The 57443-nt window shown below is 38.1% G+C and carries 62 protein-coding genes and 1 tRNA gene; 48 read left to right on the top strand and 15 right to left on the bottom strand.

What is annotated here, in order from left to right; genetic code table 11:
* Window positions 1-17: 17 nt before the first annotated feature.
* Complete coding sequence (locus PVK62_RS04110) at window positions 18-581, top strand: hypothetical protein (RefSeq protein WP_274442969.1); 564 nt, start codon at window positions 18-20, stop codon at window positions 579-581.
* 85 nt (window positions 582-666) lie between these two features.
* Here PVK62_RS04110 and PVK62_RS04105 read toward each other — a convergent pair whose 3' ends face one another.
* Window positions 667-1200, bottom strand: coding sequence for a hypothetical protein (locus PVK62_RS04105; RefSeq protein WP_274442968.1), 534 nt, complete (start codon window positions 1198-1200; stop codon window positions 667-669).
* An 8-nt stretch (window positions 1201-1208) separates the two neighbouring features.
* Window positions 1209-2186: a helix-turn-helix transcriptional regulator gene (locus tag PVK62_RS04100; RefSeq protein WP_274442967.1), complete on the bottom strand. Its 978-nt coding sequence runs from the start codon at window positions 2184-2186 to the stop codon at window positions 1209-1211.
* A 153-nt stretch (window positions 2187-2339) separates the two neighbouring features.
* Here PVK62_RS04100 and PVK62_RS04095 point away from each other — a divergent pair, with 153 nt between their 5' ends.
* The 4 genes from PVK62_RS04095 (at window position 2340) to PVK62_RS04080 (ending at window position 6034) form a co-directional block, all read left to right on the top strand.
* Complete coding sequence (locus PVK62_RS04095) at window positions 2340-3062, top strand: SIR2 family NAD-dependent protein deacylase (protein ID WP_274442966.1); 723 nt, start codon at window positions 2340-2342, stop codon at window positions 3060-3062.
* Window positions 3059-3259, top strand: a complete 201-nt coding sequence (locus tag PVK62_RS04090) for a hypothetical protein (protein ID WP_274442965.1) — start codon at window positions 3059-3061, stop codon at window positions 3257-3259. The genes PVK62_RS04095 and PVK62_RS04090 overlap by 4 nt, the downstream gene beginning before the upstream one ends.
* 514 nt (window positions 3260-3773) lie before the next feature.
* Window positions 3774-4259: a VOC family protein gene (locus tag PVK62_RS04085; protein ID WP_274442964.1), complete on the top strand. Its 486-nt coding sequence runs from the start codon at window positions 3774-3776 to the stop codon at window positions 4257-4259.
* Between the two features lie 179 nt (window positions 4260-4438).
* Entirely contained in the window at window positions 4439-6034 is a 1596-nt protein-coding gene (locus PVK62_RS04080; RefSeq protein ID WP_274442963.1) for an ABC-F family ATPase, read from the top strand.
* Window positions 6035-6157: 123 nt separating this feature from the next.
* On the opposite strand, the gene PVK62_RS04075 is transcribed toward PVK62_RS04080, so the two are convergent.
* On the bottom strand, window positions 6158-6907 hold the full coding sequence (locus PVK62_RS04075) for a phosphatase (RefSeq protein WP_274442962.1): 750 nt from the start codon (window positions 6905-6907) through the stop codon (window positions 6158-6160).
* A 142-nt stretch (window positions 6908-7049) separates the two neighbouring features.
* On the opposite strand from PVK62_RS04075, the gene PVK62_RS04070 reads away from it, so the two are divergent.
* On the top strand, window positions 7050-7229 hold the full coding sequence (locus tag PVK62_RS04070) for a hypothetical protein (protein WP_274442961.1): 180 nt from the start codon (window positions 7050-7052) through the stop codon (window positions 7227-7229).
* 175 nt (window positions 7230-7404) lie between these two features.
* Here the strand turns inward: PVK62_RS04070 and PVK62_RS04065 are convergent, their stop codons facing one another.
* Complete coding sequence (locus tag PVK62_RS04065; RefSeq protein WP_274442960.1) at window positions 7405-8025, bottom strand: LysE family translocator; 621 nt, start codon at window positions 8023-8025, stop codon at window positions 7405-7407.
* Between the two features lie 487 nt (window positions 8026-8512).
* On the opposite strand from PVK62_RS04065, the gene PVK62_RS04060 reads away from it, so the two are divergent.
* Together PVK62_RS04060 and PVK62_RS04055 are read left to right on the top strand one after the other, a co-directional pair.
* Complete coding sequence (locus tag PVK62_RS04060; RefSeq protein ID WP_274442959.1) at window positions 8513-9169, top strand: 2OG-Fe dioxygenase family protein; 657 nt, start codon at window positions 8513-8515, stop codon at window positions 9167-9169.
* Window positions 9153-10385 carry a cysteine desulfurase-like protein gene (locus PVK62_RS04055; RefSeq protein WP_274442958.1) on the top strand — a complete coding sequence of 411 codons (1233 nt, stop codon included), beginning with the start codon at window positions 9153-9155 and terminating at the stop codon, window positions 10383-10385. The genes PVK62_RS04060 and PVK62_RS04055 overlap by 17 nt, the downstream gene beginning before the upstream one ends.
* Here the strand turns inward: PVK62_RS04055 and PVK62_RS04050 are convergent.
* A complete protein-coding gene (locus PVK62_RS04050) occupies window positions 10352-10678 on the bottom strand; it encodes a c-type cytochrome (RefSeq protein WP_274442957.1) in 327 nt (108 codons plus the stop codon). The two genes, PVK62_RS04055 and PVK62_RS04050, sit on opposite strands and share 34 nt — an antisense overlap.
* Before the next feature lie 288 nt (window positions 10679-10966).
* Between PVK62_RS04050 and PVK62_RS04045 the strand changes: the two genes are divergently transcribed.
* From PVK62_RS04045 to PVK62_RS04000, 10 genes are all read left to right on the top strand, one after another.
* On the top strand, window positions 10967-11584 hold the full coding sequence (locus tag PVK62_RS04045) for a sigma-70 family RNA polymerase sigma factor (protein WP_274442956.1): 618 nt from the start codon (window positions 10967-10969) through the stop codon (window positions 11582-11584).
* Complete coding sequence (locus tag PVK62_RS04040) at window positions 11577-12230, top strand: ChrR family anti-sigma-E factor (protein ID WP_274442955.1); 654 nt, start codon at window positions 11577-11579, stop codon at window positions 12228-12230. The genes PVK62_RS04045 and PVK62_RS04040 overlap by 8 nt, the downstream gene beginning before the upstream one ends.
* Before the next feature lie 124 nt (window positions 12231-12354).
* The gene (locus tag PVK62_RS04035) at window positions 12355-12783 is read left to right on the top strand and encodes a nuclear transport factor 2 family protein (RefSeq protein ID WP_274442954.1); all 429 of its coding nucleotides are present in this window, start codon (window positions 12355-12357) and stop codon (window positions 12781-12783) included.
* A complete protein-coding gene (locus PVK62_RS04030; RefSeq protein ID WP_274442953.1) occupies window positions 12780-13517 on the top strand; it encodes an SDR family NAD(P)-dependent oxidoreductase in 738 nt (245 codons plus the stop codon). Before PVK62_RS04035 ends, PVK62_RS04030 begins: the two co-directional genes overlap by 4 nt.
* Window positions 13517-14794 (top strand): NAD(P)/FAD-dependent oxidoreductase, encoded by a 1278-nt coding sequence (locus PVK62_RS04025; RefSeq protein WP_274442952.1) that lies wholly within the window; start codon window positions 13517-13519, stop codon window positions 14792-14794. The genes PVK62_RS04030 and PVK62_RS04025 overlap by 1 nt, the downstream gene beginning before the upstream one ends.
* The gene (locus tag PVK62_RS04020) at window positions 14791-15522 is read left to right on the top strand and encodes a DUF1365 domain-containing protein (protein WP_274442951.1); all 732 of its coding nucleotides are present in this window, start codon (window positions 14791-14793) and stop codon (window positions 15520-15522) included. The genes PVK62_RS04025 and PVK62_RS04020 overlap by 4 nt, the downstream gene beginning before the upstream one ends.
* Window positions 15523-15532: 10 nt before the next feature.
* Window positions 15533-16807 (top strand): SAM-dependent methyltransferase, encoded by a 1275-nt coding sequence (locus PVK62_RS04015; protein WP_274442950.1) that lies wholly within the window; start codon window positions 15533-15535, stop codon window positions 16805-16807.
* An 80-nt stretch (window positions 16808-16887) separates the two neighbouring features.
* Window positions 16888-17460, top strand: a complete 573-nt coding sequence (locus tag PVK62_RS04010) for a DUF2878 domain-containing protein (protein ID WP_274442949.1) — start codon at window positions 16888-16890, stop codon at window positions 17458-17460.
* Complete coding sequence (locus tag PVK62_RS04005; RefSeq protein ID WP_274442948.1) at window positions 17405-17911, top strand: chalcone isomerase family protein; 507 nt, start codon at window positions 17405-17407, stop codon at window positions 17909-17911. The genes PVK62_RS04010 and PVK62_RS04005 overlap by 56 nt, the downstream gene beginning before the upstream one ends.
* The gene (locus PVK62_RS04000) at window positions 17911-18429 is read left to right on the top strand and encodes a DUF3833 domain-containing protein (protein WP_274442947.1); all 519 of its coding nucleotides are present in this window, start codon (window positions 17911-17913) and stop codon (window positions 18427-18429) included. The genes PVK62_RS04005 and PVK62_RS04000 overlap by 1 nt, the downstream gene beginning before the upstream one ends.
* Window positions 18430-18529: 100 nt before the next feature.
* On the opposite strand, the gene PVK62_RS03995 is transcribed toward PVK62_RS04000, so the two are convergent.
* A complete protein-coding gene (locus PVK62_RS03995) occupies window positions 18530-19477 on the bottom strand; it encodes a ChaN family lipoprotein (protein ID WP_274442946.1) in 948 nt (315 codons plus the stop codon).
* Between the two features lie 181 nt (window positions 19478-19658).
* Between PVK62_RS03995 and PVK62_RS03990 the strand changes: the two genes are divergently transcribed.
* Complete coding sequence (locus tag PVK62_RS03990) at window positions 19659-19796, top strand: hypothetical protein (RefSeq protein ID WP_105064051.1); 138 nt, start codon at window positions 19659-19661, stop codon at window positions 19794-19796.
* Window positions 19797-19835: 39 nt separating this feature from the next.
* On the opposite strand, the gene PVK62_RS03985 is transcribed toward PVK62_RS03990, so the two are convergent.
* Genes PVK62_RS03985 through PVK62_RS03975 form a run of 3 tightly spaced genes read right to left on the bottom strand, consistent with a single transcriptional unit; the run spans window position 19836 to window position 24130 of the window.
* The gene (locus PVK62_RS03985; protein WP_274442945.1) at window positions 19836-21704 is read right to left on the bottom strand and encodes an alkaline phosphatase family protein; all 1869 of its coding nucleotides are present in this window, start codon (window positions 21702-21704) and stop codon (window positions 19836-19838) included.
* Between the two features lie 52 nt (window positions 21705-21756).
* The gene (phrB, locus tag PVK62_RS03980; RefSeq protein WP_274442944.1) at window positions 21757-23196 is read right to left on the bottom strand and encodes a deoxyribodipyrimidine photo-lyase; all 1440 of its coding nucleotides are present in this window, start codon (window positions 23194-23196) and stop codon (window positions 21757-21759) included.
* Complete coding sequence (locus tag PVK62_RS03975) at window positions 23186-24130, bottom strand: YbgA family protein (protein ID WP_274442943.1); 945 nt, start codon at window positions 24128-24130, stop codon at window positions 23186-23188. Before PVK62_RS03975 ends, phrB begins: the two co-directional genes overlap by 11 nt.
* 147 nt (window positions 24131-24277) lie before the next feature.
* Between PVK62_RS03975 and tyrR the strand changes: the two genes are divergently transcribed.
* The 3 genes from tyrR to PVK62_RS03960 all read left to right on the top strand — a co-directional run bounded on the left by tyrR (window position 24278) and on the right by PVK62_RS03960 (window position 26728).
* Window positions 24278-25825, top strand: a complete 1548-nt coding sequence (gene tyrR, locus PVK62_RS03970; protein WP_274442942.1) for a transcriptional regulator TyrR — start codon at window positions 24278-24280, stop codon at window positions 25823-25825.
* Between the two features lie 9 nt (window positions 25826-25834).
* Window positions 25835-26392 (top strand): ribosomal protein S5-alanine N-acetyltransferase, encoded by a 558-nt coding sequence (gene rimJ, locus PVK62_RS03965; protein ID WP_274442941.1) that lies wholly within the window; start codon window positions 25835-25837, stop codon window positions 26390-26392.
* A 126-nt stretch (window positions 26393-26518) separates the two neighbouring features.
* On the top strand, window positions 26519-26728 hold the full coding sequence (locus PVK62_RS03960) for a hypothetical protein (RefSeq protein WP_274442940.1): 210 nt from the start codon (window positions 26519-26521) through the stop codon (window positions 26726-26728).
* Between the two features lie 91 nt (window positions 26729-26819).
* Here PVK62_RS03960 and bioA read toward each other — a convergent pair whose 3' ends face one another.
* Window positions 26820-28100, bottom strand: coding sequence for an adenosylmethionine--8-amino-7-oxononanoate transaminase (gene bioA, locus PVK62_RS03955; protein WP_274442939.1), 1281 nt, complete (start codon window positions 28098-28100; stop codon window positions 26820-26822).
* A 160-nt stretch (window positions 28101-28260) separates the two neighbouring features.
* Here bioA and bioB point away from each other — a divergent pair, with 160 nt between their 5' ends.
* From bioB to bioD, 4 genes are read left to right on the top strand one after another with little or no spacing between them, the layout of a single operon-like run.
* Complete coding sequence (gene bioB / locus PVK62_RS03950) at window positions 28261-29313, top strand: biotin synthase BioB (RefSeq protein WP_274442938.1); 1053 nt, start codon at window positions 28261-28263, stop codon at window positions 29311-29313.
* Window positions 29297-30448, top strand: coding sequence for an 8-amino-7-oxononanoate synthase (gene bioF / locus PVK62_RS03945; protein WP_274442937.1), 1152 nt, complete (start codon window positions 29297-29299; stop codon window positions 30446-30448). The genes bioB and bioF overlap by 17 nt, the downstream gene beginning before the upstream one ends.
* Before the next feature lie 7 nt (window positions 30449-30455).
* Complete coding sequence (bioC, locus tag PVK62_RS03940; protein ID WP_274442936.1) at window positions 30456-31277, top strand: malonyl-ACP O-methyltransferase BioC; 822 nt, start codon at window positions 30456-30458, stop codon at window positions 31275-31277.
* Window positions 31270-31950 (top strand): dethiobiotin synthase, encoded by a 681-nt coding sequence (gene bioD, locus PVK62_RS03935; protein WP_274442935.1) that lies wholly within the window; start codon window positions 31270-31272, stop codon window positions 31948-31950. The genes bioC and bioD overlap by 8 nt, the downstream gene beginning before the upstream one ends.
* Window positions 31951-32027: 77 nt before the next feature.
* Here the strand turns inward: bioD and PVK62_RS03930 are convergent, their stop codons facing one another.
* Complete coding sequence (locus PVK62_RS03930) at window positions 32028-32918, bottom strand: LysR family transcriptional regulator (RefSeq protein WP_274442934.1); 891 nt, start codon at window positions 32916-32918, stop codon at window positions 32028-32030.
* 115 nt (window positions 32919-33033) lie between these two features.
* Here PVK62_RS03930 and PVK62_RS03925 point away from each other — a divergent pair, with 115 nt between their 5' ends.
* From PVK62_RS03925 to PVK62_RS03900, 6 genes are all read left to right on the top strand, one after another.
* Window positions 33034-34101 carry an HlyD family secretion protein gene (locus tag PVK62_RS03925; RefSeq protein WP_274442933.1) on the top strand — a complete coding sequence of 356 codons (1068 nt, stop codon included), beginning with the start codon at window positions 33034-33036 and terminating at the stop codon, window positions 34099-34101.
* Window positions 34102-34113: 12 nt separating this feature from the next.
* The gene (locus PVK62_RS03920) at window positions 34114-35139 is read left to right on the top strand and encodes a DUF2955 domain-containing protein (protein ID WP_274442932.1); all 1026 of its coding nucleotides are present in this window, start codon (window positions 34114-34116) and stop codon (window positions 35137-35139) included.
* A 122-nt stretch (window positions 35140-35261) separates the two neighbouring features.
* Window positions 35262-36266 (top strand): glycosyl transferase family protein, encoded by a 1005-nt coding sequence (locus PVK62_RS03915; protein WP_274442931.1) that lies wholly within the window; start codon window positions 35262-35264, stop codon window positions 36264-36266.
* Window positions 36267-36832: 566 nt separating this feature from the next.
* Entirely contained in the window at window positions 36833-37489 is a 657-nt protein-coding gene (locus PVK62_RS03910; protein ID WP_274442930.1) for an EAL domain-containing protein, read from the top strand.
* Window positions 37490-37518: 29 nt separating this feature from the next.
* Window positions 37519-38091, top strand: coding sequence for a type II secretion system protein (locus tag PVK62_RS03905; protein ID WP_274442929.1), 573 nt, complete (start codon window positions 37519-37521; stop codon window positions 38089-38091).
* A 179-nt stretch (window positions 38092-38270) separates the two neighbouring features.
* Entirely contained in the window at window positions 38271-38540 is a 270-nt protein-coding gene (locus PVK62_RS03900) for a DksA/TraR family C4-type zinc finger protein (protein ID WP_274442928.1), read from the top strand.
* A gap of 96 nt (window positions 38541-38636) precedes the next feature.
* Here PVK62_RS03900 and PVK62_RS03895 read toward each other — a convergent pair whose 3' ends face one another.
* The gene (locus tag PVK62_RS03895) at window positions 38637-39131 is read right to left on the bottom strand and encodes a GNAT family N-acetyltransferase (protein WP_274442927.1); all 495 of its coding nucleotides are present in this window, start codon (window positions 39129-39131) and stop codon (window positions 38637-38639) included.
* 199 nt (window positions 39132-39330) lie between these two features.
* On the opposite strand from PVK62_RS03895, the gene PVK62_RS03890 reads away from it, so the two are divergent.
* The 14 genes from PVK62_RS03890 to PVK62_RS03825 all read left to right on the top strand — a co-directional run bounded on the left by PVK62_RS03890 (window position 39331) and on the right by PVK62_RS03825 (window position 52884).
* On the top strand, window positions 39331-39978 hold the full coding sequence (locus tag PVK62_RS03890; RefSeq protein WP_274442926.1) for a hypothetical protein: 648 nt from the start codon (window positions 39331-39333) through the stop codon (window positions 39976-39978).
* Window positions 39979-39987: 9 nt separating this feature from the next.
* Window positions 39988-40671, top strand: coding sequence for an ABC transporter ATP-binding protein (locus PVK62_RS03885; RefSeq protein WP_274442925.1), 684 nt, complete (start codon window positions 39988-39990; stop codon window positions 40669-40671).
* Window positions 40659-41927: an ABC transporter permease gene (locus tag PVK62_RS03880; protein WP_274442924.1), complete on the top strand. Its 1269-nt coding sequence runs from the start codon at window positions 40659-40661 to the stop codon at window positions 41925-41927. The genes PVK62_RS03885 and PVK62_RS03880 overlap by 13 nt, the downstream gene beginning before the upstream one ends.
* Complete coding sequence (locus PVK62_RS03875) at window positions 41920-42741, top strand: outer membrane lipoprotein-sorting protein (RefSeq protein WP_274442923.1); 822 nt, start codon at window positions 41920-41922, stop codon at window positions 42739-42741. Before PVK62_RS03880 ends, PVK62_RS03875 begins: the two co-directional genes overlap by 8 nt.
* Window positions 42742-42743: 2 nt before the next feature.
* Window positions 42744-44000: a hypothetical protein gene (locus PVK62_RS03870; RefSeq protein ID WP_274442922.1), complete on the top strand. Its 1257-nt coding sequence runs from the start codon at window positions 42744-42746 to the stop codon at window positions 43998-44000.
* Window positions 44000-45061: a sensor histidine kinase gene (locus PVK62_RS03865; RefSeq protein ID WP_443111757.1), complete on the top strand. Its 1062-nt coding sequence runs from the start codon at window positions 44000-44002 to the stop codon at window positions 45059-45061. Before PVK62_RS03870 ends, PVK62_RS03865 begins: the two co-directional genes overlap by 1 nt.
* Window positions 45058-45861, top strand: coding sequence for a LytR/AlgR family response regulator transcription factor (locus PVK62_RS03860; protein WP_274442921.1), 804 nt, complete (start codon window positions 45058-45060; stop codon window positions 45859-45861). The genes PVK62_RS03865 and PVK62_RS03860 overlap by 4 nt, the downstream gene beginning before the upstream one ends.
* Before the next feature lie 405 nt (window positions 45862-46266).
* Window positions 46267-47445: an MFS transporter gene (locus PVK62_RS03855; protein WP_122032734.1), complete on the top strand. Its 1179-nt coding sequence runs from the start codon at window positions 46267-46269 to the stop codon at window positions 47443-47445.
* A 60-nt stretch (window positions 47446-47505) separates the two neighbouring features.
* On the top strand, window positions 47506-47784 hold the full coding sequence (locus PVK62_RS03850; RefSeq protein WP_274442920.1) for a GNAT family N-acetyltransferase: 279 nt from the start codon (window positions 47506-47508) through the stop codon (window positions 47782-47784).
* A gap of 89 nt (window positions 47785-47873) precedes the next feature.
* Window positions 47874-48230, top strand: coding sequence for a HopJ type III effector protein (locus tag PVK62_RS03845; protein ID WP_274442919.1), 357 nt, complete (start codon window positions 47874-47876; stop codon window positions 48228-48230).
* A 184-nt stretch (window positions 48231-48414) separates the two neighbouring features.
* The gene (locus tag PVK62_RS03840) at window positions 48415-48582 is read left to right on the top strand and encodes a hypothetical protein (RefSeq protein WP_274443089.1); all 168 of its coding nucleotides are present in this window, start codon (window positions 48415-48417) and stop codon (window positions 48580-48582) included.
* A 201-nt stretch (window positions 48583-48783) separates the two neighbouring features.
* Window positions 48784-48858, top strand: a tRNA-Gly gene (locus PVK62_RS03835).
* Between the two features lie 278 nt (window positions 48859-49136).
* On the top strand, window positions 49137-51470 hold the full coding sequence (locus PVK62_RS03830; RefSeq protein WP_274442918.1) for a Lon protease family protein: 2334 nt from the start codon (window positions 49137-49139) through the stop codon (window positions 51468-51470).
* Window positions 51471-51654: 184 nt separating this feature from the next.
* Window positions 51655-52884 (top strand): hypothetical protein, encoded by a 1230-nt coding sequence (locus PVK62_RS03825; protein WP_274442917.1) that lies wholly within the window; start codon window positions 51655-51657, stop codon window positions 52882-52884.
* Between the two features lie 42 nt (window positions 52885-52926).
* Here the strand turns inward: PVK62_RS03825 and PVK62_RS03820 are convergent, their stop codons facing one another.
* The 3 genes from PVK62_RS03820 to PVK62_RS03810 all read right to left on the bottom strand — a co-directional run bounded on the left by PVK62_RS03820 (window position 52927) and on the right by PVK62_RS03810 (window position 55578).
* A complete protein-coding gene (locus PVK62_RS03820) occupies window positions 52927-53271 on the bottom strand; it encodes a DOPA 4,5-dioxygenase family protein (RefSeq protein ID WP_274442916.1) in 345 nt (114 codons plus the stop codon).
* A 79-nt stretch (window positions 53272-53350) separates the two neighbouring features.
* Complete coding sequence (gene tdh / locus PVK62_RS03815; protein WP_274442915.1) at window positions 53351-54382, bottom strand: L-threonine 3-dehydrogenase; 1032 nt, start codon at window positions 54380-54382, stop codon at window positions 53351-53353.
* Window positions 54382-55578, bottom strand: a complete 1197-nt coding sequence (locus PVK62_RS03810; protein ID WP_274442914.1) for a glycine C-acetyltransferase — start codon at window positions 55576-55578, stop codon at window positions 54382-54384. The genes tdh and PVK62_RS03810 overlap by 1 nt, the downstream gene beginning before the upstream one ends.
* Window positions 55579-55668: 90 nt before the next feature.
* Between PVK62_RS03810 and PVK62_RS03805 the strand changes: the two genes are divergently transcribed.
* Window positions 55669-56592: a LysR family transcriptional regulator gene (locus PVK62_RS03805; protein WP_274442913.1), complete on the top strand. Its 924-nt coding sequence runs from the start codon at window positions 55669-55671 to the stop codon at window positions 56590-56592.
* Entirely contained in the window at window positions 56592-56969 is a 378-nt protein-coding gene (locus PVK62_RS03800; RefSeq protein WP_274443079.1) for an AAA family ATPase, read from the top strand. Before PVK62_RS03805 ends, PVK62_RS03800 begins: the two co-directional genes overlap by 1 nt.
* The last annotated feature ends 474 nt before the right edge of the window (window positions 56970-57443 follow it).

The following is a 57443-nucleotide window of genomic DNA, read 5'->3' as shown; positions in this document are numbered from 1 at the left end:
AATAAATTTTCAAGTTATTGCATGAGTTTTTTCAACAACCCCGTATTCAAAGCACTCTTTCAACTATCAAGGAGTGTGATATCTCTGGCTGGGAAGGATGGCTTCAGGTTGAGTTTGCTCACTATGTACAGAATGAAGTTTACAACAAGAAAAAATTTCAATTTTCTTGGTATCGTGAATATAAAGTAATAACTAAATCAGACTGTTATGATGAGAGTGATAAAAATAATAAGTATATTATTCCTGACTTCTGGATTTCTTCTGATAAAAACAAACTAGAAAAAATAGAAAAATATTTTTACCTAATTGAATTTAAGCGAAGCAATAAAGGGGATATCCATAAACTAATGAAAGAAGATATCAGAAAGTGGAGATCATTCATCGATTTGGCTAAAAATAAGCGTAATTTAGTCTGTAGAAATAAAACGTATGATGTTTATTTTAATTGTGGTGTTTTCTTTGTTGGCATTGATACTAATGGTCAAATTTCATTAGATAATCTGGATGCCTTTGATGGACTTGAATCAGAGGTAATTCAAGATCCATTCTATCACCGTATTGATTTTCTTAAAGTCAAATAATTCAGGATAACCACAAGAAACGATAACTTTTGTAATGCCTACGCTCGCAGACTCTTTTTGGGTTGCCTAAAGAGAGTCTTGTCGATCATGAAGCCTTATAACACAAAAAATAAGATGAATTTGTCTCAGGTATTTTTCCTTTTATATGGCAATCAACTAATTTGATACTGTCTTTATTTGGATTTGTTAAAATACCAAGAAAAAAAACGCCTTTAATAGAGAATGGTTGATTGCCCCACTCAAGTTTTTTTGTGTTTTCATATTTTTTAAGATCTTCAGTCATTCCTTTTTCTAGAGCTGATTTATCGTGGTTAACTTTTATCTCAATGAGGTATAGTGTTTTTTCATTATCAAATGAAATGGCAAAATCAGGAAAAATCAGGTTTTTTTCAGCTTCTTCTCCTGTTGGGGTATACCCATATTCTCTGGACCAATTATATCCATTTTCATTGATAAATGAGTTATCTAGAAAGTGGGCTAGTTCGATTTGTAGCCACTTTTCCCAACCTGTGATCTTACATTTTTCAATGGTATTAATAATATTTATTAGTCGAGATTGTTCAGGTTTTGCTTCAAGGAACACTTTTAATTCTTCTTCGATTCGGTGTTTATTTTGCATTTATATACCTAATAATATTCAAGTGATTGGCGTAATGTGTCTTTAATTTCTTCGCGTAATGACACAGGAGATAAAACGGTAATGTGGTTACACATGGATAAGATCCAATGCCTCAGCTCTTCCGTATCATCAACAGATGCAGTAACAAGATAATCGTCTTCTTTTTCCTCTATATATTGATCTTCAGATAAAGGGGTTTCTGTTAATATTCTTTCTAAAACAGGGGTGATCCAGAGTTTTATATCTAGTTTTTTATCATCACGAATAACCCCCATTCTGCCTGTATTAAGAAAGGTCTTTAAAGAAAACTCAGATGTGATCTGTGCTTGTTGTTTTAGTTTTTCTGCATGGGTAATTCGATTAAATGCCAGTTGTCTTATGTCTGAATAACCATCGTATGTACCGATTAGATACGAACGTTCTCCGCGAACGACAATGCCATAAGGATGAAAAGTAAAACAATGCTTATCATTAGTGCTTAATGAATGATAAGTGAGTGTTAAGCACTGTTCAGAAAGCACCGCACTAAAAATAGATTCAATAATGGATTCGGATATATCAGTAGGATGTAATGGTAGACCTTTGCTATGAATAGCGATTTTATCAGGCCAATGACTGTTCTTATTTATACTTTCAGAGCGTAAAAATTGCTTTGCTGTTCTAAAGTAAGGTTCTAATCGATTACGCATAGCTGGAGGAAGTAAGTGAGTTAAATGCTTATCAGCCATTGCGAAAGTGATAGATGTCGTCAGATCAAAATCAGGTAAGGTTAGTTCTGCATGCTTATCTATATACCATCCGATAGGTTTGCTTTCATCACCACATACAGGAAATTTACTAGCCAACTCAATAAGATCTCTTTGAACGGTTCTTAATGAAATAACTTCCCCTTCATCCGCTAATTGCTTTTGAATTTCAGAAGCAGAGATTTTTCTGTATCGAGATAATTTAGCAAGTATTGTTAATTTTCTTAATCCGCTATCCATAGTTTTTTTGTTTGATTTATTTAGATGCATTATCTCATGAAAATAGATTCTGCGTCAGAATATGTCGCATAAAAGATTTAAATAACGCTATGCGTCAAAATCTGTCGCATATCTTATTTACTATTAGTCTCAACAGTTTAATCACGGGAGAAGATGATGGTAAATAACACAGAAAAGAGAAAGATTGTTGTGTTTACAGGCGCGGGTATAAGTGCCGAAAGTGGTTTGCGCACTTTTCGAGATGGTGATGGATTATGGGAAAGTTACCCTATTCATGAACTAGCAACGAAAGATGCCTTTGAGCGTAACCCTAAGCTAGTGCTGAACTTTTACAATCAGCGTAAAGTTGCCGCTAAAAATGCACAACCTAACAAAGCTCACATAGCACTAGCTGAGTTAGAGGATGTATATGACGTGGTCATAATTACTCAGAATGTTGATGACTTGCATGAAAGAGCTGGCAGTTCGAAAGTGATTCACCTACATGGGCAGTTAAACCGTGCCCAAAGTAGCATTGAATCTTCAATTATTTATGACTGGGATAAGCGGATTGAGATTGGTCAACATTGTGAATTAAATAGCCAATTGAGACCTAATATTGTGTGGTTTGGCGAACCTGTGATGCACTTAGATGAGGCGAGGGAACATATTAAGTCTGCTTACAAAGTACTTGGCGTTGGAAGCTCTCTATCAGTTCAGCCAGCCGCTAGCTTACTCAATAAAGCGCCATTCAGGGCTGAGAAAATTCTTGTTTCCCTTGAAATTAAAGGGAAAATTCCATTTAGTTACAAGTTCATGAGAGGTAAGGCAACAAATGTCGTTCCTGTTATATGTAAGAACTGGCGAAAGTTGGAAGTTAGTGGTAAATGCAAATGAATGTTTATTTAGATGATGAGCACGGTATTGGTTATGATGTAGTGTTATGGAACGAAGAAGCTGTTGTTTTGCGAGGTTTCAAACCACCAATTATTCACATTCATAGCGCCAACTCACCAGTGATGCATAAGGTGTCACTAGGTATAGTCAACATAGAGTTACTATCATCTGCTCACAGCCAGTTGAATGAATTTTAAGCACAGACCTAATGTATGGTTAGTATTAAATATACGAGAAGCATTATGCGTAGGAGTGAACTGTACCAAGCCATTCGTAAGTTACAACTTTCAGGCCTTACCAGAGAGCAAGCGGTTGCTTATGCCCATGAGCTTTATCTAGCTTACTAATTTAGCAAAACCACTGACACATAAATGTCCAAATCCGTGTTAGTAGGTGCAATACTAATAGGTTGCCAACCAACGAAGAATTCGTAATTGCTCAACAGTCTGTTGAATTGCTGTAAATTATAATAAAAACATAGATTTAAAAGCGAGCTATAATAGCTCGCTTTTTTTTTATTGTCGTATTCAATTAAGTTATTAAGAATCAATACCACTGCGTTGATAAAGAGTTTCAATCATCACCCTAACTTATCATAACGTAAATTTATCAAAATAATAATTATTGATAATTTCACGTTATTATTGGTTTTATCTATTATTACCTCATCGAAACGAACAATAAATTAAAAAACTGAATTTGAGGTAAATTATGAAAATGAATCATGTAGGTATTATGGTTGGCGATATGGATAAAGCGGTTGAGTTTTATACTAAAGCACTTGGTCTTGAAGTGGTAATGGGTAACACCAAAGTTCAAGAAGAGCGTGAAACAGCCATTGGTAGAATGTGTATCGCCGTGTTTGGCGAAGGCTTTAAAGGTTTCAATATCGCGCATTTATTAACAAAAGACGGCATTGGTTTTGAGTTATTTGAAATGAAAGAGCGCCAAGAACGCCATGAAGTTGATTTCTCTCGCATTGGTATTTTCCATTTCTGTCTTCAAACGGATGACTTCCACGGAGTGATTGCTCGTACTGAAGAATGTGGCGGTAAAGTTCGTATGGATATCATGCGTTATCACCCAGAAGATGATAACAACACATCACAAATGGTGTATTTAGAAGACCCATTTGGCAATCTATTTGAGCTTTATTCTCACACTTATAAAGAAACGTACTCTGCAGAATACGAATAAGTAATGATGTTCGACGCTCTTTTCGCTCTCTGGCGCTTAAAGGTAAGCCTTTGAAGATAATAAGGCAGAATAAACAGTGATGTAAATCACAAATGCTGCTATAATCGCCTGAAATTCGAAAAGCTGGACGTATGGGCCAGTTTTTTTATGTCTATTTGAATAACTAATTGGAATGTACTGTGCTAACGACTGCTAACATCACAATGCAATTTGGCGATAAGCCACTTTTTGAAAATATTTCTGTTAAGTTTGGTAACGGTAACCGTTACGGTTTAATCGGCGCAAACGGCTGTGGTAAATCTACCTTCATGAAAATCTTAGGTGGAGAGTTAGAACAGTCAGGCGGTACAGTATCTACTGATCCTAACGAACGTATGGCTAAATTAGGTCAAGACCAGTTCGCATTCGAAGAATTCACAGTAATCGACACCGTAATCATGGGTCATAAAGAGCTATGGAAAGTAAAAGAAGAGCGTGACCGTATCTATTCTTTACCTGAAATGTCAGATGAAGATGGTATGCGTGTTGGTGATTTAGAAACTGAATTTGGTGAAATGGATGGTTACTCAGCAGAAGCTCGTGCTGGTGAACTTCTATTAGGCCTAGGTCTTCCTGAATCACAGCATTTTGGCTTAATGAGCGAAGTTGCTCCAGGTCTTAAAGTTCGTGTTCTACTAGCTCAAGTACTGTTTGCTGAACCAGACATCATGCTTCTTGATGAACCAACGAACAACTTGGATATGCATACTATTGCGTGGTTAGAAGAAATCCTTCTGGCTCGTAACTGCACAATGATCATCATCTCGCATGACCGTCATTTCTTGAACGCAGTATGTACACACATGGCTGATGTCGATTACGGAAATATTTGCCTGTTCCCTGGCAACTACGATGAATACATGACAGCAGCAACGCAAGCTCGTGAGCAACTTCAAGCAGACAATGCTAAGAAGAAAGCACAAATTGCTGATTTACAAACGTTCGTAAGCCGTTTCTCTGCAAACGCATCGAAAGCAAAACAAGCAACGTCTCGTCAAAAACGTTTAGATAAAATTGAACTAACAGAGATTAAAGCATCTAGCCGTCAATCTCCATTCATTCGTTTTGATCAAGAAAAACCACTTTTCCGTAACGCATTAGAAGTTGAAGGCCTAAAACAAGGTTACGATGAAAATATTCTAATCAACGGCGTAAACCTAATGGTTGAAGTGGGTGAGCGTATTGCTATCATCGGTGAGAATGGTATCGGTAAATCAACGTTCCTTAATACGCTTGCTGGTGAAATGGAACCAATGGCAGGTATGGTGAAATGGTCTGAAAACCACAACATCGGTTTTTATGCACAAGATCACAGCCATGACTTTGAAGAAGATCTAAACCTATTAGATTGGATGGGACAGTGGAAACAAGAAGGTGATGACGAGCAAGTTGTTCGCGGTATCCTTGGTCGTATGCTTTTCTCTCAAAGTGACATTAAGAAATCGGTAAAAGTAATTTCTGGTGGTGAGCAAGGTCGTATGTTATTTGGTAAGCTAATCATGCAAAGACCAAACATCCTTCTTATGGATGAACCAACAAACCACATGGATATGGAATCAATCGAAGCATTGAACTTGGCGCTTGAGAACTACAAAGGTACATTAATGTTTGTATCTCATGACCGTCAGTTTGTATCTTCTATTGCAACACGCATCATTGAAATCACAAAAGATGGCGTTAACGATTTCCACGGTACTTACGAAGAGTACTTAACGAAACAAGGCCTAAAAGGCTAATTCAGAAATCTCATATTCTGGATAACAAATAAAAATGGAAGACCAGAGATGGTCTTCCATTTTTTATATCTGCCATAAGTCAATTTTCAGATCATACGAATCAGTGATTTGTTACGATAGGTATTACTTAGTAAATACCTCAAATTCAGAAATAGACTCTTGCCCACGTAGGTTTAGAAATTGAAGAAACTGCTTCGGGGTGTGAGTGATAACTTTATCTAATGGAAAATCGACAGCATCAATAAGTAGTTCTACCTTTTCAAACTTACCAATATCTGCACAGAAATGCGCATCACTTCCTGTGGTGATATAGGCTCCTAGCTCTTTAGCCACTTTGGCAATGTCATAACAACGGTCAATACTGCCGATGCGGCTACCGCCTTTTAGAGAGGTATTGTTGATCTCTATTGCGACGTTGTTATCTACTGCGCATTGAATGACTTCTTCAAAATTAAAGTCAAAGTTAGGGTTTCCAAGATGGCCTAATGCATCGACTCGACCAGATTGAATAATATTCAAAAGAGCTTGTGTATGAACGTCTTTATTTTGAGGAGGAAAAACCGGTTCATGGAAACTAGCAATGACCCAATCTAGGTTTGAATCAACAGAAAGAGGTATATCAATATCTCCTTCAATATTACAGATGTTAACTTCACAGCCTCTGATAATAGCGACGCCATGGAGAAAGCGGGGGAGTACTCTTTGATTGCTAAAAAACCAGTAATGTGGTGCACCTGGCATTGAAGAGGCATGATCAGTAGTGCAAAACATTGGTAAACCAAGTTGAGAGGCAGAAAAAGCATTTTCGCTGATTGTACTGTAAGCATGGCCACTAGCGTAGGTATGAGTATGAGTATCCACTTGAATGCGCATTAGTTTTCTCCTTTAAACTATAATGCGATCAGTATAACCGATTTTTGCAACTTTTAGCTTTGACATTTGTCTGACAAAGTGTAGGAAAAAGAGAAGTAACATTTATATTGTTGATGAAAAGTTAAGATATTTGGAGTTTGTTATGATTAATACAGAGACACTAAAGAGTGAGTTAAACGAACTCACGGTATGTCAGCTGACAAGCCTTCAATATGCGATAGCTAAAAAATTAGAAGAAAAAGCAACAGCTAAATCTAAATCAGAGAAGGCACTGCTTACTGATGAAGAGTTAGATATGCTAGCAGAGGTAATGAGAAATTAATGTTTAAATAGTGTAATTTTTCTCTATTTTTACTCATCCACACTTTCTTATCCTTCAACTGCTTCGATCAGCCTTGACCTGCTAGATATAAATGCAATTAACCTTTCTCTATCTAATATTAAGCTAAGCGACTACTAGCGTTGATTATCTGACTCAACCATCAGTACGTTTTTGATTATCCAATGAATAACCAAATCGCAACACCAATCATTAAACTACCTGAAATTCGGTTCATGATCTTTACGTTATTTGAGTGACCAAGTACACGTTTTAGACCTTTCCCACCGGCTGCATACAGTGTCATACATAAAAATTCACAAACCAAAATGATTGAGACAAGCGCGATTAATTGCGGTGCAATAGCATGACTACTATCTATAAATGGAGGAAGTAATGAGACCATAAAAGCCCAACCTTTCGGGTTAGCTATTGCGGTTACAAAACCTTGAACCACCAAATCCCAATCTTTTCCTTTTGGTGCTTCTGTTGGTTCTCCTGTCATGGAAAGTTTGCCTTTTGAGCGCCACATTTGAATACCGATATAAGCAAGGTAACTGGCACCCACCGCTTTAAATCCAGTAAATAACCATGGGTAATTAAGCATAATAGCAGCGACACCTAATACGGCGGCAACTGCGACGATAGCGACACCAACTAACTCACCAGCCATCATCCAAAGTGTGCGTTTATAACCAATACTCATACCTAGGCTTAGTGCTAATGTCATGCACATACCAGGAGTAACAGAGACGAAGAAAAAAGTAGGGACAAAAGCCCATAAAATAGCAGTATTCATTATATTTACTAAGTAAAATGGCATAGCAAAATAGAGTACGGAAATTAAACTTAAAAGCAATGTAAATATTTACACGATAATGTTAATTTTAATAATAGTGTTACACAAATCAACTTAGCTTCATTTTTAAATAGCAAATAAAGAGCGGCATTTGTTGACTGATTTATCTAATGAACATCTCAGCATTATCTGGTTCTATTCAAATGTGTTTAGCGGTTATTGTTGGTTTTATTATGGAATAAACAAGTTTATTGTGAAATTTTGCTATAAAATCAAATAATTGTTCTACTTTTAGTGAAGAGTTCTAGATTCTCTAATGAGAACAAAAGATAAATGGTGTTTAATTTTTAAATAAAACAAAAATTTGAAATTATATGTTGAATTTTTAAATTTGTGTGAAGTAAAGCACTGTGTGGTTTGATTTGTCAGCATTTCTGCGTAAATAATAGATATGTAAAGTATATGTTAATTTATTGCGGGAGGCATCATGCTACATTCACACGATACCACATTGCAGCTGACACAATTAAGTCATGCGGCAGTTCATCAACTCGCCCCTTCATTTTCTGGTCTGCCTAAGACTATGCATGCGGACGGTAACTTTCGATTAAGACGTTATTCCGTTATAAAAATGGTGAACGACAACGTTATCGAGACGAATAAACATAACTTTGTGCAAAGTGAAGAGATCAATCATTACCAAGGTGATGTGATTCGTGAGTTTGAAGGCATTGAAACTAAGATCTTACACAGTGAAGGCATGGCTGAAATGTGTCAGGTCTTTATGGACCTTAATCATTTACCTAATGGGCAAGAGATTGAAATACATCAAATGCGAATTGCAGCGATTTATGAAGAAACCGAAATTGCGCCAGAAGGGGTTCACCAAGATGGTTTTGATCATATTGCATTGATTGGTATCGATCGATCAAATATCGAAGGGGGAGAATTGCTTGTATACAAAGACTCAAACGAAGAACCGTTTTTTAGAAAAATTTTAGAAGATGGCGAAGTTGCTATGGTTGATGATAGAAAGCTATGGCACAACGGCAAGCCAATTCGATTGATTGAACAAGATCAGGAAGGGCATATGGATGTATTTGTATTAACCGCAAAGGATAATGTTAATGACTTTCACGCCTGAGCAAGCTCGTTCGCAATTTTCATCTTTATCGCAAACAATTAATGAGCTTCCGGTGCTGTTTTTAGATGGCCCCGGAGGCTCTCAAGTGCCTAATTCTGTACTGACAGCAATGATTGAGTACCTTGGTTATTCTAATTCCAATTTAGGCGGCCATTTTTTTTCAAGCCAAACAACGAATAGTGTGATGGATACTGCTCGCTCTTCTTGCGCTGCGCTATTAAATGCACCAAGCAATAATAATATTGTCTTTGGTGCTAATATGACGTCCTTAACGTTTCAGTTAAGTCGAGCGATAAGTCGAGAATGGAAAGCGGGTGATGAGATCATCGTTACCGCGTTGGATCATTATTCTAATGTATCAAGTTGGCAGCAAGCCGCAGAAGATAAAGGGGTAATCGTTCATCAGGTTCGAGTTAACACCACTGACTGCACATTAGATATGGATCATTTTTATTCACTGCTGTCTGATAAAACCAAGTTGGTTGCCACGACGCTCGCTTCTAATACCACTGGCTCTTTAGTTGATGTGAAGTCAATGATTAACGCTGCGCATGGTGTTGATGCAATAGTATATGTTGATGCCGTGCACTACGCCCCTCACCATTTGATCGATGTGCAAGATCTTGATTGTGATTTTTTAGCCTGCTCAGCGTATAAATTTTTTGGCCCTCATGTCGGCATTGCTTATGTGTCTACCAAATGGTTACAAACGCTTTCACCATACAAAGTTGAGCCTGCTACAAATATAGGGCCAGGCCGATTTGAGACAGGTACACAAAGCTTTGAAGGGTTGGTTGGCGTTACTGCCGCTATTGAGTATTTGGCTCAATGGGGAGTAAAAGAGCTGGGTTTACGAGAAAGACTTATCTTTAGTTTTACTCAATATGAGCAACATGAATTGGCATTGACGCACTATTTTTTAAATAAATTGGACAGTCGACCTTGGATTTCATTGTTTGGGATTAGTGACCCTGAATATTGCACTCATCGGACACCAACGTTTGCGATTCGACTTCAAGACCATACGCCAGAAGCAGTAGCCAAAGCATTAGGTTTGCATAATGTATGTGTATGGAATGGGCATTTTTATGCGCTTGGCTTAGTTAAGCAATTAAATCTAGAAGAGTGCGGTGGTGTTGTTCGCATTGGTTTTATGCATTACAACACCATAGATGAAATAGACTACTTATTTTCGTTATTAGATGCACTGGCATAAAACGAGGCAATATCTTTTAAATCTTGATCATTAAGTCGTTGCAGTTGGGCCTTCATCATTTGTGCTAGGGGGCCCTTTCGTTCGTCATTTTGATAAGATTTCATTGAGTTATATAAATACATTTCATTCTGCATATCCAAATTAGGATAGCTTGAATTCATTGCTTTTCCTGTTGCACCATGACAAAAAATACAACTGGGTGCTTTTAGTTTTCCTTTAGCAGGATCACCGAGTGTCTTGGCATAGCCAGCACTTGAAGTACAAAGTATGGCAATCAAAATCAACTTATTCATTATTGTTAGTTTTTACTCATGTTCATTGTAGTTCTTATATTAAGTTATTGTTTATATTCGAACAATAGGTAATCTCCCAATTTATGAGATTGACTCTGGCGTATAAAGTAAGTCTTTTTCTTTTTCGAATAGGCATCAATCCATGTGAGCTACATTTTTTATTTGAGAGTGAGCGCCACATTCTGCGTATTTTTTCAAGATATGATGTGCTAAAACCGTTTATAGTCTAAAGAGTGATCTAAATACGAATCTCTTGCGTAATAGTTAGAAATAATTACGGAGGTAGGTATGCAAACTCAGCCAATAGAGGTTAGCAGTCGAGTGAACTCTAGTTATAAGCCACTGCCTATAAACAGTGAAGAAGAGATAGTAAAGCTAGATATTTGGTTAAATCTGGTGGGAGAAACTCAAGATAAACAGGCATTTTCTGAGCTGTTTTCTTGGTTTGCACCCAAAATTAGAGCGTATGGATTAAAGAAATTTAATGATCCAACGTTAGCAATGGATTTAGTTCAAGAGACGATGACACTTGTTTGGCGAAAAGCCACGCTATTCAATCAGAGTAAAGGTTGTGCTTCTGGTTGGATATTTACCGTCATGCGTAACCACAGCTTTGATATGTTACGTAAAATGCAATCAAATAAAGAAGATACAGTCAGTGACGAGTTATGGCCTCTGTTTGATAAGCAAGTCGAGGCTGTAGAGTTAGATTGGCTTGAAACTAAAAAATTGGAAAAAGCAGTCAGCGTATTGCCTGCTAATCAACGAGTAGTTGTTGAAGGGATTTATCAACAAGGTTTGACTCAACAAGAGCTTTCAGATCAACTTAGTGAACCAATCGGGACGATTAAATCACGGCTGCGTTTAGCATTAACCAAATTAAGACAGGAGTATGAGCATGAATAAAATTACCCACCATCCTAGCGATGCTTTATTGCGTTCTCATATTGACGGTGATTTACCTGAATCTCTTGCTGTTGGTATGACGCTACATTGTGATTTGTGTGAACATTGTAAACGTAAATCAGAGAAATTAACTCAAGAGTTTGCAGCAAAATCGTGGCAAGAACCAGTAGAAGCGGAATCGATTGATTTTTCTCAAATGCTCAACGGTATATTAAATACCGAGGTTGAAACTAGCTATTTGAAAGAGCCATCAGCAGAACATATTTTTATTGATTCTTTTCATTATGAATTACCTCGTGTACTGACTCGTTATGTCGATATGAAATGGAATCAAATGGGAGCGGTCAGTCGTGCTCGTTTGGTAGAAGAGGGAGCGACACGATCTAACTTACTGCGCATCAATGCCGGTGGTGTGATCCCAACACATACCCATAAAGGCTTTGAGTTAACCTTATTGCTAGATGGCAGTTTTGAAGATGAATCAGGACATTATCATAAAGGTGATTTTATTTGGTTAGATTCTTCGCATGCGCATAGCCCTAAAACCACTGATGGGTGTTTATGTTACACCGTACAAAATGCGCCACTGCATTTTACCCAAGGGATAAGTAAATTATTCAATCCGATAGGTAACTTATTGTACTAATATATAAATATAGGTAAGCAAGCTGAGTTAACGCTAACTTCCTTTTATTAAAAAGATCACAGGATGTGATCTTTTTTGAATACTAGCTCGTAGTATTTGATAAGTTTAATAAGGATATATCATCATGAAGCATTCTAATTTTGTTACTACATTTATATCACTGTATGGTGAATTAGATCGCTCAACCCTTCATCGCCTTCCTGAAATCTATTCCAATGACATTCAATTTATTGATGCCGTACACCAAATCGATGGGCTTACTATGCTTACCGAGTATTTCGAGCACCTATACGAGAATATTTTAAATTGTCAGTTTCATATCCATCATGTTATCGAGAATGACGGTGAAGCCAGTCTTTTTTGGACGATGGAATACAGTCATCCTAAAATAGGTAAAGGGAAATGTATTTCTGTAGATGGCACTTCACATATTAAATTTAATGAAAGAGTGTATTACCACAGAGATTACTTAGACATGGGGCAAATGTTGTATGAGCATTTACCAATTCTTGGTTCAGCAGTAAAGCTGATTAAAAAGAGAATGCAGTCATGAAAACAATATTAATTACAGGGGCAACCTCAGGTATTGGTCTTTCTTTAACAGAAAAATACCTTAACCAAGGGGATCGAGTTTATGCGTGTGGTCGTAATTTTTCTGGATATGTTGATTCAGAATATTTAACCAGCGCAAAAGGCAAGGGTAGTTTAATTGAGGTCGTTTTTGATCTTGATGATAGTCACTCAATCCTCGAAGCGCTTTCGACGATTGAAATGCTAGATACCGTGATCCTCAATGCAGGAACGTGCGAATACATCGATGATGCGACTCAGTTTGACGCTGCATTATTTGAGCGAGTGATCACAACGAATGTCATTTCAATTGGGTATTGTTTACAAGCGCTAATACCAAAAATGAAGCAGGGCGGTCACTTAGCGTTAATGGGTTCAAGTGCTTCTTATGTACCATTTCAACGAGCAGAAGCGTATGGCTCAAGTAAAGCGGCAATCCATTACTTGGCAAAATCGCTTCAATTAGATATATCACCAGAGCAATTTACGATTAGTGTGATTGCGCCTGGTTTTGTTAAAACGCCGCTTACAAATAAAAATGATTTTCCTATGCCAATGCTAATTGACGTTGATAAAGCCGCAGAGCATATAATTACAGGCATAGATAAAAATAAAAAACACATTCATTTTCCATTTCCGTTTACGAGTTTCTTAATTTTAATGGGAAGTCTCCCAGATCGTATTTGGCACTGGCTCGCTTTAAGGATGAAACGATAATGAAAAAAATTGCAGTAGTTGGTACCGGTATTTCAGGATTGGTGTGTGCGCATTTATTATCACGAGAACACGATGTGACAGTATTTGAAGCTAATGATTATATTGGTGGGCATACCGCAACAAAACGAGTGAAAGCAGAAGGAAAAGAGTGGGATATTGATACTGGGTTTATTGTGTTTAATGATCGAACTTACCCAAACTTTATTGAGCTGTTAACTCAACTTGGTTTATCAGGACAAGAAACCGAAATGAGTTTTAGTGTAAAAAATGTTATTTCTGGTCTTGAGTATAATGGCCATAATTTAAATACGCTTTTTGCCCAACGCTCAAACTTACTCAATACTAAGTTTTTATCCTTAATTAGTGAGATTTTACGTTTTAATAAACAATGTAAAGAGTTGTGGAGTGTGGAGCACAGTGATGATCACATCGCTCTTGACATCGATGGCACATTAGGTGATTTCTTATACCGTAATGAATACAGTAGCTATTTTTCTGAGCACTACATTTTACCGATGGGCGCGGCTATTTGGTCATCGAGCCTACAGGATATGAAAGCCTTCCCGTTACATTTTTTCATTCGTTTTTTCCATAATCATGGTTTGTTAGATATTGCGAATCGACCTCAATGGTATGTGGTCCCTAATGGATCTCATTCATACATAAAACCTCTGATTGCGATGTTTAAAGAGAAAATTCATTTAAATAGTCCAGTAACCAGTGTGACTCGAAATCCTAGAGGAGTCACGTTAGAGATAAATGGTGAAGATAAGCATGACTTTGATGAAGTGGTATTGGCTTGTCACAGCGACCAGTCATTAGCCATGTTAAGTGATATGACAAGCGCTGAAAAAATAGTGCTAAGTAAACTCACCTATCAAGAAAATGAAGTTGTTATGCATACCGATGAGAGTTTATTGCCAATACAAAAACGGGCATGGGCGGCTTGGAATTACCATCTTGATACGGGGAATAAAAATAACCCATCCAGCGTGACTTATAACATGAATATCCTCCAAGGGTTAGAGACTAAAGAAACAACATTTTGTGTCACCTTAAACAACTCACCATTGATTCATAAAGATAAAATATTAGGCTCATATAAATACGATCATCCGGTATTTAATACTGACACTATAGAGGCACAAGCTCGTCGAGAAGAAATTTGCGGTCGTCACCATACCCACTTTGCTGGTGCATATTGGTATAACGGCTTTCATGAAGATGGCGTAAGAAGTGCACTGGATGTATGTCAACGTTTTGGTATTAGCCTATGATCAATTCCTGTCTATATTATGGCGACATAAGACACAGACGATTTCAAACAAAAGCACATAGCTTTAGTTATCAGATGTTCTTTGTCGCTTTAGATTTGGATGAATTAGAGAACACAGAACAGGTAGGGTGGTTCAAGAAAGGACGTTTTGCTCCCCTAAGCTTTCGACGTTCTGATTATCTTGGTAGTGAGAGTGAATCTTTAAAAGAATCGGTGTGGAATAAAGTGAGTGAATTGGGTGGAAATAACAGCCAAGGTCGAGTGCTTTTTGTTGGGCAGGTACGTTGTTTTGGGATCTATTTTAGTCCGATTAATCTTTATTACTGTTATAACCAACAAAATGAGTTGACTGATTTATTGGCTGAAGTAAGTAATACGCCATGGGATCAAACTCACTATTACTTAATAACAATTGGCTCTGAGCAAATCATAGATAAGACCTTTCATGTATCGCCTTTTTTGGATCTGAATATGAAATATCATTGGTTTATTAAAGCGCCAAGCAAGCGATTATCGCTACACTTAGAAAACCGTGGCTTAGATGAAGAGCAAGAAAAAATTTTTGATGCAACGATAGCCATGACACGAAAAGAATTTAATTCAAAAAATATACGTGAACAAGTGATCTCTATTCCCGTGATGACCGTAAAAATAGTATGGGGCATTTATTGGCAAGCATTGAAATTATTCATAAAACGAATCCCGTTTGTACCACACCCAGAGCAATAAGGAGAGAGCAATGGCTAGTAATCAAATAGAGAGAACAGTATTGAAAGAATCAGTACTAACCAATGGTAAATACAATAAGTCAATGCGTTGGATTGATGGCATGGCGCGTAAAGTGTTATTGGATTATTTAGGAAAAATGACTCAAGCCTCACTGACGATAAATGACCAATCAGGACAAGTTGTTTTGGGTGATCCATTAGCCCCTTTGCAAGCCGTGGTCGAAATTCATAATACCGAAGCGTATCGAAAAATTTTATTTGGTGGTGGTATTGGTGCGAGTGAGGCGTATGTCGCTGGTTGGTGGACAAGTCCGAACTTAACCAAGGTTATCCAAGTGCTAGGCCGTGAAGAAAGCGTGCTTGATAGAGTCGAAAATAGCTTCAGTAAACTGATTCAGTTTTTTGATTTAATAAACCACAAGCGCAATAAAAATACCAAACAAGGATCTAAAAAGAACATTTTAGCGCATTACGATCTCGGCAATGAAATGTACAAAACGTTTCTGGATAAAGAGATGTTGTATTCAAGTGCTATCTACCCCAATGCAGATGCAAATTTAGAAGAAGCTCAGTTATTTAAATTACACACCATTTGTGAGCGACTTGAACTAAAAGAGGGGGAAACCTTACTTGAAATAGGCACGGGCTGGGGAGCTTTGGCTATTTACGCTGCACAGCATTATGGTGTCAATGTTACCACAACGACGATTTCTGATGCTCAATATGAATTTGCAGAGCAGAGGGTAAAAGCTTTAGGCCTAGAAGATCGAATTACGCTTCTAAAGCAAGACTATCGTACCCTTGAAGGTCAATACGACAAATTAGTTTCGATAGAAATGATAGAAGCAGTAGGACACGAATACCTAAGTACTTTCTTTGACGTATGCAGTAGTCATCTAAAGCCTGAAGGTAAAATGTTAATTCAAGCCATTACGATTGCAGATCAACGTTATAACCAATACCGTAAAAGCGTCGATTTTATCCAGCGTTATATCTTTCCTGGCGGCTGTTTACCATCGGTTAGTGTTATGGCAAATAAAGTGGCACAAAATACCGATATGGTGATTACTTCTCTGCATGACATCGGCTTAGATTACGCAAAAACATTACGTCATTGGTATGAGCGTTTTGATGATGCAAATAGTGATTTAAAACAAATGGGTTATGGCGATGATTTTATTCGTTTATGGCAGTTCTATCTTTGTTATTGCGAAGGTGGTTTTTTAGAACGCAAGATCAGCACTGTGCATTTAGTGGCTGCCAAACCACAACATGGAGTGTGCTAGTCGATAATTATTTGCATTATATCAATCTAGATAAGTCAGCAAACAATTACTTCTTTAGATTGATATGGTAGGAGGCTTCAATGTCACGTTATTTCCCCCTTATTAATGCTATTTGGTTTCAAGTGATTTGGTTTTCCGTGATCCTTTATCAACAGCAAGCGACACCTTTTTTACTCGTTTCAATATTGCTTCATCTTTTGCTATCACCAACACGAAAAATAGACTTTTATTTACTCATTTTAATTTCGATGTTAGGTGTTTTGGGGGATGTATTACTGTCATTGACCGGCGTGTATCAATTTCCTAATAATGCACTAATTCCTGTTTGGCTCATTTTATTGTGGTGTCATTTTGGTTTTGCTATCAATCACAGTTTAGGGTGGTTATCACGCTTTCATCTTAGTTTAATTGCTTTACTTGGTGCGATTGCAGGCCCGCTAAACTATTTAGCGGGACATCGATTAGGGGCTGTGGAGTTCTCATATTCATATCAAATCACTTTATTTTCAATTGGGGTGATCTGGGCGGTTAATCTACCCGTATTTATTATTATTCAAAAGCGTTTAAGAGCAAGAATAAATAATGAGGGGAAGGATCATGAGAAGATTGATAAATATACTCACCATAGTAGTAAGCCTATTAACAATAAATAGTGTGGTTGCGGCCCCATTACAAGGTCTACAAAGCAGTGGTAAATCAGAACTGTCGTGGTTCTTAATCTCAGTGTATGAAGCGCAACTGTTTACTACTTCAGGCCAGTTTGTCTATGGTCAATATCCACAAGCACTTGAGATTGAATATTACCGTAATATCACGAAAGAAAACCTAATTAAAGCGACGAAAGAACAATGGGAAGAGCAATCAATTAAGCATCCTGATTTAGATTCTTGGTTAGTTGAATTAGAGCAGGTATTTCCTGATGTGAAACCGGAAGATAAATTAGTTTTTAGCATTGATGAGATAGGGAATAATCAGTTTTTTCTAAATGATAAACCCATTGGAAAAATAGCGAATAAAGACTTTTCTCAACTTTTTCTTGATATTTGGGTATCTGAAAAAACCACTTACCCAAATCTACGTCTTGAATTGATAGGAGATAAATAATGAAAAAGATAGTCCTATTTATTTTTAGTATTCTATTAGTAGGGTGCTCTTCTCAAGACATTAATGATTACGCAGGCACTAGCCCTGAATTTTCAATGAAAGCCTTTTTTCAAGGTGATTTAAAGGCCGAAGGGATAGTAAAGGACTTTAATGGCAGTGTGATAAGAACGTTTACCGTTGATCTTCAGGCTCAATGGGGTGGAGATACATTAACGCTAGATGAGCAGTTTTTATTTAATGACGGTGAAGAGCAAGAACGAACGTGGATTATTCAAGATCTAGGTGATAACTCATACACAGGAACCGCCAGCGACATTCTGGGTACGGCTGATGGAAAAAGTGCAGGAAACGCCCTTAACTGGAAATATTCGATGATATTAAAGGTAGATGATTCACACTATGAAGTTGAATTTGATGATTGGATTTATCAAATTTCAGACACCGTTGTTATTAATCAAACCGAAATTTACAAATGGGGTATTCAAGTCGGTCAAGTCGTATTGGTTATCCGAAAATAAAAGATGTAATAAACACCTTGAAATAAAACATGACGCTAAACCAAAACCACTCACTTTATTCCCTCGTCGAAGTGAGTGGTTTTTATTTCTTATTGTTTAATCATTTACATACAAGATCATGGTTACGATTTTTAATCGCTTTGTATGCTTTCATCATGTTCTCTTGTTTCACAAAGCGTTTTGGTGGAGTTAAAACTTCCAGTTGATAGTCAGAGTCTTCATTAGAAGCTTTTTCTATTGGGGAGATAACCACGACATTAAGCTTTGGGTTTAATTTTACTATTTGTGCCGCTGTGCCTAGACCATTCTCAATATGAAATTTTCCTGCAATATGCATGATTTGCGCTTTAGGGTGTAGCGCTAGGTAATTAACAATGCTTTCTGCCATGGTGGCATCCCACGTCATCTGAGCTGCAAATTGTTTCTGAGTTTGTTCTTCATCGCCGTGGTGCATAGAAGCTAAGAATTTTGATTTATAAGGGGAGTCAGAAAGGTCGATGTTTTTAGCTAACCATGACTTTTCATCAATATCGAGTTTATCAACATAACTAATGCCTTGTTGACCAATGCATTTTACGATTGGCTTTGGGGCATTTGCAGCGATCACATCACGTCCTTTAGCCTTTGCAATTTCAACTAATGGACGATAATCGCTTTCATAATTGGGCCATGCGTTAGCGTCAGACATTAACGTTTGTTCGCCAATTTTTCCTGACAAATACTCATCAACAACGGTTTGTTTATTACGGCTGAACTGCTCCATAGATAACGCTAATTTAGGGTTTGTTGCAGAGAGTTGTTTAAATAAATCGGTTTGAAAGCGATGGATAGCGGCATGAGTGTGCCATTCACCAATAAGAATTACATCAGCATCAATTATCTCTTGAGGTAAAGCACTAAGGGACAAAGGAGAGCCTGCTGGTGATAGTAATTGATAATCATAGAAACTGGTGATAGCTTGGGAAGGTGCTGATGTCGATTGAATTTGTTGACTGCAGCCTGACAATAAAAGAACAGAAGCAAGAGAAAATAAAACCGTGGATTTCATAATAGAGATTCAATAGAGAACAGTCCTATAGAGTAGGATAAAACGAGAGATAATTCAATCTTAATAGTAATCATTACCATTTGTGATGGTGTAATTTGAACTAGAACTCGTATCTCTGTCACAGTATTGCAATTCAAGACTCGTATAATCGGGCTCTTGGAACTCACATAAGGATATTACTATGAGTGCAAACTACCTTGATAAAACGAGGTATCATGAAGAGGTGGAATTAGAGTGGCTAGACGCAATTGAAGCGGGTCTATATTTCCATAATTCAATAGAGGTTGAGAGTGGTTCTGACACTACCCTCAACGATTAATGTTTTCAATGCTCACTATTTTTAATAGTACAAAGTGATTTAATCACTTGATTTAGGCAAGAAGGAAATAGATTCTCCTTCCGCGGTTAAAATTGAAATCTGCTCCGGCTTGCCTTTTTCATCCAATCTTAACTCCCCAATTGAACTTTTATTAATGAGCTTATCGTTATTGGCGACCGATGGATCTCGTTTGGTGACTAATAAATTCTTACGTTTCGTGAACCAGTTTAACGGTGAATGTGGGCTATAAAGTACTCTGTCCATAAAATCACATACACGTAATAGCTTATTGGGAAACTCATTTTTAAACCCACTGCAGGTGATCTGGTAAATATCAGGGCTTGATTTACTATGACGTAATTTAATGTCATAGGCGAAAGAGTAATGCACATCACCAGACAGAATTACAAAGTTTTGTGGTGTTTTAGGGTGAGTCAGAATACTCAATAATGTATTTGCTGAGCCTGGGTGAGTCATCCAATTTTCAGCATCAACCATTAATGGTTGCCCAAGTATCGTCATGGTTTTTTGGAGAGCTTCAATAAACTTAACCCCAAATATTGGCGTTGCTGAAACGATAATGATGGACTCTTGATCTATTAGTTCATGCTGAAGATCGAGCAAAGCCTCCCAATCCATCAAACCAGAGGGCTTATTGGTGTTAGATTCTGAGCGCCAGCGGCGAGTACGTGTATCTAGTACCACCATTTTTGGACTGGTGTGGATCGAGTAATGCCATTGTTCAAAGCGAGTAAGTTGCCAAATTAATTTATGATGCTGTGCGTTGTCGTAATTGGCAAATAACGCTCTGAATGATGTTAGGAACTCTTCATCAAACTGCTCTGGGTTATTTCCCCAACCTTGACATAGAAAATAGCTGATCAAGCCATTACCAATGACTTGAGAGGCTAGTAGATCACCATTTACGGCATTTTCCCAGCCAATAGTTAAATTCCAATCATCAGTAATATCGTGATCATCAAAAATCATATAGGTCGGCATATGCGCAAACAGTTGTTGTGCATCGTTTAAGCCTGCAACAAAAAGATCGATCTGCTGTTTTTCTTCTTGCCACATTTTTTGCCATTTTGGCTCTAGATTAGGCAATGAGTTTGGCAGAGTAATGCGCTTCCACAAAGTCGGGGACCATACGAGTAAGTACATGACAAAAAATTCAGCAATACTCATTAAATGGTTTTCATGCTTTGTTGAGCTGAAAATAGGACGAGTTTGATACAGGCTGCAGCGAGATAAAAAATTATTCCTCTCGACATAATGTGGCAAGATCTTATCTCGGTAATACAAATTATGAGGATGGGCATATAACTCAGTATCATTGGTGATTTCTGAGTGAATTAGAGTTTCTTCAAATAATCCTAATTGAGGAATAATTTGTTGAATAGCATGCAGCATAGGTCCAGCTACATCATCGGCATAGATTTGATCACCACTCATCATCAGTAAAGCGGCTCTCTCTTCAAGGGCTTGTGTCTTTAGTTGTTGGTTTGCAATAACTAAGCTGTCTTTACTGGCATAATGAGGGTTACGACAAGATCCATGTAAGACATAATCAGCCTTGTCTTTGATGAATAAGGTAAAAGAAGACTCATCTTCATATAACGCGTCAGGAACCAGTTGTGACAACAAACCATCTTGAGTGTCGATATCATATTGGATACGTTGATTAACCGGGAAATCAGCTTGGCAGCGTAGAAGATAAACCCAAGCGCATTGACCTAATTGAATGCCTTGTTCTTGTGTGATTTCAAACTCGTACTCACCACTGTTGGTACTGATCTTCGTTCGACCATGCAATGGTTTAGTAGTGGATAACCATAGGTTAATTTCATGAGCCATCGTTTTTCGAACCATAGGTCCAGCAAGAATAAAAGGCAGTGATTTAGACATCAATTAATACAACTCTTAATAACAGATGAGACCATCATAATACTTGCTATGACTAACTTGCAACATCTTGAGCTTTGGCGTTTTTGTAGATATCCAATGTTGTTAAGCGCTGTATTGCATGCTCAATAATAGGCTCTACATAATTATCAGGCTTTAATAGTGGTTTACTATTGGGCTGATGCAGCAGTTTTCCTGTTAGGGCTGTTAATTCAGGTAACCAATACTTAATGAAAACCCCTTTATTATCAAAGCGTTCACTTTGGGTGGTGGGGTTGAATATCCGAAAGTAAGGTGTGCTGTCACAACCTACTGATGCACACCACTGCCAACCGCCATTATTCGAGGCAAAGTCACCATCAATAAGTTTTGACATAAAGTACTGTTCGCCCCAACGCCAATCAATGTGTAAATCTTTAACTAAAAAACTGGCGGTGATCATTCGCAGGCGATTATGCATCCAACCGGTATTGTTGAGTTGTTTCATTGCAGCATCAACAATAGGGAAACCGGTTTCGCCTTTACACCACTGTTCAAATTTGTCTCTGTCGTTATTCCATTCAATGTATTTGTCAAAGCTTAAAAAAGCGTGGTTTTTAGATAATAATGGATAAAAGTGAAGTAGATGAGTGTAGAACTCTCGCCATATTAACTCATCAAGCCAAATTTCTTGCCCCTGAGTTAATTGGTTATTTGCTTCCAAATGCAAACGTAAAATGCACTGTTTTGCTGAAATCGCGCCAATAGCTAGATAAGGAGAGAGTTGACTCGTCCCTTCAATTGCAGGGTAATCTCGTTGCTCATCATATTGTTGTGATTTTTCGCGACAAAACTGACGCATGGCATCGACTATTGTTTTATTTGAAACTGACCACGCCTTACTTTCATTACTGATAGAGCCAGTAAATGTAGGGTCATGATAACGTTGAAGTGAGCGTAACTGTGTCGCCGATAACTCAACTGAAGCGGTCACTTTTTCAATGCTTGGAAAGTGCTGATAAAAGTACTCTCTCCATGCTTTTTTAAAGGGTGTAAAAACCTTATAAGGCTGGTGGGCTTTATTCCGTACCTTTCCAACATCTACGGCACATTTAGCATCATAAAAAGCACATTGAACATCAGAGAGTTGGGTTGCAACATTGGCATCTCTGCTTAATTCATCTGCTTCATATTCTTTATTGGCAAATAGATGTGATATACCAAGATCTTTACATAATCCGTGCAGTTGTGGTGGAACATCCTTGAACCAAGGGCAAGATAATACCAGCAAAGGGATATTTAATGAGTGAAGCTCTTTTTCAAGCTCAAGTAAGCGCCTCTTTATCAAATCGATTTGAATGGATGCTTTATGGTGTTGCTGCCATTGAGATTCGCTTGCAACAAAGATAGCAATAGTCGGTACTTGATTAGCAAGCGCTGCGGATAACGCTGGGTTATCCGCCACTCTTAAATCGGTACGAAACCAAACGCATTGCATGGTTAGTTTATAATCCATAACGTAATCTCAGCTCTTGAGGGTATGGATTAAGGAAAGATTGCTTTGCTAAATACTCATTGGTATGAATACCTAAATGGTGCTTAATTAAGGTAATTGGTGAAAGCAAAGGCAATAACCCTTGATTGTAATCTTGGATTATTTGAGCAAGCTCTTGTTTTTGTGGTGACTCAAGTTCTTTTTTGAAATATCCCTGAAGATGCATTAATACATTCGTGTTGTTCTTGCGAGAAGCTCGGATCGCCATTGTCTGCATTAGCTGCGTACGATAAATAGCAAAAAACTCATTAATATCGTAATCAGCCACTTTAGCCACCAATTTGCCTAAGTTTTTATATCCAACGGTGGAGTGTGACATCAGAGTGTATTTATAACGAGAATGGAATGCGATGATTTTCCCTGCGGTTGGAGCTCCCTCCATTGATTGATATAAATCGTGTAAACAAAATACACGAGTAATAAAGTTCTCTTTAAGTACAGGATCGCTTAATCGACCATCTTCTTCTACTGGTAGCCAAGGCATTTCCTTCATTAGGATTTGAGTGTAAAGACCAACGCCATTTTTTGTCGCACTGTTTTTACTGTATACCTTAACGCGTTCCATGCCACAGCTTGGCGAATTCGCACAAACAATATAACCACACATCTCTGTTTCTTTTAAACGATTCACCGTTTTTTGTGAGAAGTCGATCATTGAATCTGTATAGTCTAAAGAGGCATCTTTTGAATCAACAAGGGCAATTCTCTCTTCATTTGTGATTAAGCGTATGGTGGGCCTTGGTACCGACATACCGCTGCCAACTTCTGGGCAAATAGGGACATAAGAAAAATAGGGCGCAAGAACTTTAGAAGCAAACTTGTTGCTTTTATGTCCACCATCAAACCGAACACTGGCACCATTAACACAAGAACTTATACCAACTTGAATATCCATAATTGACTCTCCATTGCTTATTTTTATTATCAATAAGTATTTAAACGAATTAACGCTCGATTTGGATCACTTCAGCTTGACTCTTTTTTTGTACTCACGCAAACTGACTGTAAACATATTGTGACACCTATTATTTAAGGAATTTTTGTGCGTCTTGAAGTGCAATGTAAAGATCGATTAGGTCTAACCCGTGAATTGTTAGATATTCTGGCTTCTCAGAATATTGATTTACGAGATATTGAGATTGAAAAAACAGGCTTAATATATCTTAATTTTCCTGAAGTAGAATTTGATGAGTTCAGCCAACTAATGGCCAAAATTCGTCGAATTGATGGCGTTATGGATGTTCGTAAAATTCCATTCTTACCAAGTGAACGTCGTAATATGGAATTACTCGCAGTATTAAGTACCTTACCGGATCCTGTATTTGCAATTGATCTCAAAGGGAAAATTGATAATGCAAATCAGGCAGTTGCGTCTTTATTTAATGTAGATAAAGAGGCACTCATTGGTGAGCCTGCGAGTATGTTATTACCAAATTTTAATGTGATGCATTGGTTAGAAGAGTCTCGTGTTCGTCAGCGAGAGTCTATGGATATTGCAGGCATGAATTACGTGATGGAAATCATGCCGGTATACATTACCGATGATGATAATGCCTCAATTTTAGCCAGTGCAGTAGTGATCATCAAACCTGCAATGGATCTAAAATTAGCTCGTCCATTTATTCCAGAATCCTCTAATCTTGGCTTTGAGCATTTTGTAGGGTCTTCGACTAAATATAAAACCTTGATCTCACAAGCAAAGAAATTATCAGATATTGATCAATCATTATTGATCCAAGGTGAAACGGGCACAGGCAAAGAAATGTTAGCTCGTGCTTGTCACAATGCCTCTATCCGTTCAGGAAAAGCCTTCATGGTGGTTAACTGTGCAGCCATGCCTGATGATGTCGCTGAGACTGAATTGTTTGGCTACGCTCCAGGTGCATTCCCTAATATGCCTGAAGGAAAAAAAGGGATCATTGAGCAAGCGGATGGTGGCACGGTCTTCTTTGATGAGATCAGTGAGATGAGCCCACTGTTACAAATCAAACTGTTACGTTTTATTCAAGATGGTAATTTTCGTCGAGTGGGTGAAGAGAAAGAGATCCATGTTGATGTAGGGATCATTGGCGCAAGTAAGAAGGAACTACTAGAATTAGTGGAACAAGGCGTATTCAGAGAAGATCTTTATTATCGCTTAAACGTATTATTTTTGGAGATCCCACCACTGCGTGAGCGTCCTTCTGATATTGCTACTTTGTTTGAGTTTTTTGTGGCTCAGTTATGCAAAGAGTTGGCTATTGTTAAACCGTCTATTTCAGAAGAGGTGTATGAGTATTTACGCAGTTATTCATGGCCGGGAAATGTACGCCAGTTAAAGAGTTCGACACTAAAAGCGTTAACTCAAATGGATAGAAATCAGTTAAATACCTCACATTTCATGCTGCCAATATCAGATGCTAAAGCAGCAAATATGATGGATATTAATGTAGATGGCACACTTGATGAGATCATGAAATCGTATGAATCAATGATCCTAACTGGACTATACGGTGAGTTCCCATCCAGTCGTAAATTAGCAAAACGATTAGGTGTTTCGCATACCGCAATAGCGAATAAGTTGCGAGACTACGGAATAGGTAAGAAGTAGGGGAATGACATGGATGTGCATTTTGAGTTTGACCATTATCAAGTTCGTTTAATTAAAAGCAGTGATTCTGTGATGATTGCTAATTACTTTATGCGCAATCGACACCATTTAGAACCATGGGAGCCCAAGCGCGCGAACTCCTTCTTTACCGCTGAAGGTTGGAAGCAACGTTTATTGCAATTGGCTGAATTACATAAACATAATTTGGCTTTCTATTTTGTGATTTTTGATACTCAGGAGAAGAAAATTATTGGCTCAGTGAGTTTTAGTAACATTACTCGCTTTCCATTTCACGCCGGTCATGTTGGCTACTCTCTTGATGAACATTATCAAGGTAATGGGATTATGCAGCGCGCGCTAGAGCATACGGTGGATTGGATGTTCTCTGTTCAACATCTTCATCGGATCATGGCTGCGTATATTCCACACAATAAAAAAAGTGGTAATGTGTTATCGACACTGGGTTTTGTTAAAGAGGGAGAGGCGAAAGATTACCTCTACATTAATGGTGCATGGGAAGACCATATTCTTACCTCTAAGATAAATAACCATTGGCTGCCAGAATAATTCTATTTTTTTGGCATAAATATAAGAAAAAATGGTTTAAATTGAAAGTTAGCATAGAGAAGTCGTTTAATTGGTGTACTCTATTAAGATGATTTTTAAGACAATGATAATAAAGAAGGAATTTACATGCTGAAGTTCATTAAGTTTTTACAATTGCTGATTTTAGGTGTTGTTGGTGCATTTGTTATTCAATCAACCGTACTACATGGTATTGGTATTTTCAGTGAGCGCTACGTGATCATGAGCTTGGTGCTGACCGTATTATTAGAGCTGGCTATTTTCATTATCTACAAGCTAGTAGAAGATGATTTTACCAATGAGCCTAAAGTAAAATAACGACAAATTTTACGTTAACAGCAAATAAAACCGATACACTTTTAGTCAAAGGTATCGGTTTTTTTATGCCGTTTTAATGTGCTCTTTTGAATTAAAACAGATCGCTTAATGCACTATCAATGGCATTAACCAACTTAGTAATGTGTTCAGGCTGTGAAATAAACGGAGGCATCATATAGATCAGTTTACCAAATGGACGTATCCAAACGCCTTGTTCGACAAAGTGTGCTTGGATTTTTTCCATCTCAACAGGCGTGGTTAATTCCACAACGCCTATTGCGCCAAGCCATCGAACATCGGCAACCACATCGTGTTTTTTAAGTTGAGGCAGTAATTCTGAAAAGCAGGTTTCAATCTGTTTAGTTTGAGTCTGCCAATGATTTTGTTGGATCAGTTCTAAACTGGCATTCGCAACAGCACAAGCCAGTGGGTTTCCCATAAAGGTTGGGCCATGCATAAAGCAGCCCGCATCTCCACTGCATACAGTATCAGCAACAACTTTACTGGTGAGTGTTGCAGATAATGTCATGTAGCCGCCTGTAAGTGCCTTACCAATACACATGATGTCAGGTTCAATGCCTGCGTGCTCACAAGCAAATAACTTTCCTGTTCGTCCAAAGCCGGTTGCTATCTCATCTAGAATCAGAAGTAAGCCATATTGATCACACAAACGGCGCACTTCTTTCAAATATTGAGGGTGGTATAAACGCATTCCGCCAGCCCCCTGAACAATAGGTTCAAGGATCATGGCGGCGATCTCTTCATGGCGTTCAGCCAGTATCTTTTCTAAAGGAAGAATATCTTCAGGGTTCCATTCACCACCAAATTTACTGATTGGTGATTCAACAAACAGATGCTCTGGTAAAAAACCTTTGTATAAACCGTGCATAGAATTATCGGGATCAGTTACCGACATCGCGGCAAAGGTATCACCATGGTAACCATGTCGAACGGTAACGAATTTCGATCGAGGTTGTCCTTTGGCGTGCCAATATTGCAGAGCCATTTTTAAACTTACTTCGACCGCTACTGAGCCAGAATCGGCTAAAAAGACTTGCTCTAATCGAGAAGGGCTCAGTTCAACTAACTTTTTACATAAATCGACTGCAGGCTGATGCGTAATACCACCAAACATCACGTGTGCCATTTTATCGGTTTGATCTTTAAGCGCTTGGTTAAGGTGAGGATGACAGTAACCGTGAATGGTAGACCACCAAGAAGACATTCCATCAACCAATTCCGCCCCATTTTCTAAATAGAGATTGACTCCATTCGCGTGAGTGACAGGGTAGCAAGAAAGCGGGTTAATTGTAGATGTGTAGGGATGCCAAATGTGCTGACGGTCAAAATCCAAGTCGACGCTATTGTTCATTAATTCACCAGTTGTAAACTTTATCCATCCATTAAGGTTGACAGTGTATCGTTTAACCGTAGACTAGCCAAGTATAAATAGAGGCCAAAAGGCATAATCAAAAGTGGTCGGATCTTAGCAATAGCAATGGTTATAGCATGTTAACGAAAGGAATTTACACGTGGAAGTGAGACATAACTGGACAGTAACAGAAGTACAGGCGTTGATGGATAAGCCGTTTATGGACTTAATCTTTGATGCTCAATTAGTACATCGTAAGTATCAGCAAACAAACTATGTACAAGTAAGTACACTGCTATCTATTAAAACGGGCGCTTGCCCTGAAGATTGTAAATATTGCCCGCAAAGTGCTCATTACCGCACTGACGTTGATCGTGAACGCTTGATGGAAGTAGAAAGCGTTTTGGATGCTGCGAAAAAAGCGAAGAACTCAGGTTCAACCCGTTTCTGTATGGGTGCTGCTTGGAAAAATCCAAAAGAACGTGATATGCCTTATCTGTTAGATATGATCAAAGGCGTCAAAGAGATGGGTCTTGAGACGTGCATGACGTTAGGGATGATCACCTCAGATCAAGCGGGTGAATTATCAGAAGCGGGTCTCGATTACTACAACCACAATTTAGACACCTCTCCAGAGTTTTACGGAAATATCATTACGACCCGAACGTATCAAGATCGTTTAGATACGTTATCGCACGTTCGTGATGCAGGGATGAAGATCTGCTCTGGTGGTATTATTGGCATGGGTGAAAGTGACAGTGATCGTGCGGGTCTGTTTGTTGAATTAGCGAACCTTCCTCAGCATCCTGAATCTGTCCCTGTTAACATGTTGGTAAAAGTAAAAGGCACGCCATTAGAGGATGCAGAAGATGTCGACCCATTTGATTTTATTCGTTTAATTGCGGTTGCACGTATCATGATGCCTGGATCTGCCGTGCGTTTATCTGCCGGTCGTGAAAGCATGAATGAGCAGATGCAAGCCTTATGCTTTATGGCAGGTGCAAACTCGGTATTTTATGGTTGTAAATTACTGACGACACCAAATCCTGATGAAGACAGCGACATGCAACTGTTTAAGAAACTGGGTGTGAATAGTCAACAAGTTGCGCAAAAACCAGATGTGGTTCAAGAGCATGAATTGTTAGATCGCGTTGCTGAGCGTGTTGCTTCTCGTCCTGAAAAAGACGATCTATTCTATGAAGCGAGCGTTTAATCAACGTATTAGCTCCGCACTGACACAGCGTAAGCAAGCGGGGCTGAATCGTTCTCGAACGGTAATAGAGCAAGGTAATCAATCTCGATTAGTGGTGGATGGTCAATCCTACATTAACTTTTCAGGTAACGATTACCTTGGTCTTGCTGGCAGTGCAGAGTTAACTCAAGCATGGCAACAAGGCTTATCTTTATATGGCAGTGGTAGTGGCGCTTCACCATTAGTGACGGGTTACTCAAAACCTCATGCCGATTTAGAATCTCAACTGGCTGAATGGCTTGGGTTTGATTGCGCATTACTGTTTAATTCAGGTTTTAGTGTTAATCAAGCGGTGCTTTTTTCATTATTAGAAAAAGGCGATACCTTACTGCAAGATAAACTCAATCATGCATCATTAATGGAAGCGGGTATATTGTCACCTGCGACGATGAAACGCTTTAAGCATAATGATATATCTCATCTAACCAAATTATTAACAACGTCTGATAATTCACCTTCTTTGGTCGTCACCGAAGGGGTTTTTAGTATGGATGGTGATTTATCACCCCTGTCACAGATTGCGAACGTAACCCAAGAAAATAATGCGTGGTTAATGGTGGATGATGCCCATGGATGTGGAGTCTTAGGTACTGGCGGGCGAGGGTGTTGTGATTTTTATCAAGTAACGCCAGACATTTTAGTCGTCACATTTGGTAAAGGGTTTGGTTTATCTGGCGCAGCAGTGTTATGCAATCAAGAATGTGGTGATTATTTGGCGCAATTTGCTCGTCATCATGTCTATTCAACAGCAATGCCGCCTGCTCAAGCTCACGCCTTGTCTCATGCTTTATCTATGATCCAACAACAAGAATGGCGACGTGACAAACTTAAAGAATTAAATCAACAATTTGAATCAGAATTGACTGGTTTTTTAGGAGCGGTGAAAACAAATACGCCGATAAAACCGATTATTATTGGTGAAGCAGATAAAGCAATGAATGTCTCTGCCGCACTTAAAGATCAAGGATTGTGGACAACTGCTATTCGTCCGCCTACCGTGCCAACAGGAACTGCGAGGTTAAGAATTACGTTAAGTGCCAATCACTCACAACAAGACATTACACAGCTAACCCAAGCAATAACTGAATTAGGATGATGGAGTTATGGTTAATCAAGCGCTCACCATAGAAAGCTTACATTGGACACCAAGCCAAGAGAAACAAGCGATTCAAGCGGCGTTTAGTAAAGCGGCAAATACCTATGATCGCTCGGCGGAATTTCAGCGTCAGGTAGCGGATACCTTATTATCTTATTTACCTCAAGATCTGTCAGGACTGCGTATAGTAGATGTCGGCTGCGGGACGGGCTATTGCAGTGATCAACTGTTGAAACGCGGCGCAACGGTTGTAGCGCTTGATCTTTCTCGATCTATGTTAGATAAAGCCAAAGAGCGCTGCGGTGAAATAAACATAGATTACGTGCAGGGAGATGCAGAGCATTTACCGTTTAACGATAATACATTCGATATGGTTATCTCTAGTCTAGCGTTGCAATGGTGTCAGGATTTATCTGTACCATTACGAGAAATGAAGCGAATTACCCACAGTAAAAGCAAGGTTATATTTTCAACTTTGTTAGATGGCTCACTGTTTGAGTTGAAAAAAGCGTGGTCAAAGGTTGATTTATATCAACATGTTAACGATTTTATTACGCCATCTATGGTAAACCTTGCGTTAGCGCAATCTGAATGTAACAAGTTTACACTAGACTGCACGCCAGTCGAGATGACGTATTCTTCTGCTCTTGCTTTAATGAAAGATTTAAAAGGAATTGGAGCAACGCATTTACCTAATGGTCGCCACTCAGGTTTATTGAGTAAAGAAAAGCTGTTAGCTGTGGAAGAAGCGTATCGAATTTTTAAGAATGAATTTAATAAGTTACCTGCTACTTATCAGGTAGGCTTTGGAGTTATAAGTAATGATTGATGCATTTTTTGTTGCAGGTACAGATACAGATGTAGGTAAAACGGTTTCTTCTAAAGCGATTTTAGATGCATTAGATATGAAAGGACTGAATACAGCGGCATATAAACCGGTAGCAGCGGGCTCTGAAGACAAAGGTGAAGGCGTTCAACACTCTGATGCAATCCATTTACGCTCTGCTGCTAATGTTGAATTAAGTTACGAAGAAGTAAACCCTTATGCATTGCTATTGCCTGCATCGCCACACATTGCAGCAAAAGCTGAGAATGTTGTAATTGACTATTCTGTTCTTTCACAAGGCTTAGCGGCATTAAAAGAAAAATCAGACATTGTTTTGGTGGAAGGTGCTGGTGGTTGGCGTGTTCCTGTGTCTAAAAACGATTGTTTGTCTACTTGGGTGAAACAAGAGAAGCTACCAGTCGTATTAGTGGTAGGTATTAAGTTAGGCTGCCTTAGCCATGCCATGTTAACGGCAGAAGCGATTCAACATGATGGCTTAGAGATCATTGGGTGGGTAGCAAACCGAGTAAACCCAGGTACTGAAAATTACGCTGAAATTATCAAGATGTTGGAAGATAAAATGCCAGCACCAAAATTAGGCGAAATCCCATATATGCCAAGTACTAAGCGTAAAAATATGGGCAAATACATTAATTTAGATGTGTTAGAAAGCTAATTACTATTGCTATAAATACATTTAAGTACAAAACACAGAAGCCAATATCTTTCATGATGTTGGCTTTTTTTTGGGCATTAATTACATTGGTATGAAAACGTTTCTCTAAATAGCGTCACCATCGCTCGTGTCTTTTCAGGCAAATAGCTTGGTGTTGGGTAAACCAAAGTAATGGTTAAATCTGTAAAAGAAGTTCTGGGTAAGACCTCAATGAGCTGGCCATTTTTGATGTTATCTTCAATTAAGATTGAGGGTAGAAGAGCAATGCCTTTACCTGAAAGTGCCAATCGTTGCAGCAAATGTAGATCATCACTAAATAATTGATAATCAAGCCCTTGAGGGAGCAAGCTTTTATTATAACGGCTAGCAAGCAGATGAAAGTCATTTAACTGAGCCACATTATCAGGGTGTCCATTTAGTGTTAAATACTCTGGAGAAGCAACCATACTATAAGGAATTTGAATTAAGCGTTGCTGAATATAGTCATCATGTAAAGGCTCGATATAGCTAGGTAGAATTTGTAGATCAACATTTTCACGACGAAGATCCAACGATTGAACATGATGCTCAATCTCTAATTTAACCTCACTATACTCCTTCATATACTGTTCAATTAGCTGAGAGAAGATCTCAGTCATTCCAAGGGCGGGGGGAATCGCTACTTTTAATCTACCTCTTGGCGTTAAGTGATGCTCTCTCATTAATCGACTCGCATCCACTAAAGTATTGATAGGATTAGAGGTTTGCTCATATAGCCATTTCCCTTGCTGGGTTAATTCAATCGCTCTTGTCGTTCTGATAAGTAATTGATGACCAAGGGCTTTTTCTAACTCTTGTAGGCGACGACTAACCTTTGAGCGTTGTAATCCTGCAAACTGCGCGGCAGAGCTAATGCCCTTATGTCTAACAATGAGAACAAATAGATAAATATCATCAAATGAAACGACGCTTTCTGGATGGTTTCTCATTTCTATTGTCCTGTTAATAGGTCATATGAGTATTATTTTGCCATCTATTCGAAATAAAATCACGCACTATAATGAGAACCAGATCACAGCAATTTTGACTTTATTGAGAACTTCTATGCAAGCTGCAGAGCAAAAATTCAAACAATGGATGCGTATACTCATCGTATTATTTCTTATCGTTACGGCTTATTTAGTGATGGCAGATAGAGTAACGCCATTAACAACCCAAAGTAAGGTTCAAGGGTTTGTGGTTCAAATATCACCAGAAGTGTCTGGTCGAGTAGTTGAAGTTAACCATACTAATAATCAATTAGTTAAACAGGGTGAATTACTGTTTAAGATTGATGATGAAAAATATCAATTGGCCGTTCAAAAAGCCGAAATCGCACTTGTTCAAGCAAAAGAACAAGAAGCGTCGTTAGTTGCGGATATCGAAGCGGCACAATCGAATGTTAAAACAACACAAGTTACGGCGGAAAATGCAAACCGTGAGTATCATCGTATTAAGCGTTTAGCGAAATCAGGTGCTGTTTCTGCGTCAGGTTTAGATTCGGCGCTTACTAAGCGAGACCAAGCTTCAGCAAACTTTATGGCATCGAAGCAAAAATTACATGCATTACAAGTGAAACTAGGCAAAGGTAGTGGACAAAGCAGTGCCGTGCTATCAGCAAAAAATGCCTTAAAACAAGCATTGCTGAATTTAGAAAATACTCAAGTCATGGCGCAAAGTGAGGGGATAATTACCAATATGCAGCTCCATGTCGGTTTGTTTGCCAATGCTAATCAGCCGTTACTGACTTTTATTCCGACCGATTCACTGTGGATCTCTGCAGATTATCGTGAAAAAGCGACCTCAAAGATGAACAAAGGAATGCATGCTGAAGTAGCTTATGATGCGCTGCCGGGTGAGGTGTTTCCATTATTGGTAGAGAGTCGAGACTATGGGGTTGCCTCTGCTCAACAAAAAGCCAATGGTCAATTGAGCAGCGTAGAAGTGAGTAACCGTTGGGTTCGTGATGCACAGCGAGTACGAGTCAATTTAATCAGCGAAGAGGCTATTTCACCAAGGCTATTTGTAGGTTCACGAGCAACGGTTATTATTTATACTTCAGGCAATACCGTCATTGATTATATTGGTCATAGCTTAATTACCATGATCAGTTATCTACATTATATTTATTAATTAGGTATTGGTATGAAAGCATTACGAATATGGTTTGGTTGTGTTCTCGGTTTCGCAATGTGCACGGTGTTTGGGTGGTCAAATGGGATGTTTGGCACTCTATTACCACTGTTTATTTTATCTAACCTAAATCGCTGGAGCTGGGGAATGTTTATTCAGCTGCTTATTAGTGTTGTTTGGGTAAGCATTCAAGTAGCGTTAATTGTCGGTTTTTTACAACCATATCCACTGTTAATGACCGTTGCTGTTGGCATTATGCTGTTATTAAAATGCCACGCAATGCACTATAAAGCGAGTTACTTATTCGGCTACACTGGTTTATTAGTCGGTTCAATTTTATTGAATTTTGGATCGTATGTGACCTTTGATTTAGAAGATTTTATTGTTGGAGTATGGGTTGCCGCGATTATGGTGATCCCTATTTGTGCTTTAACTTTTTATCTGTTTCCTGAGCCCATTGAAGCTCATGCTCCTATTTTAAAAGTAGAGGGCCAGAGCAAAGAACCACGAGAAATGTTAGAGCAAACTGCATTAGGTTGGATGGTGGCAATGATTGTGTTTTTGATCTTTGAAATAGGGACATTAAATGACTCTTTATCCGCTCAAGCATCAATGTTGATTATGCTCTCGCCAATGACGTTAGTCGGCTCATTAATGATGGCGCGTATCCGTATTATTGGTACATTAGCAGGGTGTGTATCTGCAATGGCGATGCAATTAATATTGTATGATTTATACGATAATCCTATTTTGTATATTCTAAGTTTTGCTATTGCATCTGGGTATTTTTGTAAATGGTTAGCCAGTGAAAACCCAATAATGAAAGGGATTGGTTTCTCGGCTATGGCGGCGTTAACTATACCCATTACAGGCGCAGTACCGGGAAAAAAAGATGCGTTTTTTGCTATTTTATATCGAGTCTCATCGATTGTGGTAGCGGTAATAATAACCAGTATATTAATTTGGGCCTGTTATCGGTTAATTAAACGGTTTCCTGTGTTTTTCCGAGGAATTGAGCGAGAAGAAAAGGCTCACTAACAATTTGAATTATTGGATAATAAGCCAAGAGATGGGTAGATTATTACGAACTTCTTGGCTTTTTTTGTTTATGTGATAACGTCTGTAGCGTTGAACATTATAAAGAACATACAAGGACAGTCATGAGCTCAATTATAGAATGCATTAGAACCGTAGGGCGTGGTGAGCGCAGCCGTAAGCCACTTAGTTTTGATCAAGCGTATCAAGTCATGAAAGAATATCTTGCCGGTGAAGTATCAAGCGACAAGATGGCAATGCTGATGATGCTTATCCGAGTTCAGAATGAAACAGTTGATGAGATCAGTGGCTTTACCACTGCCATTCGGGAATTTATCCGCAATGTACAAACTCCTGAATTAAAAGATCTGAGTGTTGATATTGATTGGGCATGTTTTGCTGGCAAGCGTCAGGTTCAAGGTCCATCTTGGCAGTTATATTCAGCACAAATTCTAGCGAATAAAGGCTTTAGAGTATTGCTTCATGGTCATTTACAACTGGGCAGTACACGAGAACATGTATCTCAAGTTATTGAAAAGTTTAACATTCCAAGTTGCTCAAGTATTGCAGAGACACAAAAAGCACTAGATGAAGGCAATATCGCTTATCTACCTCTATCGGTTTACGCCCCTCAAGTAGAAACCATGCTGTTATGGCAACATGAATACGGTTTACGTACCCCTGCGAATACCTGTGCGCGTATGTTAAACCCTGCGTCAGCGCCAATTTCATTACGTGGAAGTTTTCACCCAGGATTACCACAATTACACGGCGAAGCTGAATCTCGTTTGCAGCAAGCGACAGAAGATTGTTCAGAATTGGCACTGTGCTTTAAAGGCATGGGCGGAGAATCTGAATTTAACCCTAAAGTGAGTCAGTCTCTATGGTGTGCATCAAAAGGGGTATGTGAAGAGCTGTATTGGGAAGAGGCATTAATTGACGATTTACCAACGCCTCATACTTGTTTGTTAGGCACTAAAACTGAGCAGTTACAACTAATGGCAAACACCGTTATTTTTAATGTCGCTAATGTATTGTGGGCAAATAAACGTAAACAAAACTACCCAAGAGAGGAGGCGATTAAGCTTGCTACTCAATATTGGGAAGAGTATGTAAAAACACTCGCTTAATCTATTCACAATCAAGTTATTAGAGAGAGCCGTAAGTTAATCTTGCGGCTTTTTTTTATTGCATATGGGAGCACTCTATTTGTAATATATTTAAATATAATTCAATTTATTTAAATATAACTTCATTTATTTAAATATAGTTTCATTTGCCAATAAATTCAATGACAGGACTGTAATTAAATGTAACATTACAAAGATGTCTTTTGTATTGAATTATCTTAACAGTCCCCTTTTATCAGCTTGCTGTACTGTTTACTGAGTATTGTGTCCTGCTTAATGATATCAAATATTATCAGCTTATATTTTTCTTTAATGCTTGGTCTATTTACCCTTTTTAGTTGAAGGTAATAGATAAATTTGAATTTTTAAGTTGTATTATGCCAATCATTTCAAATAACACCCTATAAAATCGAAAGTCTTTTGAGCCTTTATACTATCTATCATGCTGTATATTGGCGCTATTTTTTTTAAATCAGGGTATTGCTGAAACTTTTTTTTTAATGATAATAAAGATCTCAGGGCGATATTGTTAAGTCATTAGATGATAATGGTAAATGGAAGTTCAGATGGAAAATGTATATTTTAATTATCAACCAATTATCTACCAAGGAAGTATTAAGTACTACGAAGCTTTATTACGATTTTACGATAAAAAGATCAATATTGAACAATATGTAAAACAGGTTCAGTGTAAACCATTATTTGATATCGATGTAATAAATCACGTGTTATCTGATATACAGCCAATGCATTGTGATAATGTCATAAGCATAAATATATCTATATTAAGTTTGGAAGACGATAATTTTATTCAATATGCAAGAGTGTTATTAAAAAATAAAAAGATAATTTTAGAAATTACTGAGCATGATAAATGTGAATCGTTACATGTTGTTTCGATGAATATTTCTTTATTAAAAAGAGAAACAGGGATCAGATTTGCATTAGATGATTGTTATAAAAACAACATGAAAACATTAGATCTCCCTATTGATATCATTAAGGTAGATAGAGCTGCAATTATTGATATTGAAAATTCTGATTATAAATTTAATCAATTAAAAAAAATAATAAATGAAGTAAAAACAATACTCAAAAAAGAGATTATCATTGAAGGGGTTGAAAATGAAAAACAAGCAAGCCTCTTATTTACATTAGGGGATTTTAATCAGCAAGGCTATTTTTATTTTAAACCGCTAGATATAAAACACCTTGTCTATTAATTTATCCATATGGAGTTTGAGTATACCTTATGCTAAGTTTTAAAAAAGGATTTACACTAATCGAATGTATTATGGTTATCATTATCTTAAGTATCCTATCTACATTAGCAGTCAAGAAATATTTTTCTTTAAGAACAGAAACCAAAATAGCAACTTTAGAATCGATAAAAAGGAATTTAGAAAGTGGTTTTATTAAATTTTCAACCAAAACATATTTACCAAGTTCAAATGTAAATAAATGTAGGTTACCTTTTCAGAAAAAATTACAGTGTATATTGATTAATAATAAACAAATTGCATTTACACAGAAAGACAGGCATCCAATATTTAATCCATTCTTAAATTCTATGAAACAAATAAAAGTTATTATGGATATTGATGTTGGATATAGTACTGACGGTCTTAATTATAAAGATAATTGGAATTTAGAATATGATTACAATCAAGCTGGTATATCTAATGGTTTTTGGATTTTTCCTGCTATGAATGATCATTATAAGGATATTAACGAATTTAAGTGTAAGATTCATTATATGCCAGAAAACCATACAATGAATAGTTATGGTAGAAGTATTATTATCTTAGAAACGTCAGATTGTTAATGTTGATCGCGGCATGATTGTAAAAATTCAAGAAGAATAAAACCTTACTATTATTGTCTATTTCATCTCTACTTAGGTTATTGCATAACTGTAATAGTAATTCACATTTAGCGCTATTATCAAAACACAGTTAGTAATCGATAATGTTCTCCTAGTCAATCATAGATTTGGAGACCATTATGGCTAATGGATTTACAAGAGATGGTGGCGTACAAGAACAAATTGATGCCACTGTTACTGATGCAATTAATCGTGCGAGAGCACATCTTAACCATGAACATAACGAGACAGATTATTGTCTAGAATGTGGTGAGTTGATCCCTGAAGGTCGACGTAAAATTATCCCCGGCGTTGAGTTGTGTGTTGAGTGTCAGGTAAAAGAAGATGCAAGAGAAAAAGCGTTTAGTGCCTACAACCGAAGAGCAAGCAAAGACAGCCAATTACGATAGCAATGGCTACTGTCTAAATCTACAATGGGAAAAAATGGCGAAGTACCCTACTTCGCCATATTATTACTGAGAAATGGTTTTGAATAAAAAGAGAGGCTATTTACGATTAATACGTGCTAAGAAATAGGTATTTACGTACTCACCCTGTCTAAACGCAGAATCAATTGCTTCACCTTCAATGACAAACCCGAATTTTTTATACAGAGAAAGCGCCGCGTGGTTATCTACAAACGCGTCAATCTCAATACGGCGAACATTAAGCCAATTATCAGCAAGTTCTAAAACGGTTTCAATTAGCTTACGGCCAACACCGCGTCCATGATAATCATCGTGAACGCCCATTCCAAAATGAGCAACATGACGAGTTCTAGGATGTGTCACTTGTTCAAAACCAATATTACCGACAACCTTGTTATCAATAAGGGCAACATAGCTATAGACGTTATCAGGTTTGCTTGAAATGCGTTTTTCCCAGAGAGCAGGAGAGGGGATCGGCAGTTGAAGTGTTTGCGCCTGAGCTTGTGGTTGATTATACAACTCACATAAACCATCAATATCTTTTAATTCTGTTGGGCGAATTATTATTTCCACTACGCACATCCTTTGCCTAATAAATATGCACTTAACTTAACTAGAATCATCTTCGATGACAAGCACAGATCCCATTTGAATCTAATAATTACCGTTTATTCCTGTTATTTACCATTCGTCGCATCTTCCTGTTTTTCATTTTTACCTTAGTTAATCTGTAAACATCAAAAAGGACTATAGATTAACTAAGGCCAACCTAATGAAATATAAATTAACGACACTAGTATTTAGCTTATTAATGAGTGTGATGACTTTCTCCACGCAAGCGGCATTAACGGATAAAGATATAGCGGTATATAACCAAGCAGCAGCAGGGGATGAAGATTTTGTTGAATCAGCTTATGAACGTTTTGAACAATTGATTCAAGCTGATGGTGCAACGCCATTAACACTCGTTTATCTTGGCAGCGCAGAGACCCTAAAAGGGCGAGATGCGATGATGCCTTGGACAGCAATGAAATACGTTGAGCAAGGGTTAGCTAAAATTGGCAAAGGGCTAAATCTGCTTGCTACAGAAAGCGCTTCAATTGAAGATCAGCCCGTTGTTTCTGGCCTTCCTAATTCTTATCTCACACGTGCGCTAGCGGCGGCAACCTATTCACAACTTCCTGATATGTTTAATCACTTTGAGCGTGGTTATGATCTCTATTTAGTCCTGCTGTCAGAACCAAAATTCCAACAGCAGCCTTATCAAGCAACAGCATGGGTTTATGGTTATGCAATACAGGCGGCCCTTCGTGCTGAAGACCAAAATCAAGCAACTCAATGGCTAGCTTTCATGATAGAAAAGGAGAAAAGTCATCCTGAATCGATAAAAGCGCAAGCACTAATGAACGCTAAAAATTAGGAGACGATAATGATCAGTTTTAGTGGTATAGAAAAAACATATCAATTGGGCTCTCAAGACGTTGAAGCGTTGAAAAAGGTAGAGGGCTTTATTATTAAAGGCAGCATGGTGGCTCTGTGTGGCCCTTCCGGTTCTGGCAAAAGTACCTTACTCAATATACTTGGTCTGTTAGATATGGATTATAAAGGTAAGATCAGAATGGATGGAAAAGCGTATCCTAAAGATCCCATTAAAGCTGCTACGTTACGTCGTCACCAATTAGGTTTCGTATTTCAACGCTTTAATTTAGTTCCAGTGATGACTGCTTTAGAGAATGTGGCTTACCCATTGCAATTAAATGGCTACAGTAGAGAAGAACAAAACAGGCTAGCCATTGAGATGCTAGAAAAAGTAGGTCTTGGCGATTTTATTCACCATCGTCCAGATAACCTTTCTGGCGGACAGCAACAGCGTGTCGCCATTGCTCGTGCGTTGGTTCATAAACCAAATTTAGTCATTGCCGATGAACCGACGGCCAGTTTAGATAGCCATACCGCAGAAAAAGTGATTGATATTATGAAAGCGTTAGGCAAAGAAATGGGAACCACCTTTATTATTGCGACGCATGATTATCGCATGGCACAGCATTGTGATGCCTGCATTAATTTACTTGATGGCACCATAAATAAGGAGACAGTATCATGGGCAAGTTAATCTCATTATTTCCTTATTCATTGCGTCTCGCGTGGCTCAATTTATTACGAAATGGCCGCCGTAGCGCACTTTCAATTTTAATCATTACCATTGCGGTATTTGCATTAACCAGTGCGGGTGGTTTTGGATTGTATACTTATGATTCACTCAAAGAATCGACGGCAAGAGACTCGGGCCACCTTACCCTAAGTCAGCCGGGTTACTTTGAAAGTGATGAAGAGATGCCACTGAGTAATGGTCTTTCTGATATTTCGCAATTAACTCGTGATCTAATGAAGCATGATGAGGTTCGTGGAGTTCAACCAAGAATTGATTTTACAGGGTTAATCTCTAACGGAAGCAAATCGACTATATTTATGGGAACGGGTGTCAACGATCGTGAGTTTGACATGAAAGGCCCATTTCTAGATATGAGATCAGGAAAAACCTTAACGGACATTACATCAAGTCGATATGACGTGATGGAGCCTGAGATCATGCTTGGAGTGGATCTCGCCAAAAATCTAAACGTGGATATTGGTGATTGGGTGACTTTACTGGCAACGACCAGCGAGGGGGCATTGAATGCGTTTGATTTTAAAGTACATGGAACGTATTCAACAGGGGTTCCAGAATTAGATAAACGTCAACTGTATATTCACATTGACTCAGCCCAAGAGCTATTGATTTCAGAGAAAGTGAGCACATTGTCGGTGTTTCTATTTGGTACAGAGAAAACCGCTCTGATACATCAACGATTGGATGATGAACTAAAATCGATGTCACTAGAGCAAGATATTGAGATCACGCCATGGCAAGAGAGAGCGTTTTTCTACAATAAAGTGAAAGATCTTTATGATCTTATCTTCGGCGTAATGGGTTTTGTAATGGGATTAGTGGTCTTTGTGGCCTTGTTTAATACCATGACAATGTCCGTGACTGAGCGAACACGTGAAATTGGTACCTTATCCGCATTGGGAAGCTACCCAAATGAAATTATCCATTCATTCTTACGAGAAGCTGGGTTATTAGCTGCTATTGGTGTGATTTTTGGGGCGTTAACCACCGCAATTACTACCGTGTTACTGATGATTATTGATGTGCAAATGCCACCACCTCCGGGCAGAACGGATGGTTACCCATTAAATATTTATTTCTCATTTGAACTAGTCGCTTATGCGGGATTAGGTGTGATGATTATCTGTTTGTTAGCTGCTTATTTGTCTGCTCGAAAAGGTGTTAAAAAACCGATTACGGAGGCGCTTATCTATGTCTAAATTAAAATTATTATCTACGTTCTGTTTATTTATGGGGCTTCATTTTTCAGTGGCCGCGACAGCGTTATCTCAATCAGAGCTTACTCAACAACAGAATCAGCAAGAAATCGGGATTAATCATAGCCAAGTGAAACAAATGATTAAGGCTGCTGATGATTATCGATTAGATAATGCAGCGGCAAAAGTCGTATCAGAAGTATTGCTATATAAAAATGATGAGCTAGATAAAAAACGTCAATACACGGTCTATATGCGAGAAAATAGAGAATCATTAGTGCTGTTTAATTCTCAAGTCGAAGCTGGGCAAAAGATGCTGATGTTAGGCGATAATTATTGGTTATTAATGCCTAAAAGCCGCCGACCAATCCGTATTACACCAATGCAAAAATTATTGGGAGAAGCATCGGTAGGTGACATTTCAACCCTCACTTGGAGCGAAGATTATCAAGGGCAATGGCAAGCGAGTGAGGCATTAAAATTAGAGAATGGAAAACAGGTACAAGTTGAAAAACTTAAACTGAATGCCATTACTAAAGGCGCGAGTTATTTCACCATTGATTTATGGCTAGAGCAGGGGACTCATTTTCCAATTAAAGCCGATCTCTATCTACGTTCAGGAAAAATGGCGAAAGAAGCGTGGTTTACTAAAGGGCTGAGAGAGGGTGAAACCAAAGTGATCTCAATGGTATTAAACGATCAAATCCAAACCAATCAAAAAACCGTCATTGAATACAAAGAAATAATGCCAACAGAGATTGCGGATAAATATTACAACCCTGCTTATCTGTCACGCACCAAACAGTTGGATTTGTGATCATGAAACCTCGGCTGAAACGGATATTATTGTGCGGTACTTGGTTGGCTTCTTTTTGCTCTCAATCTTCAGAGATGACTTTCGAGTGGGATTGGATGCTTAGTGCCGAAACGGTTCAACAAAGAGAAACGTTTTTCACTTCGATGACAGATAACGAGCATCAAGAGTCATTCAATGGTGTATTAGACGTTCAAATTGGCTATCAAGATTGGAATGCGGTGGTGGCACTTAAAGGTAATGATCTCTATTACCACTCAAGCATTGGGTCTCAAGATAAAAGCGCAGAAGCTGAGTTAATTGTCAGTGAATTATTTTGGCAAAGTAGTGTTGATATCGCCAATACATCATTGGATTTACAACTAGGTAAAGTTCGAGTTGATTGGGGCGTTGGTTATGGTTATCGCCCTCTTGATATATTCACGCCATATCGTCGTAACCCAGTCGGCATTCAAGTAGAAGAAGGAGCAGGCGTAGCTTCGGTATCCTATTTTGATAACCAAGGAGAGTGGTCATTAATTTATACCGATTCGTCATGGACTCAGCAAGAAGGGAGCAAGTTAGAAGAGCAAAGCGAACAGCAAGGAATTGGAATAAGACGTTATGCGTTAGTGGGAGATGCCGAATACCAATGGGTCGCTTATTATGACGATGTTCGCCAAGGACTATTAGGGGCGAGTGTTGTTACTGTACTGGATGCCGCGTGGGAGTTTCATGGTTCGGCGGTGTATCAATCAAAGTACCTTTCTTATCAGCAGCCAAGTATCACACTTTACCCTGTCACGTTAGAAAAAGAAGAAAATGCCTATCAAGCCTTAGTCGGATTTACGTGGGCAAATGATGTGGGAAATAGTATCGTTTTAGAATACTGGTATGACAGCCGAGCGTGGGGTAAAAGTGATTGGAAAAATGCACTTACTGTGGCAACACCGTCGTATCAACAAGGCTTTAATCAGGCGAATATGGTTCAACATAACATGATGTTTCATTGGAGCTTAGATCCTAACGGATGGTCAACATGGGAATGGAGCCGAGATATCTCATGGTTAAGTCAATTTACCCCAACATTTGATGTGCTTTACTCACCAGAAGATAATGGCGTGATAGCAACGCAGTGGTTAAATTATTTACTGCATGACTCGGGTGATTCCAGTATTGAAATGGAACTTGCCGCACGTTTTTTAACCGGTTCGGATGATTCAGCGTATGCAAATTTACCCGATAAGCATATGCTGCTATTGAATCTAAAAGGACGATTTTAATGGTAGCGATAAATAAGCAAAAAGAAGTAGCGATTCAGTTAGTAAAAAGCCTAGCGATTACGACTGTGTTTTGTCTTGTTATCGCCATGATGACGAGTAATATTTGGCCATCTCCTTTTTATGAACACGTTCTTATTAGTTTTGGTTATGGCTACAGTGCCGTGTTATGTTCATTCATCTTAGAGTGGTTTTTACCGACACTTAAAAAAGCCTATTCGACCGTTATTGCTATGGTGTTATCTCTTGCTTTAGGGACATTTCACGCCTCTTTGTGGTTAAATAAATACGACGATTTTGCAACTTTAGAAGCATTACAGCCGATCGTATTATTAGGATTGATATTTACCGGGGTCTGTTTTTATTACTTTCACGCTACAGAGAAAACGTTGCAGGCAGAGCAAGCATTAGAGATCTCTAAGCGCAAGCAATTAGAGCAAGAAAAAGCCTTAGCATTAAGTCAATTAAGCCAACTTCAAAGCCAAATAGAACCTCATTTCTTGTTTAATACCTTAGCTAACATTAGTGCGTTAATCGAATTAGACAGTGATAAAGCCAAATTGATGTTGGAGAAATTAACAGACTTACTTCGAGGCACCCTAAAAACAAATCGTAACCCTCTAATTATGCTAGAGCAAGAAGTCGAATTATTAAGTGCGTATTTATCAATTCAACAGATCCGTTTAGGTGATCGTTTAACGTATGAGATTGAGAACCAACTGAGTGGAACAATCTCGCTGCCCCCTTTACTCATTCAGCCTCTGGTTGAAAACGCGATTACTCATGGTATCGAACCACAAGCAAAAGGAGGTAAGGTTGTTATCATGTTTAAGCAACAAGATAATAGATTCAAGGTGTCAATTTCTGATAATGGTTTAGGCTTAGAACAAATGACATCAACCAAAGGAAATGGAATGAGTTTGAATAACATCAAGCAGCGTTTGCATAACCTATTTGATGGTACTGCTTCTATCATGATAATAGAGAATGAAGAGGGTGGCGTAGACGCTGAACTTTCTATTCCATTGGAGAAATTGGCTCAACTAAATAGGGAATATTCATGAGTAAATTGATGACCGCCATTATTGCCGATGATGAGCCTTTATTACGATTCCATTTGGAAAAAATGCTGTCTGACCTTTGGCTTGAGCTAGAGATGGTTGCTGTGTGTAGTAATGGTAAAGAAGCGCTTGAAGCAATAGAGCAGCACCAACCAGATATTGCCTTTCTTGATATTAAAATGCCAGAATTAGACGGCATGACTCTGGCCTCACAATTACAAAAATCAGCAACAGCACCAATGGTTGTTTTTATTACGGCTTATGATGAATTTGCCGTTAAAGCGTTTGAAAACAATGCAATAGATTATGTGTTAAAACCAATTTCTGAAGCAAGATTAGATGCAACGTGTCAAAAATTAAAACAGAGAGTGGGTCAGCAATCTAGAGGTTCTGATTCAAAACAAGATCAAGGGGCATTAAGTGATCTGTTTGCTCAAATTCAGCAGCTATCAGCACAGCAAAAACCAGAATATTTAAGTTGGATTAAAGCGTATCGGGGAGAGGAGTTACACTTGCTTTCGGTCTCTGATGTCCTCTATTTTAAGGCGGAAGATAAATACGTTTCTGTCTATGCACAGCAGGCAGGCAATAAAGTTACCGAATATTTGATCCGTTGTTCGCTTAAAGAATTACAACAGAAGATAAATCCTGATCATTTTTGGCATATTCATCGCTCAAGCATTGTGAATGTCGCTCAAATAGATAAAGTGAAAAAGGATCTGTTAGGCCATTTACATGTGCACATTGGAGAGTCAAAGCTACCTGTTAGCCGCAGTGCACAAACTTTATTTAAAGGGATGTAGATTAAAGAGTGAATGGATTAAATTGATGAAGGTAACGCCCCATTCCAACAGCAGATCTAAGTAATAGAAAAGAAATAGGGCGTTACAGGTTGGTTCAATAATCTTGATATTATTACCGTCTTACCACAATACTTTGATACGGTGTAAGCGTTAGTTGTGAGCCCAAATGAGTGACAGAGTTTAGATTAGCAATTAAGCACTCGACTTCTTTATCTATTACATGCTCCGGTAAAATTGATCTCTTTATTGGTCATGCAATAGAAAATATGGAATTCTTGGTCGGTTTATTTAAACACTAACTTTTAACCATAGGTAAATAAAGTAAAGATCGGGGAGTGGTCGGCTTGAATTAATCAAAGTTATGTTACTGTAGCCGTAATATAAACATTAATGAGAGTCACTATCATGCCGAGCCTTGCTCATTGGAAAAATCCTAAAACTTTTTTGATTTTAATTTCCATCGTTGTTCCCATTGCTTTTTCTACGTGGAATGCCTTACTAAATAACTTTGTTATCGAAAAAGCGGCGTTTACTGGGGCTGATATTGGGCTCTTACAAAGTGTGCGCGAGATCCCTGGTTTTCTAGCGTTTACTGCTGTTTTTGTCCTTCTTTTTATTCGTGAGCAAAAGTTCATGATCCTCGCTTTGGTGATGTTGGCAGTAGGTGTTGCCATTACTGGCTTCTTCCCAAGTGTGTATGGCCTGTTATGCACTACATTGTTGATGTCGGTAGGCTTTCACTACTTTGAGACCTTAAAACAATCCTTATCATTACAGTGGCTAACTAAAGAAGAAGCCCCTGAAATGTTAGGTAAGCTGATCTCGATTGGTGCTCTTGCATCATTATGCACTTATGGTGTGCTGTGGGTATTACTTGAGTTAGTGCAATTAGAATTTAAATGGATCTATTTAATTGCAGGTACGATTGCCCTTATGGTGACTGTTTTTATGTGGTTGTCTTTCCCGAACTTTGAAAGTGAAACCCCACAAACGAAAAAATTGGTACTACGCAAGCGCTATTGGTTGTACTACGCACTGACCTTTATGAGTGGTGCTCGTCGTCAGATATTTATGGTGTTTGCAGGCTTTTTAATGGTTGAAAAATTTGGCTATTCAGCTGCTGATATCACTTTATTGTTTCTTGCTAATTATGCATTCAATTGGCTTTTTGCTAAAAAGATTGGCCGTTGGATTGGTGTAGTGGGTGAGCGCAAGGCATTAATGTTTGAATATATTGGTCTTATTTTTGTGTTTGTTGGCTACGCATTAGTTCAAACCTCAGAAATGGCAGCAGCGTTATATATTATTGATCATCTATTTTTTGCTTTAGCACTAGCGATTAAAACCTATTTCCAAAAAATTGCCGATCCTGCTGATATGGCCTCAACTGCGGGTGTGGCATTCACCATTAATCATATAGCAGCAGTTGTTATCCCAGTAAGCTTTGGTTTGATATGGTTGGTATCGCCTGCTGCTGTGTTTTATGTTGGTGCTACAATGGCATTTATTTCATTCTTATTGTCATTAAATATTCCAGAAGCACCACAAGAGGGTAATGAAACTCGCATTTTGAAGTGGAACTGATTACAGTATAGGGACGACAATCAATGGCATAAGCCTACGATCATTCAAAAGGAATATAGAATGAATGCTATTACCCATGATCCAGATAACAAATGTTACTTAATTACCTTAGACGGTGATGGGATAGCAAAAGTTTATTATGAAAAGAAGGGCAATATTCTTGATGTGATAAGCACACGCATTCCGGATGAACTGCAAGGTAAAGGCTACGGAAAGGTGATGATGGAAGCCTTTTTAACAGAGATGGAAAACGCTGGATTATTGATTGTACCCGTCTGCTCTTATGTGGTTCATTACATGAATAAGAACCTGCAGTGGCAAGATCTATTAGCGAAATAAAAGAGACCTAGGTGGAGACCCTACCTAGGTTTTTTTGTATGAAAAATATCATTAAAAGAGAATGACTTTAGATAAACAAGGAAGATCTCATGGCGTTACGTATATTTATTGAAAAATTGAATACTCAACCTGAGTTGGTTGAATTTACGGAGACAATGGCTGTTATTGATAATCACTATGATTTTACGCCAACAGAGTTTTCAAATGGAAAAACAGTCAATCAAGCGGGTCAGAATAATGGTTCATGTAAGATCTTTGCGTTTGCTGAGCTAAATAAACTGAGTGTTGAACAAACCTTAGCGTGTTTTGGTCAATATTACCGTGAAGAGGTATTACAAAACCCAACCAATGATGACCACCAAAATATTCGAAATTTCATGGTAACAGGTTGGTCTGGTGTTCAATTTAGCTCTGTGGCATTACAACTAAAATCCAATGTTCTATGAAGCGCTTAACGTAAATAAACGGGCGTCAGTTTCCTGCAGGCAGTTAACTATGTCTAGCTAAAAACCTTAAATGAAAAAGCCGAATGAGAGTAAATCATTCGGTTTTTTATGCCTGATGCATTTTAAATACTAATGATTATCAATCTCTTTATTTATATATTGGATGGGTATCTTTTTGCTGTTAATGGCACTTTATAAAGTTAGAGGTTGGGCAGAAGGTATTTCAGTTTATATGAAGGGCATGGGTAATATGATGCAAGTGGCGATTATCTCTTTTGCTCTTGTGCTTATATTAGCCAAAATAACAACAGAGAAAAATAAATACACTGACAAAGAGAGTAAAGCGTTTTAGTGATTAACTAATCTATTTCATTATTAGAAAACAAAGAGCGACTAATAAGGTAGTTCTTTGTTTATGTAACTGAGTGTTATTAAAGATAAATGCTGTATTTTACCTCAAGTTGTGCAAATAACCTGCAATCAATTAGTTGACGGTAAAAAAGAACTTTACCTCAGCGCTCAGTGTGGCATTATCTATCTCGTTCAACGATGTGCGTACATCGTATAATGGCTATTACCTCAGCCTTCCAAGCTGATGATGCGGGTTCGATTCCCGCTGTACGCTCCAATCTCTTCTTATCTTCCTCAAGAGATTGTTTCTGTTTTAAAATCCCAACTTATTGAAAATGAAGCGCTTAGTGGCGTGTTTTGTCGTATCTGACGTTTATTCTATTTTATACTGAGGAGTGATCATGAAAAAATATTACTTTCTCTATCTGCTCAATAGTTCATCATTCCACTTTTCAAAAAACCGTAAATTTTTCAAATATTTAACTCTAGGTCACTTAATTGTTATTTTTTTCAATCTATACTGATAAGAATTATAACAAAATAAGAGGTCGCCTTATGTCAACTTTACCTCTCACACATAAGCAAGTTTATCGTTCAGCAAACCTAGATGAAAGTACCTGTAAATCAACTAAATATATTACTCCCATTGATGAAATTGTAGGGCAAGACAGAGCGCAACAAGCGGTTGAATTTGCCATGTCTATTCCTGATCGTGGTTATAATATCTATGCCGTTGGTCAGAATGGACTTGGTAAGAGAACCATGGTTCTGCGTTATCTTAAGCGTCATAACCCTGTCGGTAATGGTGTTTGTGATTGGTGTTATGTCACCAACTTTGATGATACTCGAGCACCTAAAGTACTAAAATTACCACTAGGAACGGGGCTGAATTTCAAAAAAGAAATTGAAAAAATCACTCTAAAACTGGTTAAGGCCATTCCATTGGCTTTTGATAATGAACTGTATTACACCAGAACTGGTACGCTTAAAAATCAGTTGGCTGATAAACAAGAATCATTACTGGGTTCATTAACCAAAGAAGCGAAAAGTAAAGGTATTAGCCTTGCCGTTACGACTCAAGGTGATTATCAATTTATTGCAATGAATGGTGAAGAGCTACATAGCGAAGAAACATTTGATGCACTAGATAGACAAGAACAGCGTCAACTTGAGTCAATTATTGATGAATTAGAGATTAAGCTACGAAGTCTTGTTCGTCAATTGACGGAATGGGAAGATAAATATTCTGATAAGATAGAAAAGTTAAATGAAGACATTGTTTCTCAAGTATTAACGGTTAATTTTGAAGTAATTAAAACTAAATACAGTGATTCAAAAATTATTTCTCAACACCTTAAAGATATGGAAAAAGACATCTTAGAAAACTTTGATGTGTTCCTTCAAGAGGGGAATGAAGATGCTGAATTGGCATATGCTTCTTTAGAGAAAAGGTTACCTCGTAGATATCAAATTAATCTACTTGTTAGTCAAAAAGATGAGCAGTTCCCGTTAATTGTGGAAGAAAGCCCGAGTTATCACAATTTATTCGGATACATAGAAAACGCGACATTTAAAGGAACTGTATTTACAGATTATTCATTGATTCGTGCTGGTAGTCTTCATAAGGCGAATGGCGGGGTGTTACTCATGGATGCGGTTAAAGTGCTTGAAAGACCGTATGTGTGGGATGGATTAAAGAGAGCATTACGTTCTCAAAACCTAAACCTAAGCTCTCTTGAAAGGGAAGTGACGTTATCAGGTACCGTGTCTTTAGAGCCAGAGCCTATTCCGCTAAATGTAAAAATAATCTTATTTGGTGATTATCAAACTTATCAATTACTTCAACATTATGACTCAGAATTTAGTGAGCTTTTTAAAGTCACTGCTGATTTTGAAGACGACATGCCAAGAACTGAGGCATCAGAATTTCATTATGCACAGTTTATTTCGAGTATTGTGCATGATGGAAAAATGCTGCAATGTGATAAGAAAGCGATAGAGCGAATTATTGAATACAGCTCGCGTCAGACTGGGGATCAGAATCGACTTTCTCTACATTCTGCTGATATTTCTAATTTATTAAAAGAAACCAACTATATAGCGAAGACAGCTAATTCAAATATGATCCGCTTGAAGCATGTTGAACAAGCGTTAGCGAATAAAGAGCATCGAGTGAATCGAGTTCAAGACGGAGTAATGCAAAGCTTTATTAATGGAACCACTTTGATGGAAACTGAAGGTGGGGTTGTTGGCCAAGTCAACGCGCTGTCTGTTTTATCTACATCAAATCATCAATTTGGAATGCCAAATAGAATTACCGCAACCACTTCGTTTGGTAAGGGTGAGGTATTTGATATTGAAAGAAAAGTAGAACTTGGTGGGAGTATCCACTCAAAAGGAGTGTTTATTCTTAGTGCTTATTTATCTTCGTTATTTGGAAGTGAAAAAAGAATTCCATTAAAGACATGCTTGGCATTTGAGCAGTCTTACGGAGGAGTTGATGGCGACAGTGCTTCTATGGCTGAGTTTTGTTCTATTATCTCCGCCTTTTCTGAAAAACCAATACGTCAAGATATTGCAATTACAGGGTCGATGAATCAGTTTGGTGAAGCGCAACCTATTGGTGGCGTAAATGAAAAAATTGAAGGCTTTTATCAAGTTTGTAAAATTAAAGGCTTAAAAGCAGATCAAGGGGTGATAATTCCTCACACTAATATTCAAAATCTAATGTTAAATAGTGAAGTAACTCAAGCAATAGAAAAAGGGTCATTTACGATTTGGCCCGTTAAGCATGTAAGTGAAGCGATTGAGCTATTGATGGGCTCTCCTGCTGAGTCAGAAAGTAGTGATGGTATTTATACTATCATTCGCTCTAAATTTACGTCTTAAATAAAACTAGAAAAAAGGCATAAGATCATTTTTATGCCTTTTTTTATATTGTTATAAGAGAATTGAATTAATAATTAAAACGGTGATATAATCATCAGTAGATAACAATAAAATAAAAAGCGCTGTATCCCAATCTATTTTATGCCTGTTATTTGTTTATTCCAATGTGCTCAGAGGCTTTACTATGTATCATCCCTTATCCCCACGACTTGATTACAGTACTTTTTTGATCGTACGTGGAAAAAAAACTTACATCGAAGAAAATTTACTGTTACGAGTAAAATTGGTTGATATAGCAGGCACTGAATATTGGATACCAATTGGTATTAATTGGAATGATGGTCAATCGACTAAGCACCGTAGAATGGAATTTGCACAAGTGCGTTTTGCTCGTAAAGGTCAAGCTTATTACAGTAAAGCTTATTACGCCGATTTTAAAAATGAAGAGAGTGATGTTGATGCTCGTTCAGAAGCGATCATTGAAGCGGCGTGGTCTATTGCTGAATTGGTTGAGCAAGATCAATATGAAACTGCAGATGCTGCGAGAAAAACAAAAACCTTTACTGCTAAATCAGCTTACCAAGGCTTACATCCAAACATTCAGTTAAAGTTATCAATGGTTAATGGCACCCCTTATGTGAATAGCCATTTTGAGCGCCATGAAAGTAAATCTTGTTATCGTTCGCATACTTTTTCTCGTAGTTTATATAATGTTAATTTTGATGATCTTGGTGAGTTTCTTGCTGAATTAAATGCGATAGGTGAGGTATTAGATACTTACTTAAAAACGAAAGATGCAGATATCAAAACCTTTAGACCAAGTAAAACATTAACAACAACACCATTATCTAAATTTGAAATGCGTGAAATTTGCGACCAATTAATTCAAAAGGCAATGGATGGTTGCATGGCTGAATTTAAAGAGACTTGGTTTGAATTTAGAAGAAAACCAAAGCAAATATTAATGATTGAAGCGGATGATAAATCCCATTTTGTGGTAAAAAAAGAATTTGTTAAGACCGGTTCGACGATAGAACTGAACAAATTTAAAGCTTGTACTCATCCTACACATGTATTGAGAAAAGTCGCGCTGATGAAAGCCAATTATAATTGGGCAAATTATAAAAATGTACGTAAAGCGGAATCGGCAAAAGGTAAGTACTTTAAAGCTGCTCATCCCTCATCTGGCGTTATTGGGGTTGTTGTTAAAGTGGCAGAAGATGAAACCATCTATAAAGGAATTATTGGACAAACACCGCGAAGCAGCTATAAATTTAAAATATTTTCAACAAAGACAATGAGTGATAAAAACGCATTTATTGCAGCAAAAAAAGCCTATCTTGAAGCGATGAAAGAGGAAGAATGGTCTGAGTATAAATTGGCGAAGGAATTTTCAATTTATAAAGCAAAGTAAATGACTTCTCTTATTTATTAGATAATTAAGAGAAGCCAGTCGTTATTCTTTATTGGTGAATATACTAAGATCTAGCTCTAGTGGACAACCTAACCACACCGCAGAGCTAGTATGATCAAGATATTCATCTTCAGTTAACGGATGGACTAACACCGATAAGTGATTTCTATTTTCTTCTAGCCATACCATTACTTCATCATAATCATGATGTTTGAAAGAAACTTGTCGACTCCAAACTGGGTGAGGGCCGACTGGTTTTTGATTCACTGTTCCTAATTGGTATCCAAATTTTTCATGCAGCAGTTCTGTTAAACTAACAGCAAAGTCGATACTTGTTTGATCGAAATAAACGTGAACATGATAGCCGTTGATGTCTGATTGATGCATATTATCTTCTTAAATAGGAAATATAAAAAAGGCCAAACCGAAATTTAGCCTTATTATAGTTCATTTTAAATGAGAATGATTATTCCCAATCTAGAATAACTTTACCTGACATACCAGAGCGCATCATGTCGAAGCCTGCTTGGAAGTCATCAATTTTGTAGTGGTGAGTGATGATTGGTGTTAGATCTAGGCCTGATTGGATCAAGCTTGCCATCTTATACCAAGTTTCAAACATCTCACGACCGTAGATACCTTTAATCACTAAGCCTTTGAAGATCACTTGAGTCCAGTCTACAGTCATGTCAGATGGTGGAATACCTAATAGAGATATTTTACCGCCATGGTTCATGTTAGTTAGCATGCTGTTGAATGCAGATGGAACACCTGACATTTCAAGACCTACATCAAAACCTTCTGTCATGCCAAGATCGGACATAACGTCTTCAAGCTTTTCGTTCATTACGTTTACTGCACGTGTTACGCCCATCTTTTTAGCAAGATCTAGACGGTATTCGTTTACATCAGTAATTACAACGTGACGAGCACCAACGTGTTTTGCAACCGCTGCTGCCATGATACCAATTGGACCAGCACCTGTGATAAGAACGTCTTCACCTACTAAATCAAATGATAGGGCTGTGTGAACCGCGTTACCAAATGGGTCAAAGATTGATGCAAGATCATCAGAAATCTCAGATGGGATCTTAAATGCATTAAATGCTGGAATAACTAAGAACTCAGAGAATGCACCTGTGCGGTTAACACCAACACCTGTTGTATTACGACAAAGGTGAGTACGGCCGCCACGACAGTTACGACAGTGACCACAAGTGATGTGACCTTCGCCAGAAACACGGTCGCCAATGTTAAAACCGCGAACTTCTTGGCCAATACCAACCACTTCACCTACGTATTCGTGGCCTACAACCATAGGAACAGGAATGGTTTTTTGTGACCATTCATCCCAGTTGTAGATATGTACATCTGTACCACAAATTGCAGTTTTCTTAATGCGGATAAGAAGATCGTTATGGCCCATTTCAGGTTTTTCAACCTCGGTCATCCAGATGCCTTCTTCAGGTTTTAGTTTTGAAAGTGCTTTAATTTTCATTATTTGATGATCTCCATGTCTTTACCTACAGCGATAAAGGCATCAATTGCGCGATCTAACTGCTCACGAGAATGAGCTGCTGACATTTGTGTACGGATACGAGCTTGGCCTTTAGGTACTACTGGGAAAGAGAAAGCAACAACATAGATGCCTTTTTCTAAAGCACGCTCTGCGAATTCTGCAGCGAGTTTTGCATCGCCTAGCATAATTGGAATGATAGCGTGATCAGCACCACCCATTGTGAAACCCGCGGCTTCCATACGAGTACGGAAATGAGCAGAGTTTTCCCATAAGCTTGTGCGTAAATCACCAGACTCAGCCAGTAAATCAAGAACACGAATAGAAGCAGAAACAATTGCAGGAGCAACTGAATTAGAGAATAGGTACGGACGAGAGCGTTGACGTAACCAGTCAATCACTTCTTTTTTACCAGAAGTATAACCGCCTGATGCGCCACCCATTGCTTTACCTAGCGTACCAGTAATGATATCGATGCGATCAATAACGTCATGATGTTCATGAGTACCAGCACCGTTTTCGCCCATAAAGCCAACAGCGTGAGAATCATCAACCATAACCAGTGCTTCGTACTTATCAGCTAAGTCACAGATAGCAGGAAGATTAGCAACAACGCCGTCCATTGAGAACACTCCATCTGTAACGATAAGTGTATGACGAGCGCCAGCTTCTTTTGCTGCGATTAGTTGTTCTTCTAACTCTGCCATGTCGTTGTTTGCGTAACGGAAACGCATTGCTTTACAAAGGCGGACACCATCAATGATTGATGCGTGGTTTAGGGCATCAGAGATGATTGCGTCTTCTGCGCCTAAAATGGTTTCGAATAAACCCGCGTTTGCATCAAAACATGATGTGTAAAGAATGGTGTCTTCTTTGCCTAAGAAAGTAGATAATTTTTCTTCCAGTACTTTATGTGAGTCTTGAGTACCGCAGATAAAACGTACAGAAGCCATACCAAAGCCGTGCTCATCCATACCATCTTTTGCTGCTTCAATAAGAGCAGGGTGGTTAGCTAAACCTAAATAGTTGTTTGCACAGAAATTTAGAACTTCTTGGCCGGTAGAAATAGAAACAGATGCTTTTTGAGCTGACGTAATGATGCGTTCTGATTTATATAAACCTTCGCTCTTTACTTCTTCAATTTGATTTTGGATCTGAGTGTAGAATGCAGAAGACATTATCTTTCCTTCTTGTAGTTATGATAAATAGATTCTAATTGAAAGTGATTGCGACTATTATCCCTAAAAAAGGAAAAGCATTAGTGAATCATGGTCACAAATAAACTTATTAATCTATTACCCGACTTAGCGACTTTTATTATAGTCGTAAATGAAGGCAGCTTTACGGCGGCGGCTAAAAAGCTGGGTGTAACTCCGTCTGCGTTGAGTAAGCTTATTACTCGCTTGGAAAATGCACTCTCTGTTAAGTTGTTTGAGCGAACAACACGCAGTTTGCTGATCACCGAGTCTGGTAAAAAAATATACCAACAATCAGTCATTATGGTCGAAGCGGCACAGCAGGCGATTGATATTTCGAGCTCAGAGCATATTGTTCCGTCTGGAAGTTTGACGGTAGCGGCTCCAAAAGCATTTTTAACGATTGTGCTTCAACCACTAATTACCCCATTTTTGATTAAGTATCCTAAAATCCAATTAAAGCTAAGAGCATCGGATGGTGATATCGATATGATAGCTCAAGGGATTGATGTGGTTTTTCGTTTAACCGATAAACCAACAGAAGGATTGATCATGAAAGAAATAGGAAAGGTTAATCTCAGTTTATGTGCAAGTCCCTCTTATATAGAAGAGAGAGGATTGCCACTCAATCCACATGATCTTACTTATCATGACTGTCTTTATTTAGGTGAAACGACAACAGATCATATTTGGGAATTTGTAAAAGCGGAAGAAAGCCATGTGATAGCCGTGACTGGTCGTTACGCTGTCAATCATTCGCAAATGAGATTAAATGGTGTTAAGGATGGTTTTGGTATCGGAATTTTCCCTGATTTTGTTATTAAAGAGGCGTTAGATAATAACGAAGTGGTTCCCGTTCTTTCTGATTGGCAGATAAAAGGGAATTATCATGGTGTTATCGCTATGCAATACGCTCAGAATAAATATATGCCTTCTCGTTTAAAAGTTTTTACTGAATTTGTAAAAGAGAACTTAATGGAAGAGCAGAGTAAATGATGAAGAAGCTAGAGTTGCGATTATTGAGAGGCTTACCGGGAAGTGGTAAATCTACTTTGGCACAAAGCTTGGACTTGATACATCTTGAAGCGGATCAGTTTTTTGTGAATAAAGAGGGAGCTTACTGTTTTGACGCTACTCTTTTAAGCTCTGCTCATCAATGGTGTCAGTCACAATGTGAATTTCACTTATATCATGGTAGAAGTGTCGTCGTCGCTAATACTTTTGTAAAACAGTGGGAAATGGATGCATACAGAAAAATTGCTCAAAAGTATGATGCTGTATTAGAGATAGATGTGTGCAAGGGGAAATTTAAAAGTATTCATAATGTCCCTGAAAATGTAATCAAAAGGATGAAAAAGGAGTGGGAGGCCTAAAATTAGTTCAGGGTTGAGTGTTTTATCTTCGATTTGCTTGCTTTTTGAGCGGTTGGTTTTTTGTGTTTAAAAAGGGCTTGCAACTCATAATTAAATCTCTATAATTCGCTTCCGTTGTCACAGCAAACCTTTATTAGTAAGGGGTGTGGTGATATCAAGAAGTGAAACATTGACGCGAACGGAGTCTTCAAAAGTTGCTTGCAGCTTACTTTTAGTAATTTAGATGACACTTCACGCAAAGCAAAGTGAAAACTTAGCTTTGAGCTCTTTAATAATTAGACCTTAGCAATCTGTGTGGACACTTATGGATTGATAGTCAAAATAGCATTATCCATTTATGGGTAAGCAACTATCAATGAACTGAGTGGCTACACAAATTTATTTATGTAACAAATCAGTATTAATCATTGAGTAAAAACTTTAATTGAAGAGTTTGATCATGGCTCAGATTGAACGCTGGCGGCAGGCCTAACA

It is taken from the genome of Aliivibrio sp. S3MY1 (assembly GCF_028765575.1).
Classification (GTDB): Bacteria; Pseudomonadota; Gammaproteobacteria; order Enterobacterales; family Vibrionaceae; genus Aliivibrio.
This window is presented reverse-complemented; position numbering and strand designations above follow the sequence as displayed.

Coding starts and splice junctions, on each gene's coding strand:
- PVK62_RS04090 (WP_274442965.1), top strand. CDS start 3,059: ATGAATGTTTATTTAGATGATGAGCACGGTATTGGTTATGATGTAGTG.
- phrB (WP_274442944.1), bottom strand. CDS start 23,196: ATGGATTATAAACTAACCATGCAATGCGTTTGGTTTCGTACCGATTTA.
- PVK62_RS03880 (WP_274442924.1), top strand. CDS start 40,659: ATGGGCAAGTTAATCTCATTATTTCCTTATTCATTGCGTCTCGCGTGG.
- PVK62_RS03825 (WP_274442917.1), top strand. CDS start 51,655: ATGTATCATCCCTTATCCCCACGACTTGATTACAGTACTTTTTTGATC.
- PVK62_RS04075 (WP_274442962.1), bottom strand. CDS start 6,907: ATGCGCATTCAAGTGGATACTCATACTCATACCTACGCTAGTGGCCAT.
- PVK62_RS03910 (WP_274442930.1), top strand. CDS start 36,833: ATGGAAAATGTATATTTTAATTATCAACCAATTATCTACCAAGGAAGT.
- rimJ (WP_274442941.1), top strand. CDS start 25,835: ATGGATGTGCATTTTGAGTTTGACCATTATCAAGTTCGTTTAATTAAA.
- PVK62_RS04005 (WP_274442948.1), top strand. CDS start 17,405: ATGAGAAGATTGATAAATATACTCACCATAGTAGTAAGCCTATTAACA.
- PVK62_RS04030 (WP_274442953.1), top strand. CDS start 12,780: ATGAAAACAATATTAATTACAGGGGCAACCTCAGGTATTGGTCTTTCT.
- PVK62_RS04015 (WP_274442950.1), top strand. CDS start 15,533: ATGGCTAGTAATCAAATAGAGAGAACAGTATTGAAAGAATCAGTACTA.
- PVK62_RS03990 (WP_105064051.1), top strand. CDS start 19,659: ATGAGTGCAAACTACCTTGATAAAACGAGGTATCATGAAGAGGTGGAA.
- PVK62_RS04105 (WP_274442968.1), bottom strand. CDS start 1,200: ATGCAAAATAAACACCGAATCGAAGAAGAATTAAAAGTGTTCCTTGAA.
- PVK62_RS03920 (WP_274442932.1), top strand. CDS start 34,114: ATGAAAGCATTACGAATATGGTTTGGTTGTGTTCTCGGTTTCGCAATG.
- bioC (WP_274442936.1), top strand. CDS start 30,456: ATGGTTAATCAAGCGCTCACCATAGAAAGCTTACATTGGACACCAAGC.
- PVK62_RS03960 (WP_274442940.1), top strand. CDS start 26,519: ATGCTGAAGTTCATTAAGTTTTTACAATTGCTGATTTTAGGTGTTGTT.
- PVK62_RS03985 (WP_274442945.1), bottom strand. CDS start 21,704: ATGTCTAAATCACTGCCTTTTATTCTTGCTGGACCTATGGTTCGAAAA.
- PVK62_RS04000 (WP_274442947.1), top strand. CDS start 17,911: ATGAAAAAGATAGTCCTATTTATTTTTAGTATTCTATTAGTAGGGTGC.
- PVK62_RS03855 (WP_122032734.1), top strand. CDS start 46,267: ATGCCGAGCCTTGCTCATTGGAAAAATCCTAAAACTTTTTTGATTTTA.
- PVK62_RS03905 (WP_274442929.1), top strand. CDS start 37,519: ATGCTAAGTTTTAAAAAAGGATTTACACTAATCGAATGTATTATGGTT.
- PVK62_RS04055 (WP_274442958.1), top strand. CDS start 9,153: ATGACTTTCACGCCTGAGCAAGCTCGTTCGCAATTTTCATCTTTATCG.
- PVK62_RS04010 (WP_274442949.1), top strand. CDS start 16,888: ATGTCACGTTATTTCCCCCTTATTAATGCTATTTGGTTTCAAGTGATT.
- PVK62_RS04020 (WP_274442951.1), top strand. CDS start 14,791: ATGATCAATTCCTGTCTATATTATGGCGACATAAGACACAGACGATTT.
- bioA (WP_274442939.1), bottom strand. CDS start 28,100: ATGAACAATAGCGTCGACTTGGATTTTGACCGTCAGCACATTTGGCAT.
- PVK62_RS04060 (WP_274442959.1), top strand. CDS start 8,513: ATGCTACATTCACACGATACCACATTGCAGCTGACACAATTAAGTCAT.
- PVK62_RS03995 (WP_274442946.1), bottom strand. CDS start 19,477: ATGAAATCCACGGTTTTATTTTCTCTTGCTTCTGTTCTTTTATTGTCA.
- PVK62_RS03865 (WP_443111757.1), top strand. CDS start 44,000: ATGGTAGCGATAAATAAGCAAAAAGAAGTAGCGATTCAGTTAGTAAAA.
- PVK62_RS03845 (WP_274442919.1), top strand. CDS start 47,874: ATGGCGTTACGTATATTTATTGAAAAATTGAATACTCAACCTGAGTTG.
- PVK62_RS03885 (WP_274442925.1), top strand. CDS start 39,988: ATGATCAGTTTTAGTGGTATAGAAAAAACATATCAATTGGGCTCTCAA.
- PVK62_RS04040 (WP_274442955.1), top strand. CDS start 11,577: ATGAATAAAATTACCCACCATCCTAGCGATGCTTTATTGCGTTCTCAT.
- PVK62_RS04045 (WP_274442956.1), top strand. CDS start 10,967: ATGCAAACTCAGCCAATAGAGGTTAGCAGTCGAGTGAACTCTAGTTAT.
- PVK62_RS03925 (WP_274442933.1), top strand. CDS start 33,034: ATGCAAGCTGCAGAGCAAAAATTCAAACAATGGATGCGTATACTCATC.
- PVK62_RS03930 (WP_274442934.1), bottom strand. CDS start 32,918: ATGAGAAACCATCCAGAAAGCGTCGTTTCATTTGATGATATTTATCTA.
- PVK62_RS03915 (WP_274442931.1), top strand. CDS start 35,262: ATGAGCTCAATTATAGAATGCATTAGAACCGTAGGGCGTGGTGAGCGC.
- PVK62_RS03805 (WP_274442913.1), top strand. CDS start 55,669: ATGGTCACAAATAAACTTATTAATCTATTACCCGACTTAGCGACTTTT.
- PVK62_RS04025 (WP_274442952.1), top strand. CDS start 13,517: ATGAAAAAAATTGCAGTAGTTGGTACCGGTATTTCAGGATTGGTGTGT.
- PVK62_RS04085 (WP_274442964.1), top strand. CDS start 3,774: ATGAAAATGAATCATGTAGGTATTATGGTTGGCGATATGGATAAAGCG.
- bioD (WP_274442935.1), top strand. CDS start 31,270: ATGATTGATGCATTTTTTGTTGCAGGTACAGATACAGATGTAGGTAAA.
- PVK62_RS03900 (WP_274442928.1), top strand. CDS start 38,271: ATGGCTAATGGATTTACAAGAGATGGTGGCGTACAAGAACAAATTGAT.
- PVK62_RS04035 (WP_274442954.1), top strand. CDS start 12,355: ATGAAGCATTCTAATTTTGTTACTACATTTATATCACTGTATGGTGAA.
- PVK62_RS03870 (WP_274442922.1), top strand. CDS start 42,744: ATGAAACCTCGGCTGAAACGGATATTATTGTGCGGTACTTGGTTGGCT.
- PVK62_RS03975 (WP_274442943.1), bottom strand. CDS start 24,130: ATGGATATTCAAGTTGGTATAAGTTCTTGTGTTAATGGTGCCAGTGTT.
- PVK62_RS03860 (WP_274442921.1), top strand. CDS start 45,058: ATGAGTAAATTGATGACCGCCATTATTGCCGATGATGAGCCTTTATTA.
- PVK62_RS03800 (WP_274443079.1), top strand. CDS start 56,592: ATGAAGAAGCTAGAGTTGCGATTATTGAGAGGCTTACCGGGAAGTGGT.
- PVK62_RS03820 (WP_274442916.1), bottom strand. CDS start 53,271: ATGCATCAATCAGACATCAACGGCTATCATGTTCACGTTTATTTCGAT.
- PVK62_RS03810 (WP_274442914.1), bottom strand. CDS start 55,578: ATGTCTTCTGCATTCTACACTCAGATCCAAAATCAAATTGAAGAAGTA.
- PVK62_RS04065 (WP_274442960.1), bottom strand. CDS start 8,025: ATGAATACTGCTATTTTATGGGCTTTTGTCCCTACTTTTTTCTTCGTC.
- PVK62_RS04050 (WP_274442957.1), bottom strand. CDS start 10,678: ATGAATAAGTTGATTTTGATTGCCATACTTTGTACTTCAAGTGCTGGC.
- PVK62_RS03875 (WP_274442923.1), top strand. CDS start 41,920: ATGTCTAAATTAAAATTATTATCTACGTTCTGTTTATTTATGGGGCTT.
- tdh (WP_274442915.1), bottom strand. CDS start 54,382: ATGAAAATTAAAGCACTTTCAAAACTAAAACCTGAAGAAGGCATCTGG.
- PVK62_RS03830 (WP_274442918.1), top strand. CDS start 49,137: ATGTCAACTTTACCTCTCACACATAAGCAAGTTTATCGTTCAGCAAAC.
- PVK62_RS04070 (WP_274442961.1), top strand. CDS start 7,050: ATGATTAATACAGAGACACTAAAGAGTGAGTTAAACGAACTCACGGTA.
- PVK62_RS03890 (WP_274442926.1), top strand. CDS start 39,331: ATGAAATATAAATTAACGACACTAGTATTTAGCTTATTAATGAGTGTG.
- PVK62_RS04100 (WP_274442967.1), bottom strand. CDS start 2,186: ATGGATAGCGGATTAAGAAAATTAACAATACTTGCTAAATTATCTCGA.
- PVK62_RS03840 (WP_274443089.1), top strand. CDS start 48,415: ATGGCACTTTATAAAGTTAGAGGTTGGGCAGAAGGTATTTCAGTTTAT.
- PVK62_RS04095 (WP_274442966.1), top strand. CDS start 2,340: ATGATGGTAAATAACACAGAAAAGAGAAAGATTGTTGTGTTTACAGGC.
- PVK62_RS03850 (WP_274442920.1), top strand. CDS start 47,506: ATGAATGCTATTACCCATGATCCAGATAACAAATGTTACTTAATTACC.
- bioF (WP_274442937.1), top strand. CDS start 29,297: ATGAAGCGAGCGTTTAATCAACGTATTAGCTCCGCACTGACACAGCGT.